Source organism: Ancylobacter terrae (assembly GCF_045108345.1).
Lineage (GTDB): Bacteria > Pseudomonadota > Alphaproteobacteria > Rhizobiales > Xanthobacteraceae > Ancylobacter.
The window spans coordinates 278293-334178 of record NZ_JBJGXH010000001.1 but is presented as its reverse complement, the minus strand read 5'-3'; the positions used below and the strand labels follow the sequence as shown (position 1 = coordinate 334178).

The 55886-nt window shown below is 69.6% G+C and carries 52 protein-coding genes, 1 tRNA gene and 1 pseudogene (2 of these 54 only partly in view); 19 read left to right on the top strand and 35 right to left on the bottom strand.

Annotated elements, in window-relative coordinates; genetic code table 11:
- From ACEUEL_RS01580 to ACEUEL_RS01570, 3 genes are all read right to left on the bottom strand, one after another.
- A protein-coding gene (locus ACEUEL_RS01580) for an ABC1 kinase family protein (RefSeq protein ID WP_405701468.1) crosses the window boundary here: on the bottom strand, window positions 1-362 show its 5' portion. The gene continues 1015 nt to the left of window position 1, outside the view; only the first 362 of its 1377 coding nucleotides appear in the window; the start codon lies at window positions 360-362; its stop codon lies off the left edge, out of view.
- 178 nt (window positions 363-540) lie between these two features.
- Entirely contained in the window at window positions 541-1449 is a 909-nt protein-coding gene (locus ACEUEL_RS01575) for a heme-dependent oxidative N-demethylase family protein (RefSeq protein ID WP_405701466.1), read from the bottom strand.
- Window positions 1450-1539: 90 nt separating this feature from the next.
- The gene (locus ACEUEL_RS01570; protein WP_405701464.1) at window positions 1540-3405 is read right to left on the bottom strand and encodes a M3 family oligoendopeptidase; all 1866 of its coding nucleotides are present in this window, start codon (window positions 3403-3405) and stop codon (window positions 1540-1542) included.
- Between the two features lie 240 nt (window positions 3406-3645).
- Here ACEUEL_RS01570 and ACEUEL_RS01565 point away from each other — a divergent pair, with 240 nt between their 5' ends.
- The 3 genes from ACEUEL_RS01565 (at window position 3646) to ACEUEL_RS01555 (ending at window position 5302) form a co-directional block, all read left to right on the top strand.
- The gene (locus ACEUEL_RS01565) at window positions 3646-3921 is read left to right on the top strand and encodes a hypothetical protein (protein ID WP_405701461.1); all 276 of its coding nucleotides are present in this window, start codon (window positions 3646-3648) and stop codon (window positions 3919-3921) included.
- A gap of 137 nt (window positions 3922-4058) precedes the next feature.
- Window positions 4059-4280 (top strand): SlyX family protein, encoded by a 222-nt coding sequence (locus ACEUEL_RS01560; protein WP_405701459.1) that lies wholly within the window; start codon window positions 4059-4061, stop codon window positions 4278-4280.
- A gap of 101 nt (window positions 4281-4381) precedes the next feature.
- The gene (locus tag ACEUEL_RS01555; RefSeq protein ID WP_405701457.1) at window positions 4382-5302 is read left to right on the top strand and encodes a hypothetical protein; all 921 of its coding nucleotides are present in this window, start codon (window positions 4382-4384) and stop codon (window positions 5300-5302) included.
- On the opposite strand, the gene ACEUEL_RS01550 is transcribed toward ACEUEL_RS01555, so the two are convergent.
- Window positions 5293-6744 carry a phospholipase D-like domain-containing protein gene (locus tag ACEUEL_RS01550; protein ID WP_405701456.1) on the bottom strand — a complete coding sequence of 484 codons (1452 nt, stop codon included), beginning with the start codon at window positions 6742-6744 and terminating at the stop codon, window positions 5293-5295. The genes ACEUEL_RS01555 and ACEUEL_RS01550 overlap by 10 nt on opposite strands.
- Before the next feature lie 334 nt (window positions 6745-7078).
- Here ACEUEL_RS01550 and ACEUEL_RS01545 point away from each other — a divergent pair, with 334 nt between their 5' ends.
- The 8 genes from ACEUEL_RS01545 to ACEUEL_RS01510 all read left to right on the top strand — a co-directional run bounded on the left by ACEUEL_RS01545 (window position 7079) and on the right by ACEUEL_RS01510 (window position 15403).
- Window positions 7079-8671, top strand: a complete 1593-nt coding sequence (locus ACEUEL_RS01545) for an ABC transporter substrate-binding protein (RefSeq protein WP_405701454.1) — start codon at window positions 7079-7081, stop codon at window positions 8669-8671.
- A gap of 175 nt (window positions 8672-8846) precedes the next feature.
- Window positions 8847-9857: an ABC transporter permease subunit gene (locus tag ACEUEL_RS01540; RefSeq protein ID WP_405701452.1), complete on the top strand. Its 1011-nt coding sequence runs from the start codon at window positions 8847-8849 to the stop codon at window positions 9855-9857.
- Window positions 9850-10755, top strand: a complete 906-nt coding sequence (locus ACEUEL_RS01535) for an ABC transporter permease subunit (RefSeq protein WP_405701450.1) — start codon at window positions 9850-9852, stop codon at window positions 10753-10755. Before ACEUEL_RS01540 ends, ACEUEL_RS01535 begins: the two co-directional genes overlap by 8 nt.
- Window positions 10756-10758: 3 nt before the next feature.
- Complete coding sequence (locus ACEUEL_RS01530) at window positions 10759-11757, top strand: ABC transporter ATP-binding protein (protein ID WP_405701447.1); 999 nt, start codon at window positions 10759-10761, stop codon at window positions 11755-11757.
- A complete protein-coding gene (locus ACEUEL_RS01525) occupies window positions 11754-12713 on the top strand; it encodes a dipeptide ABC transporter ATP-binding protein (RefSeq protein ID WP_405701445.1) in 960 nt (319 codons plus the stop codon). The genes ACEUEL_RS01530 and ACEUEL_RS01525 overlap by 4 nt, the downstream gene beginning before the upstream one ends.
- Before the next feature lie 330 nt (window positions 12714-13043).
- A tRNA-Met gene (locus ACEUEL_RS01520) sits at window positions 13044-13120 on the top strand.
- A gap of 358 nt (window positions 13121-13478) precedes the next feature.
- A complete protein-coding gene (locus ACEUEL_RS01515) occupies window positions 13479-14234 on the top strand; it encodes a UTRA domain-containing protein (protein ID WP_405701442.1) in 756 nt (251 codons plus the stop codon).
- On the top strand, window positions 14231-15403 hold the full coding sequence (locus ACEUEL_RS01510; protein WP_405701440.1) for a M24 family metallopeptidase: 1173 nt from the start codon (window positions 14231-14233) through the stop codon (window positions 15401-15403). The genes ACEUEL_RS01515 and ACEUEL_RS01510 overlap by 4 nt, the downstream gene beginning before the upstream one ends.
- Here the strand turns inward: ACEUEL_RS01510 and ACEUEL_RS01505 are convergent.
- From ACEUEL_RS01505 to ACEUEL_RS01455, 11 genes are all read right to left on the bottom strand, one after another.
- Entirely contained in the window at window positions 15387-16622 is a 1236-nt protein-coding gene (locus ACEUEL_RS01505) for an aminotransferase class V-fold PLP-dependent enzyme (protein WP_405701439.1), read from the bottom strand. The genes ACEUEL_RS01510 and ACEUEL_RS01505 overlap by 17 nt on opposite strands.
- Before the next feature lie 50 nt (window positions 16623-16672).
- Complete coding sequence (locus tag ACEUEL_RS01500) at window positions 16673-17689, bottom strand: ABC transporter ATP-binding protein (RefSeq protein ID WP_405701437.1); 1017 nt, start codon at window positions 17687-17689, stop codon at window positions 16673-16675.
- Window positions 17682-18686 (bottom strand): ABC transporter ATP-binding protein, encoded by a 1005-nt coding sequence (locus ACEUEL_RS01495; RefSeq protein WP_405701434.1) that lies wholly within the window; start codon window positions 18684-18686, stop codon window positions 17682-17684. The genes ACEUEL_RS01500 and ACEUEL_RS01495 overlap by 8 nt, the downstream gene beginning before the upstream one ends.
- Window positions 18683-19573, bottom strand: a complete 891-nt coding sequence (locus ACEUEL_RS01490) for an ABC transporter permease (RefSeq protein ID WP_405701432.1) — start codon at window positions 19571-19573, stop codon at window positions 18683-18685. The genes ACEUEL_RS01495 and ACEUEL_RS01490 overlap by 4 nt, the downstream gene beginning before the upstream one ends.
- Window positions 19570-20511, bottom strand: coding sequence for an ABC transporter permease (locus tag ACEUEL_RS01485; protein ID WP_405701429.1), 942 nt, complete (start codon window positions 20509-20511; stop codon window positions 19570-19572). Before ACEUEL_RS01485 ends, ACEUEL_RS01490 begins: the two co-directional genes overlap by 4 nt.
- Before the next feature lie 8 nt (window positions 20512-20519).
- Window positions 20520-22094: an ABC transporter substrate-binding protein gene (locus ACEUEL_RS01480; protein ID WP_405701428.1), complete on the bottom strand. Its 1575-nt coding sequence runs from the start codon at window positions 22092-22094 to the stop codon at window positions 20520-20522.
- 364 nt (window positions 22095-22458) lie between these two features.
- Window positions 22459-24072, bottom strand: a complete 1614-nt coding sequence (locus tag ACEUEL_RS01475; protein ID WP_405701427.1) for a copper resistance CopC/CopD family protein — start codon at window positions 24070-24072, stop codon at window positions 22459-22461.
- 62 nt (window positions 24073-24134) lie between these two features.
- Window positions 24135-24656: a YcnI family copper-binding membrane protein gene (locus tag ACEUEL_RS01470; RefSeq protein WP_405701425.1), complete on the bottom strand. Its 522-nt coding sequence runs from the start codon at window positions 24654-24656 to the stop codon at window positions 24135-24137.
- Between the two features lie 334 nt (window positions 24657-24990).
- Window positions 24991-25377 carry a DUF2946 family protein gene (locus tag ACEUEL_RS01465; RefSeq protein ID WP_405701423.1) on the bottom strand — a complete coding sequence of 129 codons (387 nt, stop codon included), beginning with the start codon at window positions 25375-25377 and terminating at the stop codon, window positions 24991-24993.
- A gap of 102 nt (window positions 25378-25479) precedes the next feature.
- On the bottom strand, window positions 25480-26172 hold the full coding sequence (locus ACEUEL_RS01460; protein WP_405701422.1) for a Crp/Fnr family transcriptional regulator: 693 nt from the start codon (window positions 26170-26172) through the stop codon (window positions 25480-25482).
- Window positions 26173-26259: 87 nt separating this feature from the next.
- Window positions 26260-26574, bottom strand: a complete 315-nt coding sequence (locus tag ACEUEL_RS01455; protein ID WP_405701421.1) for a hypothetical protein — start codon at window positions 26572-26574, stop codon at window positions 26260-26262.
- A 248-nt stretch (window positions 26575-26822) separates the two neighbouring features.
- Here ACEUEL_RS01455 and ACEUEL_RS01450 point away from each other — a divergent pair, with 248 nt between their 5' ends.
- Window positions 26823-26951 carry a hypothetical protein gene (locus ACEUEL_RS01450; protein ID WP_405701419.1) on the top strand — a complete coding sequence of 43 codons (129 nt, stop codon included), beginning with the start codon at window positions 26823-26825 and terminating at the stop codon, window positions 26949-26951.
- Here ACEUEL_RS01450 and ACEUEL_RS01445 read toward each other — a convergent pair.
- The 18 genes and pseudogenes from ACEUEL_RS01445 to ACEUEL_RS01360 form a co-directional block, all read right to left on the bottom strand.
- Window positions 26930-28045 (bottom strand): alkene reductase, encoded by a 1116-nt coding sequence (locus ACEUEL_RS01445; protein ID WP_405701418.1) that lies wholly within the window; start codon window positions 28043-28045, stop codon window positions 26930-26932. The two genes, ACEUEL_RS01450 and ACEUEL_RS01445, sit on opposite strands and share 22 nt — an antisense overlap.
- Before the next feature lie 7 nt (window positions 28046-28052).
- The gene (locus ACEUEL_RS01440; RefSeq protein ID WP_405701415.1) at window positions 28053-28538 is read right to left on the bottom strand and encodes a cupin domain-containing protein; all 486 of its coding nucleotides are present in this window, start codon (window positions 28536-28538) and stop codon (window positions 28053-28055) included.
- A 13-nt stretch (window positions 28539-28551) separates the two neighbouring features.
- The gene (locus ACEUEL_RS01435; protein ID WP_405701412.1) at window positions 28552-29358 is read right to left on the bottom strand and encodes an SDR family NAD(P)-dependent oxidoreductase; all 807 of its coding nucleotides are present in this window, start codon (window positions 29356-29358) and stop codon (window positions 28552-28554) included.
- Window positions 29355-30422, bottom strand: a complete 1068-nt coding sequence (locus ACEUEL_RS01430) for an SDR family oxidoreductase (protein ID WP_405701410.1) — start codon at window positions 30420-30422, stop codon at window positions 29355-29357. The genes ACEUEL_RS01435 and ACEUEL_RS01430 overlap by 4 nt, the downstream gene beginning before the upstream one ends.
- A gap of 98 nt (window positions 30423-30520) precedes the next feature.
- Window positions 30521-31501, bottom strand: a complete 981-nt coding sequence (locus ACEUEL_RS01425; RefSeq protein WP_405701407.1) for an ABC transporter permease — start codon at window positions 31499-31501, stop codon at window positions 30521-30523.
- Window positions 31498-32487 carry an ABC transporter permease gene (locus tag ACEUEL_RS01420; protein WP_405701404.1) on the bottom strand — a complete coding sequence of 330 codons (990 nt, stop codon included), beginning with the start codon at window positions 32485-32487 and terminating at the stop codon, window positions 31498-31500. Before ACEUEL_RS01420 ends, ACEUEL_RS01425 begins: the two co-directional genes overlap by 4 nt.
- Window positions 32484-34064, bottom strand: a complete 1581-nt coding sequence (locus ACEUEL_RS01415) for a sugar ABC transporter ATP-binding protein (RefSeq protein ID WP_405706513.1) — start codon at window positions 34062-34064, stop codon at window positions 32484-32486. The genes ACEUEL_RS01420 and ACEUEL_RS01415 overlap by 4 nt, the downstream gene beginning before the upstream one ends.
- Before the next feature lie 71 nt (window positions 34065-34135).
- Window positions 34136-34507, bottom strand: coding sequence for a type 1 periplasmic-binding domain-containing protein (locus ACEUEL_RS01410; RefSeq protein WP_405706787.1), 372 nt, complete (start codon window positions 34505-34507; stop codon window positions 34136-34138).
- Between the two features lie 61 nt (window positions 34508-34568).
- Window positions 34569-35039: pseudogene (locus ACEUEL_RS01405) on the bottom strand (substrate-binding domain-containing protein); the annotation flags it as partial.
- A gap of 644 nt (window positions 35040-35683) precedes the next feature.
- Complete coding sequence (locus ACEUEL_RS01400) at window positions 35684-37510, bottom strand: autotransporter family protein (protein WP_405701402.1); 1827 nt, start codon at window positions 37508-37510, stop codon at window positions 35684-35686.
- Window positions 37511-37822: 312 nt separating this feature from the next.
- Window positions 37823-38836, bottom strand: coding sequence for an ABC transporter substrate-binding protein (locus ACEUEL_RS01395; protein ID WP_405701400.1), 1014 nt, complete (start codon window positions 38834-38836; stop codon window positions 37823-37825).
- A gap of 82 nt (window positions 38837-38918) precedes the next feature.
- The gene (locus ACEUEL_RS01390) at window positions 38919-39707 is read right to left on the bottom strand and encodes an ABC transporter permease (protein WP_405706510.1); all 789 of its coding nucleotides are present in this window, start codon (window positions 39705-39707) and stop codon (window positions 38919-38921) included.
- Between the two features lie 2 nt (window positions 39708-39709).
- Window positions 39710-40555 (bottom strand): ABC transporter ATP-binding protein, encoded by an 846-nt coding sequence (locus ACEUEL_RS01385; RefSeq protein ID WP_405701399.1) that lies wholly within the window; start codon window positions 40553-40555, stop codon window positions 39710-39712.
- Window positions 40556-40581: 26 nt separating this feature from the next.
- Window positions 40582-41526, bottom strand: a complete 945-nt coding sequence (locus tag ACEUEL_RS01380; protein WP_405701397.1) for a hydroxymethylglutaryl-CoA lyase — start codon at window positions 41524-41526, stop codon at window positions 40582-40584.
- The gene (locus ACEUEL_RS01375; protein ID WP_405701395.1) at window positions 41523-42755 is read right to left on the bottom strand and encodes a CaiB/BaiF CoA transferase family protein; all 1233 of its coding nucleotides are present in this window, start codon (window positions 42753-42755) and stop codon (window positions 41523-41525) included. Before ACEUEL_RS01375 ends, ACEUEL_RS01380 begins: the two co-directional genes overlap by 4 nt.
- Before the next feature lie 294 nt (window positions 42756-43049).
- The gene (locus ACEUEL_RS01370; RefSeq protein WP_405701392.1) at window positions 43050-44051 is read right to left on the bottom strand and encodes an ABC transporter permease; all 1002 of its coding nucleotides are present in this window, start codon (window positions 44049-44051) and stop codon (window positions 43050-43052) included.
- A 15-nt stretch (window positions 44052-44066) separates the two neighbouring features.
- The gene (locus tag ACEUEL_RS01365) at window positions 44067-45548 is read right to left on the bottom strand and encodes a sugar ABC transporter ATP-binding protein (RefSeq protein WP_405701390.1); all 1482 of its coding nucleotides are present in this window, start codon (window positions 45546-45548) and stop codon (window positions 44067-44069) included.
- Window positions 45549-45597: 49 nt separating this feature from the next.
- Window positions 45598-46665, bottom strand: a complete 1068-nt coding sequence (locus tag ACEUEL_RS01360; protein WP_405701388.1) for an ABC transporter substrate-binding protein — start codon at window positions 46663-46665, stop codon at window positions 45598-45600.
- A 218-nt stretch (window positions 46666-46883) separates the two neighbouring features.
- On the opposite strand from ACEUEL_RS01360, the gene ACEUEL_RS01355 reads away from it, so the two are divergent.
- The 7 genes from ACEUEL_RS01355 (at window position 46884) to ACEUEL_RS01325 (ending at window position 55317) form a co-directional block, all read left to right on the top strand.
- Window positions 46884-47735: a DeoR/GlpR family DNA-binding transcription regulator gene (locus tag ACEUEL_RS01355; protein ID WP_405701387.1), complete on the top strand. Its 852-nt coding sequence runs from the start codon at window positions 46884-46886 to the stop codon at window positions 47733-47735.
- The gene (locus tag ACEUEL_RS01350; protein ID WP_405701385.1) at window positions 47728-48822 is read left to right on the top strand and encodes a four-carbon acid sugar kinase family protein; all 1095 of its coding nucleotides are present in this window, start codon (window positions 47728-47730) and stop codon (window positions 48820-48822) included. The genes ACEUEL_RS01355 and ACEUEL_RS01350 overlap by 8 nt, the downstream gene beginning before the upstream one ends.
- A 74-nt stretch (window positions 48823-48896) precedes the next feature.
- Complete coding sequence (gene pdxA, locus ACEUEL_RS01345) at window positions 48897-49919, top strand: 4-hydroxythreonine-4-phosphate dehydrogenase PdxA (protein ID WP_405701383.1); 1023 nt, start codon at window positions 48897-48899, stop codon at window positions 49917-49919.
- A 34-nt stretch (window positions 49920-49953) separates the two neighbouring features.
- Window positions 49954-51444 carry an aldehyde dehydrogenase gene (gene aldA, locus ACEUEL_RS01340; protein WP_405701382.1) on the top strand — a complete coding sequence of 497 codons (1491 nt, stop codon included), beginning with the start codon at window positions 49954-49956 and terminating at the stop codon, window positions 51442-51444.
- Between the two features lie 122 nt (window positions 51445-51566).
- A complete protein-coding gene (locus tag ACEUEL_RS01335; protein WP_405701379.1) occupies window positions 51567-52718 on the top strand; it encodes a substrate-binding domain-containing protein in 1152 nt (383 codons plus the stop codon).
- Window positions 52719-52771: 53 nt separating this feature from the next.
- Window positions 52772-54367 carry a sugar ABC transporter ATP-binding protein gene (locus ACEUEL_RS01330; RefSeq protein WP_405701377.1) on the top strand — a complete coding sequence of 532 codons (1596 nt, stop codon included), beginning with the start codon at window positions 52772-52774 and terminating at the stop codon, window positions 54365-54367.
- Complete coding sequence (locus tag ACEUEL_RS01325) at window positions 54364-55317, top strand: ABC transporter permease (protein ID WP_405701376.1); 954 nt, start codon at window positions 54364-54366, stop codon at window positions 55315-55317. The genes ACEUEL_RS01330 and ACEUEL_RS01325 overlap by 4 nt, the downstream gene beginning before the upstream one ends.
- Window positions 55318-55342: 25 nt before the next feature.
- Here the strand turns inward: ACEUEL_RS01325 and ACEUEL_RS01320 are convergent, their stop codons facing one another.
- Both ACEUEL_RS01320 and ACEUEL_RS01315 read right to left on the bottom strand, forming a co-directional pair.
- Window positions 55343-55618, bottom strand: a complete 276-nt coding sequence (locus tag ACEUEL_RS01320; RefSeq protein ID WP_405701374.1) for a hypothetical protein — start codon at window positions 55616-55618, stop codon at window positions 55343-55345.
- A gap of 89 nt (window positions 55619-55707) precedes the next feature.
- Window positions 55708-55886, bottom strand: the 3' portion of a protein-coding gene (locus tag ACEUEL_RS01315) for an isochorismatase family protein (RefSeq protein WP_405701371.1). Its footprint extends 550 nt past the window's final position; only the last 179 of its 729 coding nucleotides appear in the window; its start codon lies off the right edge, out of view; it ends in the stop codon at window positions 55708-55710.

The following is a 55886-nucleotide window of genomic DNA, read 5'->3' as shown; positions in this document are numbered from 1 at the left end:
GCAAAACGGGCCATCCAGTCCGGGCCGAGCTCGGCCATCATCCGCCGCTTGACGAAGGCCCAGCCCATCGGCGGGGCCTCGCTCTGCAGCTTGGCGAGTTCGCTGGCATAGTCGGCCGGCAGCGCGTCGGGAATGGTCGCCATCAGCTGGGCGACCTTCATGATCGGTCCCTTGAGGCCGCCGAGCGCGCCCGCGAGCGCCGCCGCATTGCCTCCGCCCCGGCTCTCGAGGCCGAGCAGCCGGGTGCCGGCGATGCGCGCGGCGACACCGCCGACGCGCCCGCCCACCTTCGCATAGCGGGCCGCACGGGCGGCCAGGCGGTTGGCCTCGGGATCGGGGCTGGGCGGATCGGTATCGCTCACGCGGGCTCCTCTCGTCCGAAGACCGGCCGATCGACCGCCAGGACCCACTGGACATTGGGTGCCGGCACGCCATGGGCAAGGGGACCGGGGGCAGTTGGTCCGCATTCCGCCGACGACGCACCGGCGGGCGTAGATACGCAGGACCGCGCCTGCCGGATCGCCGCCCGCACGGACGCGATCAGCCAGTGCGGCCGGCCGCGATCCTGTCCAGGGCGCCCGCCACCGCGTCGCGATGCGCCGCCAGCGCCTTGTAGGCGAGCTGGTCCGCGTCGAGCGCCAGGATCTGGTCGCGCAGTCCGGCGGCGAGGCGCGCCCCCTCAGGGTGGCGGCGGAAGGCGGCGAACGGATCGACATGGATGCGCACGGTGAACAGGATGTCGCCGCTCAGCGGCAGCCGCCGCAGCGTCTGCCGCTCCACCCGGATGAAGGCTTGCGTGTCGAGGTGGCCCTCGTCGCCGAACCAGTCGCGCGGATGCTCCTTCGATTCGGGATGGTGCCGGCGGTCGTCCGGGTAGATCGACCAGTTCAGCCGCCAGACCGGCATCTCGACCTTCAGATTGTCGAAGATGCGGTTCATCACCGTGGCGAGCTTCTCGCGATAGCCCGGCACCACCGCGTGCAGCCCGTCGAGCGACTGGCCGAACTTCTCCGCCAGCGACCAGGCGGACGGAAAGCACAGCACGCCGGCGACCAGGTGATAGGCGCCGGCTTCCTTGCGCATCAGCAGCAGGTCTTCCTGCACCAGCCGGCCGGCAATGGCGAACGGCGCCTCGCCGGCTTCGTCGAGATCGACCGATACTTCCGCCGGCAGGATGCGCAGGCGCTGTCCCTCGCGCCGGTAGATCTGCGGGAAGCGCTCGGTGACATGCGCCACCACGAGGTCGAGCACCTCCCGTTGCGCGGCGCGGGTATCGGGCCGCTCCCGCAGGACCACGTCGCGGCGGGAGGCGATCAGGTCGCGACGCTCGGCGAGGTCGCGCGCCAGCCGCGCATCCGGCTCGAGCCAGTCGGCGAGATCGAGCGGGGCGAGCGCGACCGAGAACGCCTTGCGCGTGCCGTCATAGGGCGTGTGGAGCAGTTCGCTCATGGGGGGTTCCGTCGTGGAGCGATGCGAGGTGGGCCGGACGCGGGGCGGCCGCCGCCATGGCCGCCCTCGATACGAACCGACGGGCCGCGTTCACGCCTCTTCCATCGCCTCCAGCTCGCCGATCATCCGCTCGATCAGGCCGAGACCGGTCTGCCAGAAGGCCGGGTCGCGGGCATCGAGACCGAAGGGCGCCAGCAGCTCGGAGTGATGCTTGGTGCCGCCCGCCGAGAGCATGGCGAAATAGCGCTCCGCAAAGCCCGCCGAGGACTGCTCGTAGACCGCATAGAGCGAGTTCACCAGGCAGTCGCCGAACGCATAGGCGTAGACATAGAACGGCGAATGGATGAAGTGGCCGATATAGACCCAGAAATACTCGTAGCCCTCGCCGAGATGGATGCCCTCGCCGAGGCTCTCGGCCTGCACCTCCATCCACAGCTGGCAGATGCGCTCGGCGGTCAGCTCGCCCGCCTTGCGCTCGGTGTGGACCCGCCGCTCGAAGGTGTAGAAGGCGATCTGCCGGACCACCGTGTTGATCATGTCCTCGACCTTCGAGGCCAGCATCGCCTTGCGCGCCTTCCGGTCGGGCGCGGCGTCGAGCAGCTTGCGGAAGGTGAGCATCTCGCCGAACACCGAGGCCGTCTCCGCCAGCGTCAGCGGCGTCGGCGCCATCAGCGCGCCGTTCGGCGCCGCCAGCACCTGGTGCACGCCGTGGCCGAGTTCGTGGGCGAGCGTCATCACGTCGCGCGGCTTGCCGAGATAGTTCAGCAGTACATAGGGGTGCGCGGACGGCACGGTGGGATGGGCGAAGGCGCCCGGCGCCTTGCCCGGCCGCGCGCCGGCATCGATCCAGTCCTTGTCGAAGAAGTCGCGGGCGATGTCGGCCATCTTCGGCGAGAAGGCCGAATAGGCGCCGAGCACCGTGTCTCGCGCCTCGTTCCAGGCGATCGGCTTCGTCTCCACCTTCGGCAGCGGCGCGTTGCGGTCCCAGAACTCCAGCCGATCCTTGCCGAACCACTTCGCCTTCAGCTTGTAGTAACGGTGGGCGAGGCGCGGATAGGCGGCGTGGACGGCGGAGACCAGAGCGTCCACCACCTCGCGCTCGACGCTGTTGGCGAGGTGGCGTGAGTCGGCGATGTCCTGAAAGCCGCGCCAGCGGTCGGAAATCTCCTTGTCCTTGGCCAGCGTGTTGGTGATCAGCGTGAACAGGCGGACATTCTCACCGAACACCTTGGCGAGCGCTTCCGCCGCCGTGCGCCGGGTCGCCTCCTCCGGCTCCGCCAGCAGGTTCAGCGTCTGCTCGAGGGTGAGCGACTGGTCGGCCACCTCGAAGCGCAGCGCCGCGATGGTCTCGTCGAACAGCCGGTTGAAGGCGCCGCGGCCGCTGACATGCTTCTCGTGGAAGAGCTGCTCGACCCGGTCCTCGAGCTGGTAGGGCTTCTCGCGCCGCACATCCTCGATCCACGGCCGGTAGTGGCCGAAGGCGGTGTTCGCCAGCGCCGCCTCGACCTTGGCGTCGTCCAGCCGGTTGAGTTCCAGCGTGAAGAACAGCAGGTGGGTGGAGGCGTCGGTGAGCTTCTCCTGCACGTCGCCATAGAACTTCGCGCGCACCGGATCGGTGGTATCGCCGGCATAGACGAGGCCGGCATAGGAATAGAGCCTGCCGAGCAGGTCCTGGATCGCCTCGTAGCGCTCCACCGCCGCCGCCATCTCCGCGCCCACCGGCAGGCTCTCGACCCGCGCCGCGAGCGTGCCCTTGTAGGCGGCCTCGAACGCCGCGCACTCCTTCAGCACGCGGGCGAGGTCGGCTTCGAGCTCGGGTGAATCGATGCCCGCATAGAGGTCGTCGAGGTTCCACTGCGGCAGCTTGCCCAGCGCGGGAGCCGCGGCGACGGCGCCGTCGGCGGCCGTGACGGGGCGGGCGAGCGGCGAGGCGCCGGCGGTGGTGCTGTGGGACATGACGGCTCCTGACGACGATGGCGGCCCGCGACGGACCAGAACGCGCCGCATCGGGCGGCGCCGCATAGATATCGTGCGCCGCGGCCGCGGATCAACGCCCGAGCCGGCGCCGATCGCCCTCCCGCGCGGAACCCGACATCTTGTGACGCCCGTCACATCGCCCGATCAGCCTCCCGGGTAGCTTCATCCTCACTGAGACGCGTGCCGCACATCGATGCGGCGAAGCCAGGGGAGGCTGAAATGAACACGGTCCAGATGAATTCGACCCGCACCACCTTCGTCGGCCAGGCTGCCGCGTGGCTGTTCTCGGCCTTCGATCACCGCACGGCCGAGGAGGCCCCCGTCGCCCGCACGCTCGACGACGATGCCTGGACGTTCAACACCGCCGCGGCCGGCGCGCCGATGGTCAGCCGCCCCCGCAGCCGGCCGTCGCCGGTCGATGCGGAAGCCCTGCAGTCGGCCGAGCGCATGATCGCCTCGATCCACCGCCGTGCCGCCAGCGCCGCCCTCGTGTGAGCGCGGCGGCGCCCCCAAGCGCCCGGATGGAGGAGACCGCATGATCCACCCCCTTCCCAAGTCCTGAACTCGCACCCAGAATGCAACGGCGCCGCCCGTTGCATTCTGGGTGCGAGCGCAGGCCGGAGGCCGGCACCATGAACCACCCGCACACCGCAGCCGAGGCGCGCATCGACGCGCTCGAGATCCGCATCGCCTATCAGGACGAGATCATCGAGGATCTCAACCGGACGCTCACCTCCCAGTGGGAGCAGATCGACCGGCTGGCGCGCCAGCTCGCCCATGTCGTCGAGCGCCTGCAGGCCGCCGAGGAACGCGGCGGCCCCGCCGCCCCCGAGCCGCCGCCGCCACACTACTGAGGTCGGCGGAGAGCCGGTCCTGAAACCCTCCATCTTCCGGCAACACGAGGCCGCGCGGCCGGCGATGCCGCCGGATCCAACCGGGCACGAGCGAGATCACCATGGCGGCCGAAGACGCGAGGGAGCCCTCCGACGCGGCGGTTGTCGCGGCGAGCCGTGCGACCACACGCCCGCAGCGTCCCGGCGGTGCGCCGACGCTCAGGGTGGCAGCGGAGGCCGTCGCCATCGCCACCGGCATCGCGATATGCGCGGCGGCGCCGGAGTTCATCTGGCAGGGGCTCGGACGCTTCTTCGGCCATGCGACATGGCTCAACCTGATCTCGGCCCTGCTCATCGCGCTGGTCTTCGTCTCCTTCGTCGAGCCCCTCATCGAGCAGGCGCGCAACCTGCTGACGGGCGGCCGCGGAGCCCACGCCGGCGCCTACGGCCCCGCCTTCACCCTCAGCCTCGGCCTCGCCTTCGGGCTGGTGTCGGTGTGCCTTCACGAGGCCATCGCCGGGTTCGTGTCGCCCGAGCACGCCGCGGAAGGGGAGAACCTGCGCGAGGCGATCGAACTCGCAGCGAGCTGGGCCCTGGTGCCCTTCCTCGTCGCCCTCGCCTGGCAGGCCCGGCACGCAGGCTGGCTCGCGGTCCCCACGGGCATTCTGGCGGCGCTGTCGCCGCTGATCGCCGGCTGGAGTTTCGGCTGGGCCCCCGCATCGATGGCAACGACGGCGCTGCCGTGCCTGGTGATCCTGTTCGCGGGCTATCGCGAGTTGGCGCGCCGGCAGGACCAGCCCGTCTTCGTCCGCCTCGCCCGACTGACCGCCGGCATCGCGGCGCTGTGGCTGATCCTGGCCGCGATCGCCGACATCGTCCTGGCCGCAAGCGGTCACGACGACATCAGCCCCTATGCCTCGTCGGACCTGCTCGTCGACCTGCGCTTCTATATCGGCTGGGCGCTGGGCCTGTTCTTCGCGGCCTCGCACGAGCACCACGTCCTGGCGACACCGGCCACGGAGCCGCCGGCCGCTCAGAGATAGGGCGAGGCGAGCCAGATCGCGCGGTTGCGCAGCCGCATCCAGAACGGGCGGCCCCGCAGGCTCTCCATCGTCTCGGCGCGCGCGCCGACCATTTGCTGCCCGATCCGCGCCTCGACCTCGCCTGCCAGCGCACGGTCATAGATCTCGAGATCGAGCTCGAAATTGAGCCGCAGGCTGCGCGGATCGAGATTGGACGAGCCGACATAGGCCCACGCCCCGTCCACCGCCATCAGCTTGGAATGATCGAAGGCGCCGCCCGCCCGCCACACCCTGCAGCCCACCGACACCACCTGGTTGAGCTGGGCCGTCATCGCGTAGTCGACGAGGCGCAGATTATTGGCGGAGGGAATCACGATGTCGACTTCCAGCCCGCGCCGCGCCGCCGTCGCCAGCGCCGCGATCAGTTGCTGGTCCGGCAGGAAATAGGGCGAGGCGATCCGCACCCGTTCCTGCGCCACCGCCAGCGCACCGAGGATCATGCTGTGGGTGCAGGCGAGGTTGCGGTCGGGACCGGAGGGAACGATACGCGCCGCGGTCGGCCCGGGCGCGGGCGACGGCGCATCGGGATCGGCCTGCCACTCGGTCGGCGACAGGCGCTCGCCGGTGGCGAACAGCCAGTCGTGGCGGAACACGGTGAGCACCTGCGCCACCGCCGGCCCGACGACGCGGAAATGGGTGTCGTGCGCGACGTTCTCGCCGGCCAGCGCGGTGAGGAACTGGGCGCGGATGTTCATGCCCCCGGTCAGCGCCACCGTGCCGTCCACCACCAGCATCTTGCGGTGGCTGCGCAGGTTCGCGTAGGGCAGCCGGAAGCCGATGACATTGCCGAGGAACAGCCCGGTGGTGACGCCGCCCGCCTCCAGCCGCCGCGTGATCGGCGGGCGCGAATAGCGCGCGCCCACGGCATCGATCAGCACCCGCACTTGCACGCCACGCGCCTTGGCCGCGATCAGCGCATCGGCCACTTCGCGCCCGATGTCGTCATTGTCGAAGATGTAGGTCGACAGCGCGATGAAGCGCTTCGCCCCGCGGATCGCCTCCAGCATCGCCGGGTAGGTCGCGTCACCGCCGGCCAGCAGGCGCACCGTGTTGCCGGCGGTGAGCGGGAAGGCGGAGATGGCGTCGCCCAGCTTCTTCATCGAGGCGAGCGCGGGGTCGGGAAGCGGGGGAATGGCGAGCTCGGCCTCGCCGGCCACGCGCGCGGTGCCACGCTCGGCTCCCGCGCGGCGGTGCCCGACGCTCGACTGGCGCACCCGGTTGATGCCGGCGACGAGATAGAGCGCCGCGCCGAGGAAGGGCGACAGCAGGATGACGCCGACCCAGCCGATCGCGGCCCGCACGTCGTCCTTGGTCATTGCCGCGTGAACGGCCGCGGCGATGCCGATGACGATGCTCGCCACCAGCACGACATGCGGCCAGTACGTGGCCCAGACGGTGCCCATCGCGTCCCTACCCACCCGGAAGCCGGGCGATTCCCCGCCTGACCATCGCAGGAAACGACGCCGCCGCCAATTCCGCCGCCGCGTGGGAGCGCTCCTCCCGGGCACAAACTTACGTTAGGTAACAAGAAATCGGCGTGGCACCCGCCTCGCGCGCTCTCGCGCGATGGTCGCAACGGGGCGCTGCGTCAATCCGCCAAACGACCGATCAAACCCGATTGCGCGGCGTGAAATGGCGTGTTTGATTTCGCCAGCTACAACCGCCCGAGACGGCTTGGTCGCAATCTCCCCGTTCGAGGGAGTCCGCCGGGCGGACCGAAAGAGGGAAATTCTCATCATGTCGCTGTTCAAGGCGAAGATCGTTGCCGCGGCCACCGTCCTCGCGGTGCTCGCCGCGCCCGCCTATGCCAAGACGCTTGTCTATTGTTCGGAAGGCAGCCCCGAGAACTTCACCCCGGCGCTCAACACCACGGGCACCAGCTTCGACGCCGCCCGCCCGGTCTACAACCAGCTCGTCGAGTTCACCCGCGGCACCACCGATGTCGAGCCGGCGCTGGCCGAAAGCTGGACCGTGAGCCCCGACGGGCTGGAGATCACCTTCAAGCTGCGCAAGGGCGTGAAGATCCACGCGACCAAGGATTTCAAGCCGACCCGCGACTTCAACGCCGACGACGTGCTGTTTTCCTTCGACCGCCAGTCGAACGACAAGAACCCCTACCACAAGATCTCCGGCGGGGCGTATGACTACTTCAACGACATGGACATGCCGAAGCTCATCAAGAGCCTCGACAAGGTCGACGACTACACCGTCAAGCTGACGCTGACCGAGCCCAACGCCCCGATCCTCGCCAATCTGGCGATGGATTTCGCGACCATCCAGTCCAAGGAATACGCCGACTACCTGCTGAAGAAGGGCACGCCCGAGCAGTTCGACCAGATCCCGGTCGGCACCGGCCCGTTCACCTTCGTGAACTACCAGAAGGACGCGGTGATCCGCTACAAGGCGTTCCCGGAATACTGGGGCGGCAAGGCCAAGATCGACGACCTCGTCTTCGCCATCACCCCCGACCCCACCGCGCGCTACGCCAAGGTCAAGAAGGGCGAGTGCCACGTGATGATCGCGCCGAACCCGGCCGACATCGCCGCGATGAAGACCGACCCGGCCATCAACCTGCTCTCGCAGCCGGGCCTCAACATCGGCTACCTCTCCTTCAACACCGAGAAGCCGCCCTTCGACAAGAAGGAGGTCCGCCAGGCCTTCAACATGGCGATCGACAAGGCCGCCATCATCAAGGACGTCTACCAGGGCGCCGGCGTCGGCGCGGTCAACCCGATCCCGCCGACCATCTGGTCCTACAACAAGGACGTGAAGGACTACCCGTTCGATCCCGAGAAGGCCAAGAAGATGCTGGCCGACGCCGGCGTGAAGACGCCGCTCGACATCGACCTGTGGTGGATGCCGGTGCAGCGCCCCTACAACCCGAACGCCAAGCGCATCGCCGAGATCATGCAGTCGGATCTCGCCAAGATCGGCGTGAACGCGAAGCTGGTCTCCTATGAGTGGGGCGAGTACCGCAAGCGCCTGCAGCAGGGCGAGCACATGACCGGCCAGCTCGGCTGGACCGGCGACAACGGCGATCCGGACAACTTCTTCTTCCTGCTCGGCTGCGCCGCTGCCCGTCCGGGCGGGCAGAACCTGTCCAAGTGGTGCAACAAGGAGTTCGACGACCTCATCGTCAAGGCCCGCGGCATCTCCGACAAGGCCGAGCGCACCAAGCTCTACGAGCAGGCGCAGGTCATCGCCAAGGAGGAGGCGCCCTGGTTCACCATCGCCCATTCGGTGGTGTACGAGCCCACCCGCAAGGAAGTCGTCGACTACAAGGTCAGCCCGCTCGGCCGTCACGACTTCTACGGCGTCTCGCTGAAGTGATCCGGGGCCGGCGCCTGCGCGCCGCCCGCACCGACGCCCTCCCGGACATGGCCATGCCATGCCCGGGAGCGGCTTCCGCATAAGGCGCATACCCGCCACGCCGTGTGTCCGCGGCCTTTGCGCCCCGCGAGCCATGGCCCAGCCCTACGGCCCGCCTCATGCCAGCGAATCCCCCATGCTGAAACTCCTCCTCCGCCGCTTCGCGCTGACGGTGCCGACCTTCATTGCGCTGATGTTCGTCACCTTCATCGCCGTCCGCCTCGTGCCGGGCGACCCGATCGAGGTGCGCACCGGCGAGCGCGGCATCTCGCCCGAGCGCCTCGCCCAGTTCCGCCACGAACTCGGCCTCGACCAGCCGGTCTGGAAGCAGTTCCTCGACTACGCCAGCGGCCTCGTCCACGGCGATTTCGGCGTCTCCATCGTCACCAAGACGCCGGTGCTGCAGGAGTTCGCCATCCTGTTCCCGGCGACGCTGGAGCTCTCGCTCTGCGCGCTCATCTTTGCGGTCGTCGTCGGCATCCCCATGGGGGTGATCGCGGCGGTGCGGCGCGGCAGCGTGTTCGATCACACGGTGATGGCGGTGGCGCTCACCGGCTACTCGATGCCGATCTTCTGGTGGGGCCTGCTGCTGATCATGTTCATGTCCGAATATCTCGGGCTGACGCCGGTGTCGGGTCGCATGGACCTGATCAACTATTATTTCGAGCCGGTGACCGGCTTCATGCTGATCGACAGCCTGCTCTCCGATCAGGAAGGCGCCTTCGGCGCGGCGGTGGCCCACCTCATCCTGCCCTCCATCGTGCTCGGCACCATCCCGCTCGCGGTAATCGCCCGCATGACCCGCTCCTCCATGCTGGAGGTGCTCGGCGAGGACTATGTGCGCACGGCGCGTGCCAAGGGCCTCTCGCCCTTCCGCGTGGTCGGCCTGCACGCGCTGCGCAACGCCCTGATCCCCGTGGTGACGGTGATCGGCCTGCAGACCGGCACGCTGCTCGCCGGCGCGGTGCTGACCGAGACCATCTTCGCCTGGCCGGGGGTCGGCAAATGGCTGATCGAATCGATCTCGCGCCGCGACTACCCCGCCCTCCAGGGCGGCATCATGCTGATTTCGGGCATCGTCATCCTGGTCAACCTGTTCGTCGACATCCTCTATGTCGCCATCAATCCGAGGATCCGGCATGGCTGACGTGACCGCCGGCGACGGCGAAGGGCTACCTAGCCGCGACCCGGGCGCCTTGCGGGCCTTCTGGTCCGCCTTCAGCGAGAACCGCGGTGCCGTGCTCGGCCTCGCGGTGGTGGTGTTCATCGCCATCCTCGCCCTGTTTGCTCCCTTCATCGCGCCGCACTCGCCGATCGAGCAGTTCCGGGCCCATGTCCAGCAGCCCCCGGTCTGGGCCGGCGGCACCTGGCAGTTCCCCTTCGGCACCGATGCGGTGGGCCGCGACGTGCTCTCGCGCCTCATCTACGGCGCGCGCATCTCGCTCGGCATCGGCCTGTCGGTGATGCTGGTCTCGGTGGCGGTGGGCATCGTGCTGGGCCTCGCCAGCGCCTTCCTGCGGGGCATCGTCGAGACCGTGGTGATGCGGATCATGGATCTCGTCACCGCCATCCCCAGCCTGGTGCTGGCGATCCTCGTCGTCGCCATCCTCGGCCCCAGCCTCGTCAACACCATCGTCGCGGTGACCGTGGTCTACCTGCCGCGCTATGTGCGCCTCGTGCGCGCCTCGGCGCTGGCGGAACTGTCGAAGGAGTATGTCGTCGCCGCGCAGGTGGCGGGCGTCGGCAAGATCCGCCTGATGTTCGTCACCGTGCTGCCGAACTGCCTCGCCCCGCTGATCGTGCAGGCCGCGCTCGGCATCTCCGACGCGATCCTGGAAGCGGCCGCGCTCGGCTTCCTCGGCCTCGGCGCCCAGCCGCCGACCCCGGAATGGGGCGCGATGCTCGCCGACAGCCGCGAATTCATCCGCTCGGCGCCCTGGATCGTGACCCTGCCGGGCCTTGCCATCCTCGTCACCGTGGTGGCGATCAACCTGATGGGCGACGGCCTGCGCGACGCGCTCGACCCGAAGCTCAGGAGGAGCTGAGCCATGGCCCCCTCCCCCCTCCTCTCCATCCGCAACCTCTCCGTCACCTTCGCCACCTCGCGCGGCCCGTTCCGCGCGGTCGACGGCGTCGACCTCGACGTCGCGCCGGGCGAACTCGTCGCCATCGTCGGCGAATCCGGGTCGGGCAAGTCGGTCGCCATGCTGGCGGTGATGGGCCTGCTGCCCTGGACCGCGACGGTGACGGCGGACCGCCTCGCCTTCGACGGGCGCGACATGCTGGCACTCACTCCGCGCGAGCGGCGCGCCATCATCGGCCGCGACCTCGCCATGATCTTCCAGGAGCCGATGTCGAGCCTCAACCCGTGCTTCACGGTCGGCTTCCAGATCGGCGAGGCGCTGAAGACCCATCTCGGCCTCGGCCGTGCCGAGCGCAAGGCACGCTCGGTCGAACTGCTCCGCCAGGTCGGCATTCCGGAGCCGGAGCGACGGCTGAAAGCCTTCCCGCACCAGCTTTCCGGCGGCATGAGCCAGCGGGTGATGATCGCCATGGCGCTCGCCTGCAATCCCAAGCTGATCATCGCCGACGAGCCCACCACCGCCCTCGACGTCACCATCCAGGCGCAGATCCTCGACCTGCTGCTGCGGCTGCAGCGCGAGAACGGCGTCGGCCTCGTGCTGATCACCCATGACATGGGCGTGGTGGCGGAGACCGCGCAGCGCGTCTGCGTCCACTATGCCGGCCAGCAGGTGGAGATGCAGCCGACCGCGGGGCTGTTCCGCGATCCGCACCACCCCTACACCGCCGCCCTGCTCGCCGCCCTGCCCGAACGCGCGAAGGAGCGGCTGCTGCCCTCCATCCCCGGCGTCGTGCCGGGCCTCGCCGACCGGCCGCGCGGCTGCCTGTTCTCCCCGCGCTGCCGCTTCGCCACCGACCATTGCCGCACCGTGCCGCCACCCCGCGCGCCCGCGGATCTCGGCTTTGCCCTGTGTCACACGCCGCTGGTCATGGGCCAGCCGACGGAACTGAAGGTGCCGGCATGAGCGCGAATGTGATGGAGGCGGTCGATCTCGCCCAGACCTACGAGGTCTCGCGCGGCATGTTCGCGAAGCAGGCCACGGTGAAGGCGGTGGCGGGCATCAGCTTCCGCCTGCCGGCCCGCTCGACGCTGGCGATCGTCGGCGAATCGGGCTCGGGCAAGTCGACGCTGGCGCGCATGCTGACCATGATCGAGAAGCCCGGCGCCGGCGCCCTGCTGCTCGACGGCACCGATGTCGCGGATGCGGACGCCGCCACCCGCCGCCGCCGGCGCGGCGAGGTGCAGATGGTGTTCCAGAACCCCTATGGCTCGCTGAACCCGCGCCAGACGGTCGGTTACGCGATCGAGGAGCCGCTCCTCGTCAACACCGACCTCTCCGCGGCCGAGCGGCGGGAACGGGCGCTCGACATGATGCGGCAGGTGGGGCTGAGGCCCGAGCATCACGGCCGCTACCCGCACATGTTCTCCGGCGGCCAGCGCCAGCGCATCGCCATCGCCCGCGCGGTGATCCTGCGCCCCAAGATCCTGGTGCTGGACGAGCCGGTCTCGGCGCTGGACGTCTCGGTGCGCGCGCAGGTGCTGAACCTGCTGGTCGAACTGCAGGACCGACTCGGCGTCGCCTATGTGTTCGTCTCCCACGATCTCGGCGTGGTGCGCCACATGGCCGACGACGTGATGGTGATGTATCTCGGCCGGGCGGTGGAGCACGGCCCGCGCGACGCGCTGTTCGATCACCCGCTGCACCCCTATACGCGCGCGCTGCTCTCGGCGACGCCGGTGGCGGACCCCGGCGCCAAGCGCGAGCGCATCGTGCTCGAAGGCGAACTCCCCTCCCCCTTCGATCCGCCGGCGGGCTGCGCCTTCAATCCCCGCTGCCCGCTGGCCTTCGACCGCTGCCGGCGCGAATCCCCGCCGCTGGAGACCAAGCAGGGCCGCGAGGTCGCCTGCTGGGCGGTGTAAGCGCCGGCCGGAGGGGATCATCCCCGGGTCCGACCTTTTCGCGCGCGAGCCAAGGCGCCCGGCTGCCCGGCCGTGAACTCGAAGGCCACCTTTCGACCGGACGTTGTTTCGGATGACGACCGGCGAACGCCGGCCTGCGAGCACGACAGGCTCAAAGCCCTAGGTCGCTGAAGAAAGAGGTATTTTAATAAGATAAGCGGTATCTGAAGGCCTCTTTCCATCGATAACGACAGCGCGATGACGAAAAATGCCGTCGCCCCCTTTCCATTCGGGGCGGGCATTGCTAGATAGCCGGCGCCGGCAGATGGCGTCGCCGTCTTCCGGTTCTGACGCGGGGTGGAGCAGCCCGGTAGCTCGTCAGGCTCATAACCTGAAGGCCGCAGGTTCAAATCCTGCCCCCGCAACCACTGATACCGACAAACCCGCAGCCTCGGCTGCGGGTTTTGTTCTTTTGCCGGTCTTTCCGATTGCCTGGCGCTCGGACCATTCGAGGATGGTGCGCAGTTCGCCGTGCAGCGCCGCGAACATTCCGCACCGTTCATACCGGGCGTGAGCACGATCCGCTCGATCAGCATCCGCAAGGCTTTCGCGGCCAGAGGCAGCTCCGCTGGCCTATTCAGCGCACGGGTCAGAGTCGCCACCTTGCTCGCATAGATGGCCGCGGCCCTCGCCAGCATGTCCGAAACGTCGCTGGTCGCAATTGCCTAGACAAAAAACAATGCTCTGTGGCAATGATCACACCGGCTCCCGAGGTGACCTGCCACGATGGACAATACCGAGAACGCGGGCGTTCCAACCATCGTCCTCGACGGTCAGGGGCCTCTCTACAAGCAGATCGAACGCGCGGTGCGCTCGGAAATCATGAGCGGCCGCTGGCCGGCCGGGCATCGCATCCCCTCCGAGCACAGCTTGATGGAAACCCTCTCCACCACCCGCGCGACGGTGAGCAAGGCGCTCTCCAAGCTCACCGAGGCCGGCCTGCTGGAGCGTCGCCGCAAGCAGGGCACGCGGGTCGCCCTCACCACCGAGACCCATGCCGTTATCGGCTTTCTCGACATACGGGAGGAGATCGAGAGCAAGGGGCGCGCCTACAGCTACAAGGTTCTCAACAAGCGCGAGCTGACAGCCGGCAAGAGCACCACGTTCTGGCCCGCGGTTGAAGCGGGTACGCCGCTGGTCATGTTGACGGCCGCCCATTGCGGCTTCGGCAAACCGGAAGTGCTGGAAGAGCGCTACATCAATCTGGCGGCGGCGCCCGACGCACGTGAGGCCAACTTCGAAATCGACCTGCCGAACACGTGGTTGCTGGCGCGTCTGCCCTGCACGCGGTTGCGCCACACCATCCGCGCCGAGGCCGCGGGGGCTGTCGAGGCCGAGCGGCTGGGCATCTCGCCGGGATCTCCGCTCCTCGTCTCGCTGCGCCAGACCTGGGCGGACGACATGCCCGTCACCTCGGTGCGCCTGATCTATCCTGCCGATCGCAACGAATTCGTGGGCGAATTCAATCCGCTGCAGCCATGAACCCCATCCCCCTCGTCGACATCGCCGCCCTCTCCGCGCGGCACCGGGCCCGCGTCCTTGCCCTCGCTGGGGACGATGCCCTTGTCGTCGCCACCTCAGGGCCCAACGTGGTCTATTGCAGTGGTTACCGCAGCATGGGCTACGACACCGATCCCGCCCAGCGCATGGCAATGGTGTTCAACGCCGGCGAAGGGATACTCGTAGGACCAACGGCCGATCTGTGGGCCGCGCAGGAAGTGGCGGGGCCGAACCTGCGCTATTTCGGCTACCGCAGCTTCTTCTTCGATGACGCGGCCATGCGGACCGCGACGGCCACGCATGTCGAGACCTTCACCGCCTATGAGGACGCCCTTTCGGCCGCCATCCATGCCCTTGCGGGAAACCGCCCGCTGCTGATCGAGGGCGCGGCGCCCGCAGCGCTTGCCACCGGCTTTGCCCGGACGAGGGTGAAGGATGCCGCGAGGCTGCTGTGCCGTGCCCGCGCGATCAAGGACGCGGAGGAGATCGTCCTCCTGCGATACGCCACGCGGGTGACGGAGGAGGCGCTTGCGCAGGCACTGGCGCAAGCCCGTGCCGGGATGAGCGAACTCGACGTCGCCGCCGAGATTTCCACACGGATGATCCGTGCCGGCGTTCGGCCGGGCTTCGTCGTCGTCACGTCGGGACCGCGCGCGGCCTTTGCCGATGCGCATGCCTCCCCGCGCCGGCTCGCGCCGGGCGATCTGCTGCGTCTCGACATCGGCGGCTCGTTCCAGGGCTACTGGTCGGATACCGCCCGCAGCGCCGTGGTGGGCGAGCCGTCGGCGGAGATGGCCGCCGTCGATGCCGCCATCGTCGCGGGCCAGCGTGCGGGCCTCGCTCGTGTCGAGCCCGGCGTCACCAGCGACGCGCTCTTCCATACGACGGTCGAGGCCGTGCGCGCGGCCGGTCTGCCGGCCTACCGCCGCCACCATGTCGGCCATGGGCTGGGTCTCGATTCCCACGAATACCCGACCCTCGGCCCGGCGAACCCGGTGACGCTCGAGCCCGGCATGGTGATCAATATCGAGGCGCCCTATTACCGCCCCGGCTGGGGCGGGCTCATGTACGAGGACACGCTGGTCGTCACCGAAGACGGCGCCGACCGCCTCACAAGGCTCGCCCCCGGGCTGGTCATCCTGCCCGCATGAGCGAATTATGGCTGCGCGCGAGGATGGCAAAGGTCGCTTCCACGAAGCGATCCACCTCCTCAACGGTGTTGGGCAGGCCGGGCGAGAGATGGAGGCCCCGCATCGAAGGGTCCTCGTCCATGGTGAAAGCGCGCACATTGATGGCGAATTCCGCGCGCAGCGTCTGAGCGAAGTCCTCGCCCTCCAGCCCATCGATGACGAAGCCGCCAAAGCCGGTGCCGGGCTCGGCATCGAGGTCCGTCAGCAGGCGGATGCGGGGATGCTCGCCAAGCCGCCGCGCCCAGCGGTCGCGCAGGTAGCGCAGGCGCGCCGACTTCTCCGCCTGGCCGATGCCGCGATTGAAAGCGATGGCCTCGGGGATCGAGGCCGGCAGCGCCTTGAACACCGTGCCGACCTCCTCGAACTTCTCGATCGAGTCGGCCGGCTTGCCCGACCAGGGGGCGAAGAGCGGCCAGACATCGGCAATCCGCTCGCGCCGCACATGCAGGAAGCCGGTTCCGCGCGGGCCGTACATCCATTTGTGCAGGCAGGTCGCATAGGCATCGCAGCCGAGTTCGTCGAGCCGGAACGCGATGTGCCCGGCCGAATGAGCGCCGTCGACCAGCGTGAAGGCACCACGCGCGCGAGCCAGAGCGGCGATCTCGCGCACCGGCATCACCAGCCCGGTATTGGCGACGACATGGGGAAGGCTGACCAGCCGCGTGCGCTCGGTGGTGGCCGCGGCGAAGGCGGCAAGGATCTCCGCCTCGCTGGCGATGCCGAACGGCAGGTCGACGAATTTCAGCACGACGCCCTCGCGGCGGGCGCGCTGGCGGATGATGGCGAGGTTGGTGTCGTAGCAGAACTTCGTCGCCAGCACCTCGTCGCCGGGCTGCAGGGCGACGCCGTTCAACACGGTGGCGATACCTTCCATCGCGTTACGGGTGAGCGCCATCTCGTCGGCGTCGGCGCCGAAATAGTCGCCGAGCAGGCGGCGGATGGCGAGCGAGGAGCCGCTCTCCTTCAGCTCGCGCATGGGCTCATACTCGTCGAGCTCATAGGAGAGCGAGAGATCGACCAGCTCGCGCACCCGGTCGCGCACCACGCGCGGGGCCGCGCCCCGCCGGGTGTTGACCAGCTGGGTGTTGACGTACATCGGCTCCATGGTCGCGCGCACGGCGAGCCAGTAAGCCTCGTCGTCGGGAGCGGTGGTGAGCTGGGGCGTGATCGATGCTGTCACGTGGAGCGTCCTTCTTGAAGGCCGTACGCGGGATGCGGCGAGCTCCTGGCTCAGGCCGACATCGGCAGGCGGGGCGATGCGGTGTGGCTTTGGGCGTAAAGCTCGCCGGCGATCACGCAGCTCGCGTGATGGCCGGGCGCAAGCGTGACGGGCGCGGGCGGGCTACTGGCGCACACGGCTGTCGCGCGGGGGCAGCGGGTGCGGAACCGGCAGCCCGACGGCGGATTGGTCGGGCTGGGAATGTCGCCGAAGATCGGCGGCGGCTCGCGATGCGCCTCGACGCGTGGATCGGCGCTCGGGATCGAGCCGAGCAGCGCCTGCGTGTAGGGATGGCTCGGACGGGCGTAGAGTTCGGCCGAGGAGGCCTCCTCCACGATCCTGCCGAGATACATCACATAGGTGCGGCTGGTGGCCTGCCGCACCAGCGCGAGATCATGGGCGATGAACAGGCAGGCGACGCCGAGATCCTTGTGCAGCGTGAGGAACAGGTTCATCACCTGCGCCCGGATCGACAGGTCGAGCGCGCTCACCGGCTCGTCGCAGATCAGCACGCGCGGCTCGACCGCCAGCGACCGGGCGATGGCGACCCGCTGGCGCTGCCCGCCGGAGAGTTCGCGCGGGTAGCGCTCGGCCAGCGCGTCCGGCAAACCCACCTGGTCCAGCAGCCTGCGGATGCGCCGGCGCTGTTCCTCGCGGTCCTTCACGCCGATGATGATCAGCGCTTCCGACAGCGTTTCGCCGATGGTCTGGCGGTCGTTGAGCGAAGCATAGGGATCCTGAAACACGTACTGGATCGCCCGCCGCTTCTCGCGCAGCTCGCGTCCGCGCAAATTCGAGAGGTCGGCGCCGTCGAGCAGGATGCGACCCGATTGCGGGCGCTCCAGCCCGACGATCGAGCGTCCCAGCGTCGACTTTCCGCAGCCGGATTCGCCGACCAGCCCGACCATCTCGCCGGGCGCGAGGCGGATCGACACATCGTCGACCGCCGTGACCCATTTGCCCCGCTCGACACTCTTGAAGCGGGTGACGAGGTTCTCGACCCGCAGCAGGTCTCCGGCCTCACGCATGGATCGGCTCCCGGGACGGACGTGCATTGACGACATGGCAGGCGACCGCACTGGCATGATCGGCCGCAAGCAGCGGCGGAACCTGTCGCGGGCAGATATCGATCACCTGCGGGCAGCGTGGTGCGAAGGCGCAGGCGGCTTGCGGCGCGCCGAGAACGGGGGGCGTGCCCGGCAGTCCCCGGAAGAGCGAGCCCGGCATGTCATCCGCGCTCGGCAGGGCGGCGATCAGCCCGCGCGTATAGGGATGGCGCGGGTTCAGCAGCACCTGCTCGACCGAGCCATACTCGGCGAGGCGGCCGGCATACATGACCGCCACGCGCGCGGCGATGCTGGCCACCACGCCCATGTCGTGGGTGATCAGCACGATCGCGGTGTTGAGCCGGCGCTGCAGGTCCTTCAGCAGGCTGATGATCTGCGCCTGCACCGTCACGTCCAGCGCCGTGGTCGGCTCGTCCGCGATCAGCAGCTTGGGCTCGGCGGCAATGGCAATGGCGATCATCGCCCGCTGCCGCAGGCCGCCGGAGAGCTCGTGCGGGTATTGCCGCAGCCGCGCCTCGGGGTCGGACATACGCACCAGCCTGAGCAGGTCGAGCGCACGGGCTTCGGCCTGCGACGAGGTCATGCCCAGATGCAGCTCCGCCACCTCGGCGATCTGGCGGCCGATGCGCAGCGCCGGGTTGAGCGCGCTCATGGGGTCTTGGAAGATGGTGCCGATCTTGCCGCCACGAATGCGCCGCATCGCGGGCTCCGGCAGGCCGACCAGTTGCTGCCCATCGAACAGGATCGAGCCCGATAGGTCGGTAACGACGCCGGTCGGCATCAGGCCGAGCGGCGCGAAGTTCAGCACCGTCTTTCCCGAGCCACTCTCGCCGACGATGGCCAGGGTTTCGCCGGCGGCGACGTCGTAGCTCACATCGTCCACCGGGCGCAGCGCGGCGCGGGCGGTGTAGAGGTCGACGCAGAGATGGCTTACCTGGAGAATGGGAGCCGGGGTCATGGCGTGGCCTTTCTCCAGCCGGCGGCGGTCGCCCGGCGTTTCAGCAGGACGCGGTGCGGCAGCGGCGTCGGCACCCGGTTCAGCGCAATGGACTCGCCGAGCAGGTTGAACCCGATCACCACCAGGGTGAGCACGAGGCCCGGCAGGATCACCTGCCACGGCGCGCTTTCCAGATACGGCAGCGCGTCGACCAGCATCTGCCCCCATTCCGGCGTCGGCGGCTGGATGCCGAGGCCGAGGAAGCTCAGCGTGGCGATGGAAAGCGCCACCGCACCGGCATCCGCCGTGGCGTAGACCAGCACCGCGCCGATGGTGGAGGGCAAGAGATGGTGGAAATAGATCCGCGCCGGGCTGGCGCCGAGCACGCGCAGCGATTCGATATGCGGGCGGTTCATCACCCCGACCGCCACCGCCCGGCTGATGCGGGCGCTGCCCGGCCACCAGGCCAGCGCCAAGGCGAGGATCATGTTCCAGTAGCCGGTGCCGAAGATGCCGATCACCGCGAGGGCGACGATCAGGCTCGGCATGGCGAGGCCGACATCGACGATGCGCATCAGCACCTCCTCGACCCAGCCCCGCCGATAGCCGGCGACCGTGCCGATGGTGATGCCGACCGACAGCGCGATCAGCAGCACGAGGCTCATGCCCACCAGCGAGGTGCGGGCCGAGACGATGAGGCGCGAGAGCGTATCCCGGCCGAGATGATCGGTGCCCAGCCAATGCTGCCAGGAGGGGTCGGCGTGGGCGGCCAGCAGGTCCTGTGCGTTCGGGTCGTAAGGCGCCAGCCAGGGCGCGAAGATTCCCAGCAGCACGAACAGCCCGACCGCGATGAAGGCGAGGCGCGGCAACTGGGCCAGGGCGTGCAGGAGGTCGCGGAGCTGTCTCATGCGTTCGCTCCCTGCCGGCGAAGCTTGGGATCGGTGAACATCATGCCGATGTCGACCAGCAGATTGAGGAGAATGAAGGATGTGAGGAAGACCAGCAGGCAGGCCTGCACCACCATGAAGTCCCGGAACAGCACGCCCTGCAGGAACAGGTCGGCGACGCCCTTCAGCGCGAAGAGCGGTTCCACCACGACAGCCCCGACCACCATCGCGCCGCCCTGCGCGCCGAGCGCGTTGATGTAGGTCGGCGCGATGTTGGGCAGCGCATGGCGGAACAGGATGGCGCGGCGCGACAATCCCTTGGCCGAAGCGGTGAGCGCGAAGGGCCGCGCCATCGCCTCTTCGAGCCCCACGCGGACGACACGGCTGAGCACGGCGGCCGGCAAGAGGCCGATGGTCATCCACGGCAGCACCCAGCTCGACAGCCCTGCCGTGCCGAAGGTGGGAAACAGGCCGAGCTCCACCGCCAGCGCGTAGATCAGGAGCGCGCCGACGAAGAAGGAGGGCATGGAGGCCCCGAGCAGAGCGACGATGCGACTGAGCGCATCGCCGAAGCGGCCCGGCCACAGCGCGCCGAGAAAACCCAGCGCGAAGCTCAGCAGCAGAGCGAACACGGCCCCGCCCACCACCAGCGTGAAGGTGATCGGCAGCCGGCTGGCCAGGGCAGGGCCAATCGCGTCGCCCGTCTTGTAGGAAACGCCCAGATTGCCGTGCAGGGCGCCGTTCAGCCAGCTGCCGTAGCGCAGGAGCAGCGGCTGGTTCAGGCCGAGTTCCTCCTCCACCACGCGGATTTGCTCGAAGGTCGCCTTCGGCGTGCGCAGTTCGGCGATGAGGACCGCCACATTGCCCGGCGCCGAGACCACCAGCGTGAAGCACAGCATCGTGGCAAGGACGAGCAGCACCAAAGCGTTGCGCAAGCGGATCGCGATCAGCGTCGACATGTCGGCCCTCAGGATTCCAGGCGGATGCCGCGGTAGGGCAGATCGTATTCGGTGGCGGGGACCGTGAAGCCGCTCACGCGCTTGGTGTGCGCCCAGATCGCCGGGCTGTAGAACAGCGGAAGCATCGAGACATCCGCGCGCATCTGGTCATAGATCGCCTGCAGGGCGGCCTCGACCTTGTCCGCCGGCGCATTTGTGGCGGCCAGCACCAGCGGATCGAGCTTGGCCGGATCGATCACCAGCTTGCCGTCCACGCCATTGTCATAGGTCGACAGCAGCAGGCCGACGATGGTGCCGAACGGCTCGTAGGGCGCGCCGAAGGTGGTGAACAGCGCCATGTCGAAGGTGCGCGCCGGGATGTCGGAATGGCGCGAGGCATGGTCGACCGAGCGGATGGTGATGCCGATGCCGATCTCGCCGAGTTGGGCCTGCAGGATTTCCGCCAGCGAGCGCGAGCCGGCGATCTGCTCCTCGCTGACGACGATTTCCAGCTTGAGCGGCTTGCCGTCCTTCTCGCGGATCGGGGCGCCCTTCCAGCCGGCGTCCTCCAGCAGCTTCTTCGCCGCTTCCGGATCGCGCGCCGGGACGGGGAAGCGCGCGCCGGCGAGAGGCACGCTGGCGGGGAAAAGGTTGCCGGCGGGCTCGGCGAGGCCTTGATAGAGCACCTGCCCGATCGCCTTGCGATCGAAACCGATATTGATCGCCTGGCGAACGGCGAGATCCTTCAGCGCCGGATTGCGGTCCGGGTTGAAGCCGATCACCACCGTCGTGGTACCGAGCTCGACCGCAACCGGAATGCCGGCCTTTTCGAGCGTCTTGGCTTCGGTCGCCTTGATCGGGGCCAGGAAATCGCCGCCGGTCAGGTCGATCTCGCCGGCCCGCAGCGCCGCCATGCGGCTGCGCGATTCCGGCAGAACCTTCACCTCGATGCGCTTGAAACCGGGCTTGTCGCCCCAATAACCGTCGAAGCGGGTGAAAGTGCTGCCGTTGTTGTCGGCGCTTGCCTCGATCCACGCCCCGGTGCCGACCGGCTTCTGGTAAGCACCGTCCGCGCCGACGGATTTCGGGCTGAGGAAGCGCACCGGGCGCACATAGGCGAATTCGTTGAGGAGGCCGAGCACCGGCTCCTTGAAATTGATCTCGACGGTGTGGTCGTCGACCACCTTGTAGTTGGCGAACAGCCGCGAGGCGTTCATCCAGCTGGCTGCATCCTTGCCGATCCAGCGGTCGAGGTTCCAGGTCATCGCCGCCGCATCCCACGGCGTGCCGTCCTGGAAAGTGACGCCCTTGCGCAGGTGGACGCGGAACAGCTTGCCGTCGTTCTCGACCTGCCAGTCGGTGGCGAGCGCCGGCTCCATCTTGCCGCCGTGGCCGTAGCGGATCAGCGGCTCGAAGATCAGATCCTGGATCGCCCAGAGCCCCTTGTACTTGTGCGGATCGAGGTCGCCCGCCGGCTTGCCGGCCGCGACGCGCAACGTCTCGCCACTGCCCTGCTGGGCAAGCACGGCGAGGGGCGAAAGCCCCGCGAACATGGCCGGAAGTCCGGCCATTCCCTTGAGAATGGTACGCCGGGTGGTCTGCATCGATGGGTCCCCTTGTCTGGCGGCCGGAAGGCATGGCTCTTTTGACTAGACAATAAAACGCTAGCCGCATTTTATTGTCTAGGCAATACCCCGATCCGGGCTACCCGTGGATTTTCAGTCCATCCAAACGCGACGTGCTGCAATGGCGGTCGCGCCATGTGGCTTTCCAGGGCTCGGACCGACTATCCAAGGGCTCCCGCGGAGGCCGCGATCGGCCGAGGCCATGAATATGGTCCGGCAACGAGCAACGGTGATGGACGGCACGGCGCGGAGGGATCGCCATCAAGCGCCGCCGGCGGTGTTGAAGCTCCACGGCGCGTTTCGACGAAGGCAGTCGGCCGGCCCGTGAGATGTGCCGCCCCGATCAGCTGCGGATGTGCAGCGTGCCTTCGAGGCGGGTCATGTCGAAATCGGTGATCAGGATGTCGATGCGCACGCTCCATTCCCCGGCCGCGGGGATAACCATGCCGTCGACGCGCCAGAGCCCGTCCCGGCGTTCGGCTTTGCGGCGGATCGGCTCGATGCCGAGGGCGGGATTGGCCAGCGACAGCGCCACCTCCTTGGCGTCGAGCGGGCCGAACTCGCCGGTCATCAGCATGAGGCTGACATCGACCGGCCCCGCGCGGCCGGGCGTCACGGTGAGATCCGCCATCGCCTTCAGCGTGTGGATATGCGTCTGTGCCGGCTGGGCGGCAGCGAGGGCCAGCGCGCGGGGCGGCGGCGTGAAGCGCCAGAGCGCCGCGAGCGCGAAGATGGCGAGGACGAGGGCGATCTCCAGACGGATCATTCGCACGAGCGGGCGCCCGGAGCCGGGTTCGCCCCGTAGCGCCGGTTCGGTGAGGCACCGGCGATTCGTGGCGGCGAGGGCCAGGAGCGCGGCCACGAGGATCAGCTTCGCGGTGAGCACACGGCCATAGGCGGTCTCCCACAAGGCGGCAGGGGCGCCGAGCTGGATGACCGCCAGCAACAGTCCGGATGCCAGCAGCGGCACTACGGCCAAGGGAATGAAGAGCGAGAAGCGGCGCAAGGCCAGGCCCGCTTCGGGCGATCGGCGCGCGAACAGCAGCGCGAGCGGGAGAAGCGCCCCGACCCACAAGGCGATGCCGACACCATGCAGGAACACCGCCGGACGGGTCGCCCATTGCGGCGGGGCCGCGCCGGCATGGCCGCTGGCCGCGAGCGCGACACCCAGCGTGAGGAGGGACAGCAGAGACAGGAGGCGCGCGGGATGACGCGTGGTGGCGAGGCTGGCCCCGGCGAGGATACTCGCGAGCAATGCCCCCATGACGGTCTGGCCGAAGCTGGTGGCCAAGCCGGTTTTCCAGACGATCGCCCGGCCAAGGCCGGTCAGCGGCGCCTCCAGAGCGTCCACCCCTTGCAGACCAACGGAAGCGAGCGCGGAAAGGGCAGCCAGTAGGAGCGCGGCGCCGATCCATGTCGCACCGGCGCGGGCGGGTGCCGAGAGCCAGGCGAGGCAGAATGCGCCGCCGATGCCGGCGAACAGGCCGGCATAGAGCAGCACGCGCAGAACCCAGATCATGCGGGCGACGCCCGGCTCCGGGCCCTCGGCTGCGGCCGGTGCGGTCGTGCTCGGGCTGCCGATCGAGAACACGACGGAACCGCCGACGGGATGACCATCCTCAGAGATCACCCGCCAGCTCAGCACATGGGTGCCTTGGGAAAGGGCGGGCGGGGCGTCGATCTCCAGCGTCCGGTCGCGCAGCGTGAAGCGGTCCAGCGGCAGGCGGGTGCCGTCCGGCGTGACCAGCGACAACACCAGGGGCGAGGTCGGTTCGCTGAAGGTGAGGGCAAAACCCGTCGGTGCCTGCGCCAGCATTGCGCCATCCGCCGGGCTGGCCGCGACCAGCGAGGCGTGCGCCAGCGCCGGGCGGGTGGGAAGGGTCCAGCCCAGACCCGCCAGAAGCAGGAGCAGGAAGAGGCGGAACACGGGGATCGTCGGCAGCAGGGCAGCGGGCACGGCATCTCGTCCGGCAAGGGGGAACCGGCGTGCCCGTGGGGCACGCCGGTGGTCAGGCAGGTTCAGTTCTTCGGCACCAGCTTCACGCCGGGCGCGGGCAGTTCGTAGTCGTCCGCGCTCTTGCCCTCGGCGGGAATCTCGATCCAGCGCTCGGTCGCGCCGTCCGGGCATTCCTGCACGACGGGGAAGTAGAGCGTCGTGCCGGTCTTCAGGCCCGGGGTGAGGAAGGCGCGCAGCACGAACTCGTCATACTCGTCATCCGGCAGGTTGCCGCCGCTCCAGATGACTTCCTTCACGCCCTCACTGGTGGGGGTGCCGTAATAGTCATAGGTCGTCGCATATTTGCCCTTCACCTTTTCCAGCGTCCAGCCGGGCTTGGGCTGCGGCTTCACCGAGATCACGCCCTCGGGGATCTGCACGCGAACCTTGAGGGTCGGCTTGCCCTCGCAGCCATGCGGCACGCGGAAGATCGCCTTGTAGGTGGAGGGCACCGGCGCCTGCTGGGTTTCAAGACTGACATGGGCAAGCGCGCTGCCGGCGCCGAGCGCGAGCAGTGCGACGGCAATGGAGGTCGAACGGATCATCCTGGGTCTCCTGGGGTCGAAGCCGGCATGCTGCCGGCGGTTGGAAGGAAGGCGCGGGCGCAGACGCTCGCGCGGGCACTCGCCGCCACGGGGGGCGCAGGAGTGCTGAAGCGCGCATGGCCCGTGGCCATGCGGTCGGGGGAGAGACGAGAGGCCGAAGAGTGCCGGGGTGCCGCTTTGCCCCGCTTGCGCGTGCCCGTTGGAGCGCGCGCAAGCCGCCGCCCGCCGGGTGATGGACAGGCCAATGGCGCGGTGGCACAGGCAGCGGCTTAGCCGCCGCTCTCGGGCGTCAGATCACGCGACGGGACGTCATGCCCGCCAGCGCGAGCCGGCCTCAGGCACGGGCGGGTGGCGCGCGACTGTTGTGTGGCGTGCGCCAGCCCTGATCGCCCCGCGCGACCGATGTCAGGGGCGGAAAGTGGGAGCGGGTCGCCGCCGCAGGGAAGGTCGTGGCGGATGCGACAACCGCCGCGGGCGGCAGCACCGTGCCCAGCAGGCAGCCGAGTTGGCAGCAGTCGGGCAGGTGCGGCGGGGCGGTCGGCGTGTCCGGCGCGGAGCTTCCCGTGCCCATCTCCAGGCAGATCACGCCATGGGAGGCGTCGTCCAGGGAAGATGTGGCGTGCGTGCCGAGAGCGAGGCCGGTGAGCAGGATCTGGAGAACGAGCAGATAGGCCGCGCCGAGCGCGACCAGAAAGCTCCATCCCTGCCGTCTGCCAGTCAACGACCTGCACCTCAGTGTCCTGCGATGCCCCAGGGGCATCATGCGTCGATTATCACGACAGCGGGGCGCGCCGCAAAGCCCGATCCGCACCATCCCACGCCTTCATCCCGCCTGCCGGGGCGCGTAGAGCGCCTGCAGCTTCCGTCGGCCGCGCGCGATCTCGGTCAGGGCGGGGCGGTCGAGAAGGGTCAGGGTGGGCCCCTTGCCGAAGTCGATCACCCCGTCCTGCTTGAGGCGGCTCATGCAACGGCTGACCGTCTCCAGGGTCAGACCCAGCCAGTCGGCGAGATCGCCACGGCTGAGATGGAACGGAAAAGTCTCGCCCTGCTCACCCTCGAAACAGGCCTGGGCGGCGTATTGCCCGGCGAGATCGAGCAGCGCCTCGGCCACCCTCTCGCCGGCGCCCAGCTTCCCAAGCCGCGTGAGATGGCCGAGCGCACGGTCCAGCATCAGCTGCTGATGCGCCGCCTCCAGGCCGGCGGCCGGCGCATCGACCGGCACGAGGCGTGTCGGCGCGAAGGCAACGATCTCGCACGGCAGGCGCCCGGCAAGGCCCGGATCCATCAACCGACCGGGACCGATGATGTCGAGGATCTGGCGCCGCTCGGCGTCGATCTGCCGGCAGAGCGCCACGCACCCGGTCTCGACCCGGTAGAGGTGAGCCTCAGCCAGCGTATGAGGCGTGACCGGCTCGCGGGCGGCGATGACCAGCGCAGGCGCGCCCGCGTCGGACGGCACGGGCGGGAGCGGCCAAGCGCGCAGGGCGTCGGACCGCAGGGCGGCGGAGATGAGCATGGTTGGACCCCGGCAATCGTCCGGCAAGTCCGGCTTGAGCCGGAGCGCACGGACACGCGACCAAGGCAGGCTGTGGCCTGCCGCGATTCAGGCGTGGAAACCTGAGGCGGGGGGACCGCGCTGGGCGAGACGGAAGCGCAGGACGGACTGGGCGGGTGCCGCTTCGGGAAGGCGCGGCTGCGTTAGAACCGCGTAGTCCGCTGGCTGGAACAGGTCGTGTTGGGGGGTGAGCAGTTCCGGCGTCCCAGCCAGCCGGCAGGCCTCGCAGCCGTGACCATGCGGAATGCCGGAGGAGGAGCCGTCATCCGAGGGCGACAGGCACAGCACCGGCACGGTGCCGTCCGGCAACGTGTAGTCGCTGAGGTCGACGTTGGCGGGCACGCTCGCGGCACGCGTGGGCACCTGATGAACGGAACCGACCAGCAAAAGGGCGACAGCGCACAGCAGGTGCAACAGTGTATGGATCGGCCCCCGCGCGCGCCGGTTCGAGACCCGCGAGGGCGTGCCGGCACGAGTGTGAGCAGGGTCCGCCATGACAACCCGATGCTAGCGTTCTTTCATGCCGCCGACACTGGACAAATTGTCCAGGCGCGATCGTCGTCACGTAAAGCAAAGCCCCACCCACGCAGCGGCCGGCAGCAGCGCGCGATGTGGAGCCGGTGCACGCGGTCTATATCGGCCACGAGCACCTCTCCAATCGCATCCGCGTCTTCGTCGATTTCCTCGCGGCCCAGCTCGCCCGCCGGTCCGAGCCGGATTATTTCGCGGCGGCGCCGTAGACGGGATAGTCGTCATAGCCGGCCGCCCCACCGCCGAAGAAGGTCTTCGGATCGGGCGTGTTGAGCGGCAGCCCCTCGGCGATGCGCCGCGGCAGGTCGGGATTGGCGAGGAACGGACGGCCGAAGGTGACGAGATCGGCCAGCCCCTGCTCGATCAGCGCTTCCCCGCGCTCGGGCGTGTAGCGCCCCGCGACGATGATCGTGCCGGGGAAACGCTGGCGCAGCGCCTGCCGGTAGTCGCGCGGGACGAGGGGGGCGTCGTCCCAGTCGGCCTCGGCGAGGTGGAGATAGGCGATGCCGGCACGGTGGAGCGCCTCGGCGGCGAGCAGGCTGGTCGCGACCATCTCCGGGTCGTCCATGTCCTGCAGGGTGACATGCGGCGAGAGGCGGACGCCGAGGCGCTCCGGCCCGGTCTCGCCGGCCACGGCCGCCACGACCTCCTCGAGTAAGCGCAGGCGGTTCGACGGCGAGCCGCCATAGCCGTCGGTGCGCCGGTTGGTGGTGGAGCGCAGGAACTGGTCGATCAGGTAGCCATTCGCGCCGTGCAGCTCGACGCCGTCGAACCCTGCCTCCATGGCGAGTGCAGCGGCGCGGCGATAATCCTCGACGACGCGGGCGATCTCCTCCGTTTCCAGCGCGCGGGGCGTGCCGCAGTCGAGGAAGCGCGGCGTGCCGTCGGGATCGATCGCATAGACCCTCACCCCCTTCGGCGCGATCGCCGAGGGCGCGACCGGGAGCTGTCCCTCCGGTTGCAGGCTCGGATGCGACACCCGGCCGACATGCCAGAGCTGGAGGAAGATGCGCCCGCCGGCCGCGTGGACGGCGTCGGTGACCAGCCGCCAGCCGTCGCGCTGGGCGGGCGTGTAAATGCCCGGCGTCCAGGCATAGCCCTGCCCCTCGCGGGAGATCTGCGTCGCCTCGGTGACGATCAGGCCGGCGCTGGCACGCTGGGCGTAGTAGCGGGCGTTCAGTGCGGTCGGGATGTCGCCGGGCTGCGCCGTGCGCGAGCGCGTCATCGGCGCCATGACGAGCCGGTTCGGCAGCACGAGCGGGCCGAGGCTCAGGGGCGAGAACAGGCGGGAATGGGCGGGCATGGGGACCTCACAGCCGGACGGGGTCGGTGGGCAGCCGCCGCTCGCGGCGGACATGCTCGGGCACCGGGAGGGGCGGGTTGGCGCTGTCGAGGAACTCGACCGTGGTGAAGGCGAGCTCGGTATCGCCGACATTGGCGAGGTCATGGACCATGAAGTCGCCGCGCCCGAAGGTGAAATGCCGGGTGAGGCCCGGCTCGTAGGCGCTTTCCGCGACCTGCCCGTCGGCATAGTGCGAGACCGCGCGGCCCGGCGTCAGCGCCGTCCAGAAATAGTCGAGCACATGGCGGTGGAAGCCGATGCGCTCGCCCGGGCGCAGGCGGAGCGACCACACCCGCACGCGCTCGCTCTCGGAGACCAGCACATGGCCGACGCAGCCATTGAGCTGGTTGATCTCGAACTCCGCCTTCAGGCTCGCATCCCAGCCCGCGGGGGGAGGAACCGTGCGCTCCGCCGAGGTCAATCCGGACGGCGGGGTCGCGATACGTGCTTTCATCATGATCTCCTTGTCAGACCACCGGAATCACGCCGCCGTCGATGCCGAACTCCTCGCCGCTGATGAAGGAGGCATGGTCGGAGGCGAGGAAGGCGACGAGGGCGGCCACTTCGTCCGGACGCCCCAGCCGACCGGCCGGCAGGCGCGAGCGTTCGAGGAAGATGCCCACCGCCTCCTCGCGGCCGGAGCCGTAGCTGGCGGCGAGCGAATCGAGGAAGCCGCCGGGCCGATCCCACAGCGCGGTGCGGATATGAGCGGGCGAGACGACGTTCGAACGAACACCCCTGGGCGTGAATTCGCGCGCGAGGCATTTGGAGAGCATGCGCACCGCCGCCTTGGAAACGCTGTAGTCCGGCAGCAGCGGATGCGGCATGCGTCCGGCCTCCGAGCCGCAATGGAGGATCACCCCGCGCCCGCGCGCCACCATGGACGGCAGAACCGCGCGGCTGGCGCGCACATAGCCCATCACGTTGAGCTCGAAGGTGCGCGCCCAGTCGGCGTCGGAGGCTTCGAGGAAGCTGTCGCGGGCGGCGGCGGCGCCGGCGTTGTTGAACAGGATGTCGATCGCGCCGAACCGCTCCAGCGCGACCTCGGCCAGCCGGTCGCCGGCGTCGGGATCGCGCATGTCGAGGGCGACGGCGGCGATGTCGGCGGCCGGGGCCAGTTCGGCGAAGGCGGCGGGGTCGAGATCGGCGCCGACCACCCTCGCCCCCTCGGCGACGAAAAGGCGCGCCGTCTCGAAACCGATGCCCGCCCCGGCGCCGGTGACGATCGCGACCCGGCCCTCGAGGCCGAGATCCAACTTGTTGGCAGCGCTCATGGAATCACCCGTTCCTGGCGCAGCTGGTCGAACAGGTCGGTGAAGGAGCGCTCGGTATCCTGCCAGTCGAGGAAGCCGAGGCGGCGGCTCTTGTTCATGTCGTTTACGCATTCGATCGGGCGGCCGAGGTCAGCGTCGGTGTGCCAGGCGGAGGCAAGGTGATCGAGCCGGTTGGGCTGGAGGCCGTGGGCGGCGACGAGCGCCTCCCAGCGGGCGCCATCGCCCTCCATCTGCCGCGCCAGCGGCACCGCCTCTCCGGGGTAAGGCGCTGATTCCAAATCGAAATAGTCGGCGATCACGCCCCACATGCGCTGCCAGCGGAAGATGTCGCCATTGGCGACGTTGAACGCCTCGTTGCGCGCCGCCGGCGTCGTCGCGGCCCAGGCGACGTGGCGGGCGAGCAGGCGGGCGTCGGTGACATCGGCGATGGCGCCGTGCTGCACGGGCGAGCCCGGGAACAGGAACGGCCGACCTATCGCCTTGCAGATGCTGGCATAAACGGCGAGGGTGACGCCGATGTTCATGGCGTTGCCGACGGCGTAGCCGACGATGGTGTGCGGCCGGTGCACGCTCCAGCCGAAGCCGTGGCGCGCCGCGTTGTCGAAGACGATGTCTTCCTGAACGTAGTAGAAATTCTCGATCGGCAGGCGCTTCTGGTCCTCCCGGAACGGGGTTTCCGGCTTGTTGCGCGCGTACATCTCGAATGGGCCGAGGTAATTCTTCGTGCCCGTCACCAAGGCGACATGCCGGACACTTCCCGCATCCGTCACCGCGTCGAGAACGTTACTGACCATTGCTCCGTTGACGCGGCAGTTTTCCGTCTCGGTCGGCATCCGGGTCCAGGTACAGAAGAACACATGCGTCGGCGCCAGGTCCTTCAGCGCCGCGCGGGTGGCGGCGCCATCCCGCACATCCGCGGCGACCGGCTTCACGGTCGACAGCCCCCTCGGCGGGTTCCGCGAAATTCCGTATATGTCCCAATCACCTAAATCGGCCAGATGGCGGGCGAGGTTGTTGCCGACGATGCCGGTCACCCCGACGATCAGCGCGCGTTTGTCGTGCATTTCAGCTTCCTTTCGAGGCACGCACCGCCCTCCCCGGCCCCATCGGTCCGGCGGTACGATCAGTGCAGTGAGGTGGACGATCAGTGCGGTCGGTGCGGTCAGTGCGGCCCCGTCGCGGCGCGCCGGCTGTAGGCGCCGACCATGGCGACGATCACCGCGCCATAGGCGATCTGCTTCCAGGCTTCGGGGATCTGCATGACGGAGAGCATGCTGCCGATGAGCGTGATCAGCAGCACGCCGGCGACGGTGCCGGCATAGGCGCCGCGCCCGCCGAGGATGGAGGTGCCGCCCAGCACCACCGCGGCGATGCCGGGGAGCAGATAGGGATCGCCCATGTTCTGGTAGGCCTGGTTGGCGTAGCCGGCGAGCAGCATGCCGGCGGTGGCGCTGGCAACACCCGACAGCACGAAGGCCCCCGCGACCACCGCCCGCGTGTCGATGCCGGAGAGATAGGCGGCGCCCTCGCGGGTGCCGACGGCGTAGAGGTAGCGGCCGAACAAGGTGCGCCGGTAGAGGAACAGCGCGGCGAGGGAGAGCGCCAGCCAGACCAGCACCGCGTTCGGCACCACGCCGAGGCTGCGGCCGCCGCCGAGCAGCGCCATCGCCGCGGAGGGCCGGCTGCCGCCGGCATAGAGCCCGGCATGGAACACGCAGATGCCGAGCACGATGGTGTTGACCGCCAGCGTCCAGATCATCGAGGGGATGCGCAGGTAGGCGACGCCGATGCCGTTGACGAGGCCGATGCCGGCGCCGATGGCGAGGCCGACGACGAGGCCGAACTCGCCCCACCACGCCCCGTCCGCCAGCGTCACGAAGGCGGTGGAGAAGGTGGCGGCGGCCGAGAGCGTCCACGGCACCGAGAGGTCGATATGCCCCGTCAGGATCACCGTCATCGCGCCGATCGCGACGATGCCGAGGAAGGCGCCGTTCTGCAGCTGCTGCAGCAGATAGGCCGGCGAGAAGAACTGGTTGTAGACCGCGCCCCCGGCCAGGAGCAGGCCGGCGATCACCACCAGCAGCACGCGGGTGGGTCCATCCGGCGCCAGCGGGCGCGCGAATTGGCGAGCGGTGGCTCTCATCGGAACATCTCCAGCCGGTTGCGGATTCGGAGCAGGCGGAAAGCGCCGACGCCGACCGCGGCGAGCAGCACGGCGCCCTCGAACAGCGGCTGCGCCATCGGGTTGACGCCGGCGAAGAACATCACGCTGCCGATGGTGCGCAGCACCAGCGCCCCGGCGATGCTGCCGAGCACGCTGCCCGCCCCGCCCGCCAGCGAGGTGCCGCCCAGCACCACCGCCGCCACCGAGTTCAGCGTGTAGGCATTGCCGATGGCGGGATCGCCGCTCAGCGTCTGGAAGCCGAGGAACAGCCCGCCGAGCGCGGCGAAGATGCCGGCGAGGACATAGGCGGCGACCTTGGCGCGGTTCACCGGCAGGCCGGACATGTAGGCCGCGCCTTCCGCCGAGCCGGCGGCGAAGATGGTACGCCCGGTGAGGGAGGCGCGCACCGGCCCCCAGACCAGCGCGGTGAGCGCGCCGAGCAGCACAAGCGAGGTCGGCACGCCGAAGACGTCGCCGGTGAAGAGGTCGCTCAGCGCCTCGTCGACGCTGCCGCCCGGGGTCGGGCGCACCAGCAAAGCGAGGCCGGAGATGATGGCGCCGGTGGCGAGCGTCGCGACGATCGGCTGGATGCGTCCGGCGACGATGACGAGCCCGTTGGCGAGGCCGCAGGCGGCGCCGATCAGCACCACCGCCGCGACCCCGAAGGCGACCTCCAGCGGCGTGCCCTGCACCAGCGCCGAGGCGGCGCAATTGGCCAGCGCCATGATCGCGCCGATCGACAGGTCGATGCCGCGGGTGAGCACGACGATGGTCTGGCCGACCGCGACGAAAGCGAGCGCCACGCCCTGATTGGCCCAGATGGTCATCACCGCCGCGCTGGCGCCGCGCGGGTGGAGGGAGAGAAACAGGACGAGCAGCGCCAGCAGCAGGGCAAACGCCGCGAGCGGGCGAGCATGGTGGCGGGCTGCGGCGATGGCTACGGAGGCGGAGAGGAGCGCGCTCATGCCACCGCCTCCAGCGCGAGGGGCGAGGACGCGGGCGCGTGGCGGGGCGCGCCGCCGATGTTCAGCGCGGCGGCGAGCAGGTTCTCCTCGTTCAGGCCCGCCCCCTCCAGCCGGGCGGTGACGCGCCCGCCATAGAGCACCAGAACCCGGTCGCAGAGGCCGATCAGTTCGTCGTAATCGGTCGAGTAGAGCAGGATGGCGAGGCCGGCGGCGGCCAGCTCGCGGAACAGGCGGTAGATCTCCTGCTTGGTGCCGACATCGATGCCGCGCGTCGGGTCCATCAGCAGCAGCAGGCGCGGCTCGATCGCCAGCCATTTGGCGAGCACGACCTTCTGCTGGTTGCCGCCCGAGAGCGTGCCGACCGGCGCGTCGATATCCGGCGCCTTGATCTGCAGGCTCTTCACCAGCCGCTCGACCAGCGCCTGCTCGGCAGCGCGATCCAGCCGGCCGGCGCGGGCGATCAGCCCCAGCGCCGCCATGCCGAGATTGTCGCGGATGGGCAGGCTGAGGAACAGGCCCTCGGTCTTGCGGTCCTCGGGGATGAGCGCGGTGCGGAAGCGCCCGCCCTTGGCCACGCGCGGCCCCGGCGGGCAGCCCTCAGCATCGCCGTAGCGGACCGCGCCGCCAACGCCCTTGAGCACGCCGGCGAGCGCCAGCAGCAGCTCGCGCTGGCCCTGCCCGTCGAGGCCGCCGAGGCCGACGATCTCGCCGGGTCGCACCTCCAGCGAGATATCGGCGAGCGCCGGCGGCCAGCAGAGGTCGCGCACGTTGAGATACGGCGCGCCGGTCGGCGGCCGCGCGGGTTTGGGCGGGTAGACCTGCGCGATCGGCCGGCCGATCATCAGCCGCACGATCTCCTCGTGCGATTTCGAGCCCGCGGCGAAGGTCGCGACATGCGCGCCGTTGCGGAACACCGAGCAGGTGTCGGCGACGGCGTCGACCTCGTGCATGCGGTGGGAGATGAACAGCACCAGCGTGCCCTCGTCCCGCAGCCGGCGCAGCAGCGCCATCACCTTCGCCGCGTCCTCGGCGGTGAGCGCGGAGGTCGCCTCGTCGAGGATCAGCACGCGCGGGCGGCGGATCACTGCCTTGGCGATCTCCACCAGCTGGCGTTTGGAGAGCGGCAGTTCGGCGCAGCGGGCGCGCAGGTCGATGCCCTCGGCGCAGCCGATCTCGGCCAGCGCCGCCCGCGCTGCCCGCCGCTCGGCGCGGCGGTCGATCAGCCCGAGCCGGCCGCGCGGGGGCCGGGCGAGGCAGATATTCGCGGCGACGGAGAGGTCGGGCACCAGCGAGAGCTCCTGGAAGATGCAGACGATGCCCTCATCGAGCGCGTCGGCGGGTGCCGCGAGGTTCAGCGCGCGGCCGTCGAGGCGCACGCTCCCCTCGTCGGCGCGCACCACGCCGGCGAGGATCTTCATCAGCGTCGACTTGCCGGCGCCGTTCTCGCCGAGGATGGCGTGGATGGAGCCGGCGCGGGCGCGGAAACACACGCCCTCCAGCGCGGTGACGCCGCCATAGCGCTTGGTAACGTCGACGAGTTCGAGGCAGGCGGTGTCGGCAATGGCGGTGTCGGTCATGCGTCGTCTCCCGTGAACAGCCGATCCGAAAGGGCGGCGACCGCTGCCGGCCGCCGCCAGGTTCAGGAGGATCAGGTGTTGTCCGGGGTCTGGCGGGTGAGCTCCTCGGGGGCGAACACCATGTCCTTGCCGCAGACGGCGTAGCCGGACACGGTCTCGTAGCTGTCCGGCATGTTGGGGAAGTAGTTCACGCCCGCCGTCATGTCGGCGGTGCGCACGTTCGGGGTCGGCAGGTTGACGAGGCTCGGCAGGCTCTCGCCCTTCAAGAGCGCGATGGCCGCGCGCACCGCCACCCGCCCCTGGCCGGGCGAGGTAGAGACGGAGATGCCGGGGATGGCATTGTCGGCCAGCGCCCGCACGAAGCCGTTCTCGGCGTCGCCGCCGACGGGAACCTTGGGAAGGCCGGCGGCGGCGAGCGCGTTGGTGAATGCCCCGGCAGCCATGCTGGCAGACCACGGCGTCGAAGCACCCGTGCATGGCGATGGCGTCGGATACCACCTTCTGCACCGTGCCGGTGTCCCAGTTGCCGACCACCTCGACCACCTTGATATCGGGGTATTTCTCGACCACCTGGCGGAAGCCGAGATGGCGGTCGCGGTCGGTGGAATTGCCGGGGATGCCGCGCACCTCGAGGATGGTGCCCTTCTTCTCGGGCATCTGGTCGATCACCGCCCGCGTCTTGATGGCGCCCTCGAACTCGATCCAGTCCGGGGTGATGCGCAGCACGTCGGGGCTGTCGACCGGGTTGTCGAACGAGACCAGCACGGTGCCGGCCTTCCTGGCCCGCTTGATGACGGCGTCGAACGCCTTCGGGTTGACGGCGATGAAGGCCACCGCGTCGAAGCCGGCCTGGGTGAAATTGTCGATCGCGGCGATCTGCGCGGCGACGTCCGGGCCGGTGGAGACGATCTTCAGCTCCTTGATGTCCTTCGCATTCTCCGGCCGGGCCGCCCACGCCTTCACAGACTGGATCATCTGAATCCGCCAGGGGATGCCGGTATGGCCGTTGGCGACGGCGATACGGTACGGGCCGGTGCGCGGCTCGAACTTCAGCACCGCCGCGCTGCCCGGTGCCGGCTTGTAGCACTCGGGCATATAGGTGCCGGCGAGCGCGGGCCCGGCACTTAGGAAGGCGGGAGGCCGGCCGCGGCCAGCGGGCGGAGCGGGCGTCGAGCGCGATGGAGCATGGTCGTTTCCCCTTGATGTGTTCGCTCCCGGCGCCCGCGATGCGCGGGCGTTGGCGTCGGAGCGTTCCTCCGGGCGACCGCATCGATGGCGGCTCGTTCCTGATCGAGGGGGATGATGGTCAGGCGCGCGGCGGACGCCTATCCGGCCGGCGGGCACACCGCCTGTGAGCTTTTTTCACAGGGGACGGCGAGGTCCTCGAGAAAGACCTGCCGCGGGCGGATCGAGATGGCGTCGGATCGTGCGGCCGACGCGAGAGCCGGGTAGCGCCGGTTCGATCGCGAGCTTGCGGGAGCCCCCGCTCAGCCTTCGTGCCGACCCCTCGTCCGCGAGGCGGTACTCGCGTTGGCACCACCCCGAAGCCGACTTGCCCTGCATCGCCGGACGAACCGGCGCCCGCGTTGCGCGCGCAGGCTCCGGACAGTCGCGCCGCCTCAGAACGCGACCTTGAAGCCCACCTGCCCGGACCAGCTGGTCGAGGCGTCGGTGAACAGGCCGCCGCCCGAGGCGGTCAGCGTCACGTTCTCGCCGGCCGCGTAGGCGGCGCGGGCGCCGAGCTCGGCGCCGAAGCGGCCGACCTCCGGCCCCTCGATCGTGAAGCTGCCGAGCGCGGTCATGCCGCCGTCCGACGCCACCACCAGACCTTCGTTGTCGCCGAGAATGGCGAAGAAGCGGCCGGTGGCGCCGAAGCTGAAGGCGTGGCCGGCGAGATCGACGGTGTCGTCCAGCGCCAGCCCGACGCCGGGGCGCCACTGGCTGCGCGTCGACCCCGCCACGGTGAGCGGGGCGAGGCCGCCGACCTCGGTGAAGCCCGGCGCATCCCAGCCATACCAGCCGAGGCTCGCGCTCGGCGTCACCGTGACGCCGGCAATGGCCATGGCGTAGCCGATATCGAGCCCGGCGCCGTAGACATTGGCGTCGTAGTCGGCGCGCGAGATGCCGGCGCCATAGGTCGAGATACCAGTGCTCTCCACCTGCTGGCGGCCGGCGAAGGCGGCGGCGGCCACCCGCCAGGCGCCCGGCGTCCAGTTGGCGAAGCCGCCAATGCGGAAGGCGTCGCCCTCCGCCTGCTCGGGGAACAGCGGATCCTTGAGCGACCAGTCGAGAGTGCCGAATTCGCCGGCGAGGCCGATCAGCACATCCTCGCGCACCCGCCCGGCGAGGCCGGCGCGCAGGCCGGCGAAGGAGGCGTCGGACTTGGCGATCGCCCCGTCGGCGTCGTAGCGCAGCTCCGTGCCGGTGCCCTCGACGAACACGGTGATCCCGCTCGGCCGGCCCTCCACCAGCAGCTCGGTGCCGTAGCCGGCAGGCCCCGGCGAGAGCAAGCGCGACAGGAAGCGGTCGGAGAGGTCGAACGCCACCGTCTGCACTGCGGGATGGGCGTAGCCGGCGGCGGCGAAGACGAAGTCGAGATACTCGGTGCCCGAGGAGGTGATCACCCGGTCGATCGTCGTGGTCGCGTAGAGATCCTGGAAGAGCAGGACATCGACGAGCGTGTTGCCCCGACCCAGGACGAGGGTGGTCCCACCCTCGCAGCTGCCATAGGGCCGGTCGCACCGTCCCAGATTGCCGGAGACGAACGTGTCCGGCCCAAAGGTGGCGACGGCCGGCCCGACATAGGTGTCGCGGCCGGTCAGCACGCTGCTGGTGGTTTCGGTGACTGTCTCGGTGATGCCGCCATTGCTGACGAGGGGATTGAGCAGCATGCGCCCGCCCGGCTGCGGCACCTCGACGGAAGCCAGCGCCTCGGCCCGGGCTTCGCTTTCCGTCGCCGCCGTGGCCGAACCCAGCACCGTGCCGCCGGAACGGACCACGGCGGTGATGCCGCCACCGACCATGGTGACGTTGGTCGTGACAGTCTCCGTCAGCGAGTAGGCGAAGCTGTCGGTCGTGGTGAAGGCACCTTCCGGCTCAATGATCGTCCCCGAGCCGGGCGCATAGCTCGCGTTACCGATGACCTCGTCGTTGCCGACCGAAGGGGTCAGGTCGGTGATATCGGTGAAGGCGATGTCGAGCCCGCGCTCCGAGGCGATCAGCGTGGATTGCACCCCGCCCGGCTGGCCCGGCGGATAGACGATCGGCCCCTCGGTCAGGGGCGGCGGATCGGCGAAGGCGGGAGAGGCGAGGAGCGTCGCCAGCACCGTGGCCAGCGGCAGGTCGCGCAGCGCCCGTCGCAAGGCCGGCCCCATTCCCGCGCGCGCCGCCTGTCGGGCGAGCACGCCCGCCCGGCCATCGGAGAAACCCTCGACGGCTTGTCTCACACCCGCCCCAATCCGCATGTCCGCCCCGAATCACCCGATCCCGCCCGGCGGACGAATGTAAACGAGGCGCAGCGTTTGGCTACAGCTGAGGTCCGCCCCCTGTCCGCGCGTGTAAGTTGGCGGGCTGACTGTCCTGCGGATGGCGCGGACAGGGACGACGATAGCGCCGGCCTCGCGCGCGGCAGCCGCGATTTCGTCGGGGTTACGTGCATCCAGGCGCACCGTCGGCGATGGCGACCAACGCCCGGCCGACGCGACGCCCATCGGCGGAGGGAGGCGCGCGGATGCCGGCCTCGGCTCGGCCTCAGGCGGTCACCGGCCCCTGGCCTTGGCGAGGAACGAGCCGTCGAAGGTCTTCGACAGATCGATCTTCGCCGCGGCGAAGTTCGGATCGGCCGTGGTGAGCAGGCTGAGCGCGCTCTTCATGCTCGCCTCGTTGATCTCGCCATCGGTCGAATAGGCCTGGCGGGAGGCGTTGAAGGCCTTGATGTAGAGGTCCTTGTCGCCCAGCCAGTATTCCTCCGGCACCGCCGCCGCGACCTGCTCGGGCGTCGCGGTCTCCAGCCATTTCAGCGTCTTGTAGAAGGCGTTGGTGAGAGCCTGGACGGTGTTCGGGTTGTCCTTGATGAAGCTTTCCTTCAGGTACAGCACGGCCGCCGGGTTCATGCCGCCGAACACCTGCTGGGTGCCCTCGGTGGTGCGGGTGTCGACCAGTATCCGGATCGCGTCGAGGTCCTGCAGCTTCGAGATGACGGGATCGAGATGGGAGATGGCGTCGATCTCGCCGTTCTGCATCGCGGCGACGGCCGAGGGGCCGCTGCCCACCCCGATGAAGGAGGCGTCATCCGGGTTCAACCCGGCCTTCTTCATCAGGTACTGCACGAGGATATAGGTCGACGAGCCCGGCGCGGTGACGCCGATCTTCGCCCCCTTGAGGTCGGCGGCGGACTTGATGGTGTCGGCCTTCGCCTTGCGCACCGCGACGACGATGCCGGGATAGCGGCCGAGGTCGATGACCGCACGCACGTCCTGGTTCTTCTCCTGCATGCGGATGGTGTGCTCATAGGCGCCGGTGACGGCGTCGACCGAGCCGCCGATCAGCGCCTGGAGCGACTTGGAGCCGCCGCCGAAATCATTGATCTCGACGGTCAGGCCCTCGGCCTTGAAGTAGCCGAGCCGCTCGGCCAGCGTCAGCGGGAGATAATAGAGCAGCGGCTTGCCGCCGACGCCCAGCGTGATGTTGGGCTTTTCGATCCCGCTCGCCTCGGCGGCGCCGAAGGCGGGGATGAGAAGGCTGGCGGCGACCAGCAGGGCACGCATCGACATTGGTTTCCTCCCGTTTCTTTTCCGAATGATGGCCCGGAGCGTGCGGGCGGCGGTAGCCCCCGGCTCCTTGCGCGAAGGCACTCTAGTTCTGCTCGCCGGCGGATTGCGGCCGCCAGACGAGAAGCCGGCGCTCGATCCGGGTCACGCCCCAGTCGATGATCAGCACGAAGGCGGCGAGGATCACCATGCCGGCGAACACCCCGGTGACGTCGAACACGCCTTCGGCCTGGTGGATGAGATAGCCGAGGCCCGCCGCGGAGCCGAGATATTCCCCCACCACCGCGCCCACCAGCGCGAACCCCACCGCCGTGTGCAGCGAGGAGAACATCCATGACAGCGCCGACGGCCAGTAGACGTTGCGGAACAGCTGGCGCTCGTTCATCCCCATCATGCGCGCATTGGCGAGCACCACCGGGCTGACTTCCTTGACGCCCTGATAGACGTTGAAGAACACGATGAAGAACACCAGCGTGACGCCGAGCGCGACTTTCGACCAGATGCCGAGGCCGAGCCAGAGCATGAAGATCGGCGCCAGCACCACACGCGGCAGGGCGTTGAACATCTTCACGTAAGGGTCGAACACCGCGGCCACGTTCGGCTGGCGGGCGAACCAGAAGCCGAACACCACGCCGGCGATGGAGCCGATCAGGAAGGCCAGCACGGTCTCGGTGAGGGTGATCCAGAGATGCTTCCAGATCACGCCGGTGGCGAAGAGGGTGTAGACACGCGTCAGCACGTCGCCCGGCTTGGAGAAGAAGAATTCCGGCAGCAGGTATTTGCCGCCGATCGGCACGGTGGCGCCGACCTGCCAGATCGCGAGCGCGATCACGGCGACGAGGATCTGGAGGAACAGCAGCTTGGCGGGATGCAGCTTCACGGCGTGAAATCCTCCCCGTAGGTCTTGGCGACTTCCGCCTTGAGCTGGTTCCAGATCTGGCGATGCAGGGCGTGAAAGCGCGGATCGAGCCGGATGTCGGCGGTGTCGCGCGGGCGGGCGAGGTCGATCGGGAAGTCGCCGATGATCCGCGCCTCGGGGCCGGCCGACATGATGACGACGCGATCCGAGAGGGCGATCGCCTCCTCCAGGTCGTGGGTCACGAACAATACCGCCTTGCGGTCCTGCGCCCACAGACGCAGCAGCAGCGTGCCCATGATCTGGCGCGTCTGCGCATCGAGCGGCCCGAACGGCTCGTCCATCAGCAGGATCTTCGGATCGCGCACCAGCACCTGGGCGAGACCGACGCGCTTGCGCTGGCCACCCGAGAGCTGGTGCGGGTAGCGGTCGCCGAAACGGGCGAGACCGACCTTTCTCAGCCATTCCCGCGCCTCCACGAGAGCGTCCGAGCGGCGCGTGCCGCCGATCTCCAGCGCGATGGCGACATTGTCGAGCGCCGTCTTCCAGGGCATCAGCGCATCCTGCTGGAAGAGGTAGCCGGCATGCCGGTTCAGCCCGTCCAGCGGCGTGCCCAAAACCGTCACCCTGCCGCCGGCCGGCGTGAGCAGCCCGGCGGTGGCGTTCAGCAGGGTCGACTTGCCGCAGCCGGTGGGGCCGACGATGGCGACGAACTCGCCGTCGCGCACATGCAGCGAGGTCGGCGCGACCGCCTTGAAGACCGGCTGCCCCTTCATCGCAAAGCTGATGCTGACATCGTCGAGGGCGACAGCCATCGGGGCGGGCGCCGCCCCGTCCGCGATCGGGCCCCCGAGGGCGGCCTCCATGTGATGTCCTCCCTGTCTCTCTCGTGTCACGAAGCGGCGGGGCGGGCCGGCGCGGGATGCCGATCGCCGCTGCGACCCGCCTTGGCCACCTGTCCGGGTATGTCGTGCCCGACGAGGGTGGGCAGGGCGCGCGCCAGTTCGAGCAGGCGGTCGAGGTCCACGCCGCTGTTCACGCCCATCTCGTCCAGCATGTGGACGAGGTCCTCGGTCGAGATGTTGCCGGTCGCGCCCGGCGCGAAGGGGCAGCCGCCCAACCCGCCGAGCGAGGCATCGAAGCGGTCGGCGCCGGCATCGAGCGCGGCCAGCACGTTGGCGAGCCCCATGCCCCGCGTGTCGTGGAAATGCAGCGTGAGCGGCAGCGCCCCGAACTGGCGGCGCACCCGATCGACAAGCCTCGCCACCTGTCGCGGATTGGCCATGCCGGTGGTGTCCGCCAGGGTGACCGAGCCGACGCCCAGCGTAAGGAGTTGCTCGATCAGCCCCAGCACCTTCGCCTCCGGCTGGGCGCCCTCGAAGGGGCAGCCGAAGGCGGTGGCGATCGAGCCGTTGAGGGCGGACCCCGTGCCGCGTGCCGCCGCCACGATGGCCCGGAAGCCCTCCAGCGACTGAGCCGGGGTCATCCGCATATTGGCGAGGTTGTGGGTCTCGCTCACCGACAGGACGAGGTTGAGCTCGTCCATCCCGGCCTCGAGCGCCTCCTGCGCGCCGCGCAGGTTGGGGACCAGCGCCACATAGGTCACGCCGGGCTTGCGGGTGATGGCCCGGGCGACCTCGCGCGCATCGGCAAGGTTCGGAACGGCGCGGGGCGAAACGAAGGAGGTGACCTCGATCTTCGACACCCCGGTTGCCGACAGGGCGTCGATGAGGGCGACCTTGTCGGCGGTGGGCAGGAAGCGCGGCTCGATCTGGAGGCCGTCGCGGGTGACGACTTCCTGCACATGGACGCGGGGCGGAAGGGTGTCCCAGTTCATTCGTCCTCGCTGCGCATGACCGCCCCGCCCCGGACGAGCCGCTCGATCTCCTCGGGGCTGTAGCCGATCTCTTCGAGAACCGGCACCGTGTGTTCGCCAAGGCGGGGCCCGAGCCAGTTCACCGCCCCCGGCGTCGCCGAGAGCTGCGGCACGATGCCCGGCATCTTGACCTCCGTGCCGTCCGGCAGCGCCGCCGGCAGGATCATGTTGCGCGCGAGATACTGCGGATCGGACACGATGTCGGCCACCGAATAGATGCGCCCGTTGGGAACGTCGGCGCGGTCCAGCGCGGCCGTGACCTCTTCCAGCGAGTGACGGCGGGTCCATTCGGCGATGGTGGCGTCGATCAGCCCGACATGGGCGACGCGGCCGTCATTGGAGGCGAAGCGGGGATCGAGCGCCATGTCCTCGCGGCCGATCGCCGCCATGAGCCGCCGGAAGATGGCGTCGCCATTGCCGGCGACGATGACATAGCTGCCCTCGGCCGTGGGATAGGAATTCGACGGCGCGATGCCCGGCAGCGAACCGCCCGAGCGCTCGCGCACGAAGTTGAACACGTCGTATTCCGGAACCAGGCTTTCCATCAGGTTGAAGACGCTCTCATAGAGCGAGACGTCGATCACCTGGCCCGCTCCCGCGCCGGTCTTGACCCGCAGCAGCGCCATCAGGGCGCCCATCACCGCGTGAAGGGCCGCGAGCGAGTCGCCGATGCTGATGCCGGTGCGGGCCGGCGGGCGATCCGGGTCGCCGGTGGTGAACCGCATGCCGCCCATCGCCTCGCCCACGGCCCCGAAGCCGGGCCGCTCGCGATAGGGGCCGTCCTGGCCGAAGCCGGAGATGCGGACCATGACGAGGTTGGGATTGACCGCGCGCAACGCCTCCCAGCCGAGCCCCCAGCGCTCCAGCGTGCCCGGGCGGAAATTCTCCACCAGCACGTCGGCCTCCCGCGCGAGGCGGCGCACGATCGCCTGCCCGTCGGGCATCCGCAGATCGACGGCGACGGACTTCTTGTTGCGCGACTGCAGGTACCACCAGAGCGAGGTGCCGTTGTGGAGCTTGCGCCATTTGCGCAGCGGATCGCCCTCCCCGGGCGCCTCGATCTTGATCACCTCGGCGCCGAAATCGGCCATCAGCCGGGTCGCGAACGGCGCGGCGATGAGATTGCCGAGTTCGACGACGCGAATCCCAGACAGGGGTCCGGCCGCAGGATGGGCCGCGCTACCTTCCATCGACGAGGCTCCTCACCCGACATTTTTCTTTTTCTATCGGTCCAACCGGCGCCCGGGTCCAATGATCTTTTGAGCAGAGACCGCTCGCGTGCCGCAAACGCCGTCACCGCCCCGCCCGTGCGCGCGCATCGGCGAGGGTCTGCCGTGTCGCCATGGCTGTCCTTCAGATCGGCAAGACCGCCGGAAGCCGGACCGCGTGCGCCCCGTTCCGCCGCAGTAGCGGCGGCCGAGGCTCCCTCGCCAGGCCCCTTCGCGGCGCGCCTCGGCCCCCGAACGGCCGGTCCGCCGGCCGGCTTACTTGATGATGCCGATCTTGTTGCGGTCGATGGTGATGAAGACGGCGGCGATGAGCACCGCCCCCTTGATGATGTTCTGCAGATAGGGATCGACGCCGATCATGTTCATCCCGTTCGACAGGATGGTGATGATCAGCACCCCGAGCACCGTGCCCCCGATGCTGCCGATGCCGCCGGTCAGCGGCGTGCCGCCGACCACCACGGCGGCGATGACGTCGAGTTCCAGCCCCTCGCCGAGTTGCGCCGTCGCCGCCATGGCGCGTGCGCTCTGCAGGAGCCCGGCGACGCCGCACAGCAGTCCCAGCAGCGCGAACATCGCGATCTTGACCCGCGCGATGCGGATGCCGGTCAGCAGGGCGACGCGCTCGCCGCCGCCGATGGCCCGGACCTCGCGGCCGAACACCGTCCGGCGCAGGATCACCAGCCCCAGAACGGCGATCGCGAGGCCGATCAGCACCGCGTGGGGAAGGCCCAGGGTGCGGCCGGAATAGGCGTCGAGGAAGCCCTCGTCGTTGATCGATACCGGTGCGCCACGGGTGAACATCAGCACGATGCCGCGATAGACCACCATGGCGCCCATGGTGGCGATGAAGGACGGCACCTTCCCCTTTGCCACGATGACGCCGCTGATCAGCCCGGCCACCAGGCCGACGCCGATGGCGGGTATGATCGCCGCCGCGCCGAGCTGGTCCGACAACGAGGCGGCGGTGAGCGCCGCCAGCGCCACGATGGCGCCGACCGACAGGTCGATCGAGCCGGCCATGACGACGAAGGTCATGCCCACCGCGGCGACCAGCAGCACCGTCGCCTGCTGGAGGACGATCAGCGCATTGGACACGGTGAGGAAGCGCGGCGACGCCGCCGCGAAGACGAGGCAGAGCGCGATGAGCACGATGGTGGGGAACAGCCGCCGCCACAGCGCCACGCTGCGCCAGGGCGCGGGGGGAAGCGTCGCGTCGCCGGTGCGGCGTTCCTGCGTGGTGTCGGCGCGATCGGTCATGGTGCCTTCCGCTGTTCAGGTCATGTGACGCACGATGTCGTGCTCGCTCGCGCCGGCCGCCCCGCAGCGATGGGCGATCTCGCCATGGCGCATCACCACGAGCCGGTCGGCGAGGCCGAGCAGCTCCGGCAGGTCTTCCGACAGCAGGATGACCGCGAGGCCGTCCGCCGCGAGTTCGCGGATGATGCGGTAGATCTCCAGCCGCGCGCCGACGTCGACGCCGCGGGTCGGGTTGTTCAGCAGCAGCAGCTTCGGGCGGGTGGCGAGGCATTTGCCCAGCACCACCTTCTGCATGTTGCCGCCGGACAGCGTGCGCACCGGCAGGTCGGCGTCGGGCGCCTTGATGCCGATGCGGCGGACGAGGGCGCCGGCCATGTCGAGGGCGCGGGCGCGATCGAAGAACGGCCCCCGCCGCGGCGGCCGGGCCATGACGAGATTGTCGAGCACGCTGAAATCGACGATCAGCCCTTCGCCGGTGCGGTCGCCGGGCAGGTGCGCGACGCCGTGCCGCCACGCATCGGCCGGCGCCCGGGGATGGTAGGGCGCGCCGTCGAGTTCCATCGCCCCGCGCGCGAGCGGGCGGTCGCCGGCGATGGCGGCGAACAGCGCCTCGCCGCCGGCGCCCTTGAGCCCGGCGACACCGAGGATCTCGCCCGCCGCGACGTCGAGCGAGGCATCGCGCAGCCCGGACGCCAGCTCGACGCGGCTCGCGCGGAACACCGGTGCGGGCGCCGGCACCGGGCGCGGCGGCCGGGCCGGATAGATGCCGCCCGAAATGTCGCGCCCGACCATCCGCCGATGGATGTCGTCGGGCGCGATGTCGCCGACCGCGAAATGGCCGACCTCGCGGCCATCCTTGAGGATGGTGAGGTCGTCGGCGACGGCGCGCACCTCGGCGAGATGGTGGGAGACGAAGGCGATGGTCAGCCCCTCCTCGCGCAGCCGCCGGATCGCCGCCAGCACGGCGTCGACCTCGCGATGATCGAGATAGGCGGTGGATTCGTCGAGAAAGAGCACCTTGGGATCGCGCGACAGGGCGCGGGCGATCTCGATGCATTTCCATTGGCCGAGATCGAGACGGGCCAGGTCCGCGTCGACCCGGATGCGCGCGCCGAGCCGGTCCAGCACATCCTGGGCGGCGCGGTCCATGGCGCGGCTGTCGAGGAAGCCGCCCGTCGCGAACCGGCGCAGCCGGTCGATGAAGATGTTCTCGGCCACGCCCAGCGCGGGGTTGACGGTGACTTCCTGGAACACCAGCGCCACGCCGTGGCCGGCCGCGTCGGCGAGGCTCGTAGGCGCGTAAGGCGCGCCATCCAGCGTCATGGCGCCGGTGTCCGGCCGCTCGGCGCCCGCCAGCATCTTCAGCAGCGTCGACTTGCCGGCGCCGTTCTCGCCGACGAAGGCGTGGACACGCCCGGCGGTGAGCGTGACCGATACGCCCTCGACCGCGCGGATCCGTCCGAAACTCCTGCCGAGATCGCGTGCGTCGAGCGTCATGCCACCGCCTCGCGGCCGCCGCGCGGGGCGGCGACCGCCGTCAGGGTTCTCAGTTGCTGTACGTCATCTCGAAGGCCGCAGGCTTGGCCGCCGGATTATAGACCTGCGAGTGCTCCTTGAAGTCGTAGGGGGGGACGCCGCCCGGGAAGTCCTTCTCGAACTGGGCGACCTTGTCCTTGGTGAGCGGCAGCAGGCCGAGCTTCACATTGGCGGCGCTCGCCGGCACCGGCTTGCCCTTGATCTGGTCGTACATCATGACCAGCGCGAAGCCGCCCTGCAGCCAGTGCCCGCCGATGTCGAACAGGAGATCGCCGGACTTCACCGCCTGCACGTTCTCGGGGTTGAGGTCCATGGCGACGACCATGACATCCTTGCCCGGCACCTTGCCGCGGTTCTTCAGCGCCGCCAGCACGCCGGTGGCGGTACCGCCATTGGCCGCCCACACGCCGGTGATGTCGGGATTGCCCTGGTAGAGCGATTCGAACACGGTCTGCGAGGTGTCGCGCACGAAATTGCCGTCGACCTCGCCGGCGACGCGCACGTCCGGCGCCTCCTTCAGCGCCTTGGCCAGGCCCTTGCGGCGGTCGATGGCGACCGAGGTGCCGGCGGTGCCGTTGACGACGCCGATCACCTTCTTGCCGTCCGGTCCCGGCTTGATGTTGGCGAACAGGGTCTTGGCCATCTGGTAGCCGGCATCCTCGTCGCTCGGCCCGATGAAGGCGATGTAGTTCGGGAAGCGCGAGGACTGCGGCGGGAAATCGGCATAGGTGTCGGTGAGGATCACCGGGATGCCGGCTTCCTTGGCGAGGGTCAGCCCGCGCGTCGCGGTCGCCCAGTAGGGGGTGAAGATAATGCCATCGACGTGCTGGGCGACGAGATCCTCCAGCGCCTTCACCATCTGGTCGGGCTTGTTGTCGGCGTTGAGCACGACCAGATCGACGCCGAGCTCGCCGGCGCCCTTCTTCATGAAGTCGACGTAGTTGTTCCAGAACTGGGCAGCCAGCGTCGGCACCACGACGCCGATCTTCGGCGGATCGGCGGCGAGCGCGCCGGCCGCCGAGGTGGCGGCGAGGGCAACGCCGAACACGGCGGATTTCAGACGTGAAAGCAGGGACATGCATTCCTCCTTCGAGCCGGCGTGGGCGGCCGGGCGTTTCCTGTGCGGGTCGTTCTCCGCCGACGGGCCTGCCGGCACCGCGATTGACGGGTTGCCGTGGAACGTCCAATTGTTGTCAAAGCCTATAACCAGCATTTCGAAATACGTCAAAAGATTTCATATTGATCCAGAATGTGTCATTCGACAGCAATGCTGACCTTGCGACGGGGAAAAGGGCCATGGCACGCGATGATCGAAGCGAGGATGCGGGGCGCGGCCGCGTCGAGATGATTCCCGCCAAGCGGCGCGCGCTCATCCTCGAACGACTCAAGCGCGACGGCGCCGCGGCGATCCAGGAGCTGGCCGACGCCGTCGGCGCCTCGGCCTCCACCATAAGGCGCGACCTCGAGCACCTCGTGAAGCAGGGCGCGCTGGAGCGAACCCATGGCGGCGCGCTGCTCCAGCGCACCGACCACGCCACCTTCGAGCCCGAGATCGCCATCGCCGCCCAGTTCGCCCGCGCCGAGAAGGAGGCGATCGGCGTCGCCGTCGCCGCCGAGCTTCAGCCGGGCCAGAGCGTGATCTTCGATGCGAGCACCACGGTGCTCGCCGTGGCGCGCGAGGTGGCGAACCGGCGCCTGCCGCTCACGGCGGTGACCAACAGCCTCGCCATCGCCCAGGTCCTCGCCGACGTGCCGGAGGTCCATCTCGTGGTGCCCGGCGGCACCGTGCGCCGCGGCTCGCTCACTCTCGTCGGTCGTCCAGGCGAGGATTTCCTGCGCACCATCCACGCCGATGTCGCGCTGCTCGGCACCCACGCCATCACCGGAACCACGCTCACCGAGACCTCGCTGGAGGTCGCGGCGATGAAGCGCGCCATGATCACCGCCGCGCGCCGCGTGCTCGTGCTCGCCGACAGCTCGAAGTTCACGCCGCCGAGCTTCTGCACCATTTGCGACGCCTCGGAGGTCAGCGAGATCGTGACCGACGACGGCATCGATCCGGCGCAGCTGGTCGCGCTGCGGGCGCTCAATCTGGTGGTCCGGGTCGTCGCGGTGGGCGGCGCCGGTCAGGAGCGCGCGCGTGCCTGAGACGGCGGCTCCCCGCATCCTCGCCGACGATCTCACCGGCGCCCTCGACAGCGCCGCCGCCTTCGCGACGCCGGAACGTCCGCTCGACATCTGCTGGCGGCCGCAGGGCCCGCTGCCGGCGGCCGGCGCGGTGGATGCCGCCACCCGCGAAGGCAGCGCGCAGGCGGCGGCGGCGCGGCATCGGGCGCTGGCGGGCTGGCTCGCCGAGGGACGGCCGGCCTTCAAGAAGATCGACAGCCTGATGCGCGGCCACTGGGCCGTCGAGGTTGCGGCCCTCGCCGCGGCATGCCCGGATCACCGCCTCATCGTCGCGCCCGCCTTCCCGTTCCAGGGACGGGTGACGCGCGATGGATGCCAATGGCACGCCGATTCCCTTGAACCGCTCGGGCCGCCGATCGCGCAGGCACTGGCCGAGGCCGGCCTCGCTCCGGCACGCATCAGCGTCGGCAATGCCGGAACCGACGCCGATCTCGACACCGTGGTCGCCCGGGCCTCCCGCGCCGATGGCCGGCCGGTGCTGTGGATCGGGACCGGCGGCCTCGCCGCCGCGCTGGCAAGGGCCGGAGGCTTCGGTGAGGCTCACGCCGGCGATAAGCCAACCCGTACCGATCCGCCCGGCCCTCTGCTCGCCCTCATCGGCTCGCACCACCCCGTCACCTTCGACCAGATCGCCCGCGCCGAAACGGCCGATCCCGGCTGCCACCTCCGGCTCGGCCACGACGGACAGGCCGTTGACGCGGTGCGGGCCCGGCTGGAACGACGGCAGGCCGCGATCGTCACCGTCGATGTCACCGGCGACCGCGCCCACGCCGCGCAGGTCATCGCCGAGCGGTTCGCGCGGCTGCTCGAGAACATTCCGCGGCCGGGGTGCCTGTTCGTCGCCGGCGGCGAGACGCTGCGCGACGTGGCGGCGGCGACCGGTGCGGAAGGGCTGGCGGTCACCGGCGCGCTGGAGCCGGGGCTGCCGCGCTCGCGCCTGCGCGGCGGCCGCTTCGACGGACTGCCGGTCATCTCGAAATCCGGCGCGTTCGGGCGGCCGGATCTGCTGGTGCGCCTTGCGGCGGCGGTCCGGCATGATCGCCGTTGATCTCTAAAGATTGATATTGCGCATTTATGAAATATTTTGGTACTGAATGAGCGTTCCCATTCGAGAGGACGCTCATGCTCGCCCCGCGCTTCGCGATCACCATGGGGGATCCGGCCGGCATCGGCCCCGAGATCATCGCCAAGGCCTGCGCCCGCCTCTCGCCCCGGCTCGCCGCCGGCGAGTTCTCCCTCCTCGTCCTCGGCAGCGTCGCGGCCCTGCGCGCGGCCGAGGCGCTGTGCGGCACGCCCCCGCTCCCCGAAACCGGGGACGCCGCCGCGCCCTTCGCGCAGGCTGTCCTCGAGGTCGGCCCCGAGCGCGCGCCGATCGCGCCCGGCGTGATGAGCGCGGAAGGCGGGCGCCTCGCCTATCTCGCCATCGAGACGGCCGTGCGGCTCGCGCTGGACGGCACCGTCGCCGGCATCGTCACCGCGCCGCTCAACAAGGAAGCGCTGAACCTCGCGGGCTACGCCTATGCCGGCCACACCGACATGCTGGCCGACCTCACCGCGGCGCGCGATTCGGTGATGATGCTCGCCCATGGCGACTTCCGCGTCAGCCACGTCTCGACCCATATCCCGCTCGCCGAGGCGCCCGCGCGCCTCACCCCGCAGCGGCTGCGCCGCGTCATCGACCTCACCGCGCAGGCGCTGCGCGCGCTCGGCGTGGCCCGGCCGCGCATCGCCGTGGCGGCACTGAACCCGCATGCCGGCGAGGGCGGCATCTTCGGGCGCGAGGACATCGACGTCACCACGCCGGTGGTCGCCTCCTACGAGGGGTCGGACGTGACGGTGATCGGCCCGGTACCCGGCGACACCGTCTTCGTGAAGCTGCGCGGGCGCCGCTACGACGCGGTGGTCGCCATGTACCACGACCAGGGCCACGTCCCAGTCAAGCTGCTGGGCTTCGACGTCGACCCGCAGACCGGCGAGTGGAAGGCGCTGTCGGGCGTCAACGTCACCCTCGGCCTGCCGATCATCCGCACCTCGGTCGACCACGGCACGGCGTTCGACATCGCCGGCCAGGGCATCGCCAGCGAGGACAGCCTGATCGAGGCGATCGACTTCGCGCTCAACCTCGCCGGCCGGCGCGCGGACTGAACCGCTCGACCGCCATCACGCAGGGACAAACGCCATGACCGTAAGCCTGCCCGCCAAATACCGGATGCTGATCGACGGCCAGTTCGTCGACAGCGCCGCCGGCACCCGCCCCGTGGTCAATCCCTCGACCGGCGCGGCGTTCGTCGAGGTGCCCGAGGCGAGCGCCGAACAGACCCGCCAGGCCATCGCCGCCGCCCGCGCCGCGCAGAAGTCCTGGGGGCTGAAGGCGCCGCTGGAGCGCGCCCGCGTCATGCGCCGGATCGCCGGCCTGGTGCGCCGCGACGCCGAGCGCCTGGCCCGCATCGTGGTGATGGAGCAGGGCAAGCCGATCAACGAAGCGCGCGGCGAGGTCGGCGGCACCGCCGAGTTCTTCGATTACTACGCCGAGTTCGCCCGCCGCATCCAGGGCGAGATCCTGCCCTCCGACTTCGCCGGCGAGCAGGTGTGGATCCAGCGCGTGCCGATCGGCGTCGTCGGCGCCATCATCCCGTGGAACTACCCGAGCGCCCTGGTCAGCCGCAAGGTCGCCCCGGCGATGATCGCCGGCGACACCGTCGTGCTGAAGCCGCACGAGGACACGCCGCTCTCGGCGCTCGAAATGGCCCGCATCTTCGACGAGGCCGGCGTGCCGGCCGGCGTGGTGAACATCGTCACCGGTCCCGGCGAGAGCGTCGGCGAGACCATTACCTCGGCGCCCGGCATCGACCTGATCACGATGACCGGCAGCGTGCCGACCGGCAAGCGCATCATGTCCAATGCGGCGCAGAACCTGACGCCGGTGTCGCTGGAGCTGGGCGGCAAGGCGCCCTTCATCGTGCTGGCCGACGCCGACATCGACCTCGCCGTCCGTTCCGCCGCCACCTCGCGCTACATGAATTGCGGGCAGGTCTGCATCTGCAACGAGCGCACCCTGGTCCACCGCTCGGTCTACGACGCGTTCGTCGAGCGCTTCGTTGCGATGTCGCAGAGCCTCGTGCTCGGCGATCCGATGCTGGAGACCACCGATATCGGGCCGAAGGTCAGCCGCGAGGAACTCGAGAAGGTCGAGGATGTGCTCGCCGACGCCATCGCCGGCGGCGCGACGCTCGCCTTCGGCGGCGGGCGCCCGGAGACCGCCCCGGTCGCCGGCGGCTACTGGATGAAGCCCGCCGTGCTCACCGGCGTGACGCCGGACATGCCGATCATGTCGCGCGAGATCTTCGGCCCGGTGGTGCCGATCGTGCCCTTCGACACCTTCGAGGAGGCGGTCGCCATCGCCAATGACAGCCGCTACGGGCTGTCCGCCTATCTCTTCACGCGCGACCTCACCCGCGTGATGACGGCGGTGAACGAGGTCTCCTTCGGCGAGATCTACGTCAACCGCATCGGCCCGGAGATGCTGCAGGGCTTCCATGTCGGGTTCCGCGAGAGCGGGCTCGGCGGCGACGACGGGGCGCACGGCCTCGAGACCTACCTGCGCAAGAAGACGGTCTACGTGAACTATTCGGGCGGCCCCACGGCATCGCTGATGCCCTACGGGCGCTGAACGCAGCGGGCGCCCCGTCCGCGGAGCGCCCGGCCGGCCGGCGCCGAACCGTCCGGCCAGACCAACCGCTCACCAAGAGCGGATCCGTTTCCCGGAAGAAACATATCTGGAGGAAAATCGCTATGAGCCTTCGCCACACCCTCATGCGCGGCACCATGGCCGCCGTGCTGGCCCTCAGCCTTCCCGTCCTCGCGCTGCGCCCGGCGCTCGCCGATGGCGCCGCCGAGGCCAAGGCGCTGATGCAGCCGCTGCCGCTGTCGCCGCGCGGCCAGCCGGTGCCGGGCTTCCCGGAAGGCCCGCCGGCCTCCCCGCCGGACGTGCTGACCTTCACCGACGCCGACATCGCCAAGCTGAAGGCGGGCAACTTCACCGCCGGCCTCGTCATGCACACCATGGACGCCGGCTGGCCCGCGCTCCAGGTCGCGGGCATCACCGACACGCTGACCAAGTTCGGCATCAAGGTGATCGGCACCACCGACGCCAAGTTCGAACCCGGCAAGCAGATCAGCGACCTCGAACAGATGATCGCCCGCAAGCCGGACGTGATCTTCTCGATCCCGATCGACCCGAAGTCGCAGGCCGCCGCCTACAAGAAGGCCGCCGCCGCCGGCATCAAGCTGGTGTTCATGGACAACGTGCCGGTCGACATGGCGCCGGGCAAGGACTACGTCACCGTCGTCGCCTCGGACAACGAGAAGAACGCCTATTTCGCCGCGCAGGAACTGGTTTCCGCGCTCGGCGGAAAGGGCGAGGTCGGCATCATCACGCTGGTCTACGACTATTACTATTCGGTCGCGGCGCGGAAGGTCGGCGCGCAGAAGGCGTTCGCCGAGCATCCCGACATCAAGGTCGCCGACATCGGCACCTTCACCACGCCAGAGAAGGCGTATGAGGTGGCCACCGCCATGCTCACCGCGCACCCGAACATCAAGGGCATCTTCGTGGCCTGGGACACCCCCGCCCAGCAGACGCTGGCGGCCGCCAAGACGCTCGGCCGCAACATCGTCATCACCACCAACGACATCGCGCAGGACAGCGCGCTCAACGTCGCCCGCGGGGAATTCCTCGCCGTCGGCGCGCAGCGTCCCTACGACCAGGGCGTCGCGGAGGCGGAGGCCGCCGCCTATGCGCTGCTCGGCAAGGAGGTTCCCCCCTACATCTCGGTGCCGACGCTGCGCGTGAAGAAGGTGAACCTGATCAGCGCGCTGAAGGACGTGACCAAGGCGGACACGCCGCCCGCCGTCACCAAGCTCTGCGCCGGCAACTGCTACTGAGACCGGCGCGCCCGGCGGGTCTCGCACCCGTCGGGCCCTGCGGAGGCGAGGCGTTGAGCGAACCAACCCACAGCGCCGCGGCCGGCGGAACGGCCCGGCAGGTCGTCGGCATGGACGGGATCGGCAAGTCGTTCGGCGCCAACCGGGTGCTGACGGACGTGTCCTTCGACGTGCGCGCCGGCGAGGTGCATGCGCTGCTCGGCGAGAACGGCGCCGGCAAGTCGACCCTGATGAAGATCCTCATGGGCGTGCACCGGCCCGACCAGGGCCGGGTGCGGCTCGACGGCGAGGACGTGACGGCGCTGGCGCTGCGCGAGCGGCTGGAACGCGGCATCGCCATGGTGTTCCAGGAACTCAGCGTGCTGCCGAACCTGACGGTCGCCGAGAACCTGTTCGTGCTGCGCGAGCCGCGCGGCTTCGGCCGGCGGATCGACGACCGCCGCATGCGCCGGGAGGCGGGAGCGCTGATCGAGCGCTTCGGCTTCGGCCTCGATCCCGCCGCGCGCCTCGGCACCCTCGGCTTCGCCCAGCGCCAGATGGTCGAGATCCTCAAGGCGATCTCCCGCGGCGCCAAGCTGCTGATCATGGACGAGCCGACCTCCTCGCTCACCATCCGCGAGGAGGACACGCTGTTCGAGACCATCGGCCGCCTGACCGCCGAGGGCATGGGCATCGTCTATATCAGCCACCGCATGGCGGATGTGCTGCGCCTCTCCGACCGCATCTCCATCATCAAGGACGGCCGTCTGGTCGGCCCGCTCGATCCCCGCTCGACCTCCATCGAGACCATTGCCGAGCTGATGTCCAAGCCGCGCGAGGACGCTCCGGCGACGCGGGTCCCCGCCGCCCCGGCACCCGTACGGCCGGCCGCGCCGCCGGCGCTGGTCGTCGAGAACCTGTCCACCGGCCGCAAGCTGGAGGCCCTGTCCTTCTCCGTCGCCGCCGGCGAGATCGTCGGGCTGGGCGGCCTCGTCGGCAGCGGCCGGTCGACCCTCGCCAAGGCGCTGTTCGGCCTGCTGCCCGATGCGCGCGGCACGGTGCGGGTCGCCGGGCGGCCGCTGACCCTCGGCGATCCGGCACGCGCCGTCGCCGCCGGCATCGGCTTGGTGCCCGAGGACCGGCGCCTCGAAGGACTGGTCACCGGCCTGTCGCTGGCGGACAACCTCGCTTTGCCCAGCCTCTCCCGCTTCACCGCCGGCGGCCCGCTAGGCCCGGTCGCGGTCCGGCGCATCCTCGACCTGTTCGCGCATTACCGCCGCGATCTCAGCCTGCTGTGCCGGGGCCCCGCCCAGGCCGCCAGCGAGCTGTCCGGCGGCAACCAGCAGAAGATCGTGTTCGCCAAATGGCTGGCGACGAGCCCGACGCTGCTGATCCTCGACGAGCCGACCTCCGGCGTCGACATCAACGCCAAGCGCGACATGCGCGAATTGGTGCGCCGCACCGCCGGGCAGGCCGGCGTCGGCGTCCTGCTGATCTCCTCGGAGCTCGAGGAGCTGATCGACCTTTCCGACCGCGTGCTGGTGATGGCCAATGGCCGGCTCACGCGCGAGATGAGCCGCGTCGAGGACGAGGCCGCCCTGCGCGCGGCGCTCCAGATCGATGCCGCCAGGCGGCCGCAGGCCGGCACCGCACAAAGGCTTTCCGCATGACGACACCCGCCCTGCCCCTGCCCCGCCGCCTGCTGCAGATCGCGCGCGAGCGCATCACCTATGTGATCTTCCTGCTGATCACCCTTTACTTCATCGCCTTCGCGCCCAATTTCGCCTCGCTCACCACCGCCGAGGCGATCCTGCGCATCACCGCCATCGTGTCGGTCATGGCGATCGGCATGACCTTCGTGATCATCTGCGGCGAGATCGACCTGTCGGTCGGGTCGGTCGCGAGCTTCTCGGGGATGGCGGTGGCGCTGCTGCTGGAGCGCGAGCTGCCGACCTATCTCGCCATCGCTCTGGTGCTGGCCATGGGCGCGCTGATCGGCGCCACCTCCGGCGTGCTGGTCACCAAGCTGCGCATCCCGTCCTTCCTGGTGACGCTCGGCATGCTCTCGATCTTCTCCGGCCTCGCCCTGACCGTCACCGGCACGCGGCCGGTGTCGATCATCGACGACACCTATTCGGACCTTCTGTGGAACGGCAGCCTGGCCGGGATCCAGGCGCCGATCGTGTGGACCATCGTGCTGACGCTCATCGGCTATTACGTGCTGCACCACATGGCGTTCGGGCGCCGGGTCTTCGCCACGGGCGGCAATCCGGTGGCGGCCCGCTTCTCGGGGGTGCGGACCGACGAGACCCGGATCGCCGCCTTCATGATCTCGGGCATGACCGCCGCGCTCGCCGGCATGATGCTGGCCGCCCGCTCCACCGCCGGCAATCCGAGCCTCGGCTCCGGGCTGGAGCTCGACGTGATCGCGGCGGTGATCATCGGCGGCACCAGCCTTTTCGGCGGATACGGCTCCATCCTCGGCTCGGTGATCGGCGCCATCTTCATCGGCATATTGGGGTTCGGCCTGCTCGTGCTCGGCCTGTCGACCAGCATCCAGGAAGTGATCAAGGGCGTGATCATCATCCTCGCGGTCTCGCTGAACAGCCGCGGGCGCTGAGGCCGCCAGCGCCCGGTGGGCCGCCTCACGGTCGGTCCTGCGCCATCCAGATGCAGCCCGCCATGAAGCCCACGGCGGCCGCGACCGCGAGGCCCGGGAGCGCGGGCACATGGGTGGCAACCGTCTCGTTGCCGCTGCGGTAGGCCTGCGCGCCGCGCTCCGCGAGCGCCGTGGCGAGGCTCTCGACCGCCGCGGCTGTTTCCTCCACCTTGCGGCTGAGGGCGCGGGCATCCTCGCCCAGGCTGTCGGCGGCGGACGGCAGGATGTCGTTGGGATGGCTCATGTCGTTGGGATGGCTCATGGGGGCGTTCCTCCGGCAATCGGCGGACGAGCGGGGCACCGGCCCGCCGTGTCGACGGAGAACGCACGTGGCGGGACGACGTTCCGGCCTTACCCCGCGCCCGTCAGCCGCCGCACGGTCTCGTCCGTGGTCCAGATGGCGTTGGCCATGAAACGGAAATTGATGAGCGCGGCGAGGTAGCCGTCGCCGTCGGGCAGCTTCGGCGCGGCGACCGCGTCGCGCACCACGGCCACCTCGAAGCCGGCTTCCAGCAGGTCGCGCATGTGCG

Excerpts from the sequence above, each read along its gene's own strand:
- ACEUEL_RS01500 (WP_405701437.1), bottom strand. The coding sequence starts at position 17,689 with ATGCGTGAGGCCGGAGACCTGCTGCGGGTCGAGAACCTCGTCACCCGC.
- ACEUEL_RS01535 (WP_405701450.1), top strand. The coding sequence starts at position 9,850 with ATGGCTGACGTGACCGCCGGCGACGGCGAAGGGCTACCTAGCCGCGAC.
- ACEUEL_RS01360 (WP_405701388.1), bottom strand. The coding sequence starts at position 46,665 with ATGTCCCTGCTTTCACGTCTGAAATCCGCCGTGTTCGGCGTTGCCCTC.
- ACEUEL_RS01550 (WP_405701456.1), bottom strand. The coding sequence starts at position 6,744 with ATGGGCACCGTCTGGGCCACGTACTGGCCGCATGTCGTGCTGGTGGCG.
- ACEUEL_RS01325 (WP_405701376.1), top strand. The coding sequence starts at position 54,364 with ATGACGACACCCGCCCTGCCCCTGCCCCGCCGCCTGCTGCAGATCGCG.
- ACEUEL_RS01395 (WP_405701400.1), bottom strand. The coding sequence starts at position 38,836 with ATGTCGATGCGTGCCCTGCTGGTCGCCGCCAGCCTTCTCATCCCCGCC.
- ACEUEL_RS01410 (WP_405706787.1), bottom strand. The coding sequence starts at position 34,507 with ATGGCTGCCGGGGCATTCACCAACGCGCTCGCCGCCGCCGGCCTTCCC.
- ACEUEL_RS01575 (WP_405701466.1), bottom strand. The coding sequence starts at position 1,449 with ATGAGCGAACTGCTCCACACGCCCTATGACGGCACGCGCAAGGCGTTC.
- ACEUEL_RS01430 (WP_405701410.1), bottom strand. The coding sequence starts at position 30,422 with ATGCACGACAAACGCGCGCTGATCGTCGGGGTGACCGGCATCGTCGGC.
- ACEUEL_RS01495 (WP_405701434.1), bottom strand. The coding sequence starts at position 18,686 with ATGACCCCGGCTCCCATTCTCCAGGTAAGCCATCTCTGCGTCGACCTC.
- ACEUEL_RS01470 (WP_405701425.1), bottom strand. The coding sequence starts at position 24,656 with ATGATCCGTTCGACCTCCATTGCCGTCGCACTGCTCGCGCTCGGCGCC.
- ACEUEL_RS01490 (WP_405701432.1), bottom strand. The coding sequence starts at position 19,573 with ATGAGACAGCTCCGCGACCTCCTGCACGCCCTGGCCCAGTTGCCGCGC.
- ACEUEL_RS01375 (WP_405701395.1), bottom strand. The coding sequence starts at position 42,755 with ATGGAAGGTAGCGCGGCCCATCCTGCGGCCGGACCCCTGTCTGGGATT.
- ACEUEL_RS01385 (WP_405701399.1), bottom strand. The coding sequence starts at position 40,555 with ATGGAGGCCGCCCTCGGGGGCCCGATCGCGGACGGGGCGGCGCCCGCC.
- ACEUEL_RS01530 (WP_405701447.1), top strand. The coding sequence starts at position 10,759 with ATGGCCCCCTCCCCCCTCCTCTCCATCCGCAACCTCTCCGTCACCTTC.
- ACEUEL_RS01380 (WP_405701397.1), bottom strand. The coding sequence starts at position 41,526 with ATGAACTGGGACACCCTTCCGCCCCGCGTCCATGTGCAGGAAGTCGTC.
- aldA (WP_405701382.1), top strand. The coding sequence starts at position 49,954 with ATGACCGTAAGCCTGCCCGCCAAATACCGGATGCTGATCGACGGCCAG.
- ACEUEL_RS01420 (WP_405701404.1), bottom strand. The coding sequence starts at position 32,487 with ATGAGCGCGCTCCTCTCCGCCTCCGTAGCCATCGCCGCAGCCCGCCAC.
- ACEUEL_RS01425 (WP_405701407.1), bottom strand. The coding sequence starts at position 31,501 with ATGAGAGCCACCGCTCGCCAATTCGCGCGCCCGCTGGCGCCGGATGGA.
- ACEUEL_RS01320 (WP_405701374.1), bottom strand. The coding sequence starts at position 55,618 with ATGAGCCATCCCAACGACATGAGCCATCCCAACGACATCCTGCCGTCC.
- ACEUEL_RS01365 (WP_405701390.1), bottom strand. The coding sequence starts at position 45,548 with ATGACGCTCGACGCACGCGATCTCGGCAGGAGTTTCGGACGGATCCGC.
- ACEUEL_RS01435 (WP_405701412.1), bottom strand. The coding sequence starts at position 29,358 with ATGAGCGCTGCCAACAAGTTGGATCTCGGCCTCGAGGGCCGGGTCGCG.
- ACEUEL_RS01565 (WP_405701461.1), top strand. The coding sequence starts at position 3,646 with ATGAACACGGTCCAGATGAATTCGACCCGCACCACCTTCGTCGGCCAG.
- ACEUEL_RS01460 (WP_405701422.1), bottom strand. The coding sequence starts at position 26,172 with ATGCTCATCTCCGCCGCCCTGCGGTCCGACGCCCTGCGCGCTTGGCCG.
- ACEUEL_RS01560 (WP_405701459.1), top strand. The coding sequence starts at position 4,059 with ATGAACCACCCGCACACCGCAGCCGAGGCGCGCATCGACGCGCTCGAG.
- ACEUEL_RS01510 (WP_405701440.1), top strand. The coding sequence starts at position 14,231 with ATGAACCCCATCCCCCTCGTCGACATCGCCGCCCTCTCCGCGCGGCAC.
- ACEUEL_RS01445 (WP_405701418.1), bottom strand. The coding sequence starts at position 28,045 with ATGCCCGCCCATTCCCGCCTGTTCTCGCCCCTGAGCCTCGGCCCGCTC.
- ACEUEL_RS01480 (WP_405701428.1), bottom strand. The coding sequence starts at position 22,094 with ATGCAGACCACCCGGCGTACCATTCTCAAGGGAATGGCCGGACTTCCG.
- ACEUEL_RS01545 (WP_405701454.1), top strand. The coding sequence starts at position 7,079 with ATGTCGCTGTTCAAGGCGAAGATCGTTGCCGCGGCCACCGTCCTCGCG.
- ACEUEL_RS01555 (WP_405701457.1), top strand. The coding sequence starts at position 4,382 with ATGGCGGCCGAAGACGCGAGGGAGCCCTCCGACGCGGCGGTTGTCGCG.
- ACEUEL_RS01335 (WP_405701379.1), top strand. The coding sequence starts at position 51,567 with ATGAGCCTTCGCCACACCCTCATGCGCGGCACCATGGCCGCCGTGCTG.
- ACEUEL_RS01415 (WP_405706513.1), bottom strand. The coding sequence starts at position 34,064 with ATGACCGACACCGCCATTGCCGACACCGCCTGCCTCGAACTCGTCGAC.
- ACEUEL_RS01540 (WP_405701452.1), top strand. The coding sequence starts at position 8,847 with ATGCTGAAACTCCTCCTCCGCCGCTTCGCGCTGACGGTGCCGACCTTC.
- ACEUEL_RS01515 (WP_405701442.1), top strand. The coding sequence starts at position 13,479 with ATGGACAATACCGAGAACGCGGGCGTTCCAACCATCGTCCTCGACGGT.
- ACEUEL_RS01570 (WP_405701464.1), bottom strand. The coding sequence starts at position 3,405 with ATGTCCCACAGCACCACCGCCGGCGCCTCGCCGCTCGCCCGCCCCGTC.
- ACEUEL_RS01355 (WP_405701387.1), top strand. The coding sequence starts at position 46,884 with ATGGCACGCGATGATCGAAGCGAGGATGCGGGGCGCGGCCGCGTCGAG.
- ACEUEL_RS01440 (WP_405701415.1), bottom strand. The coding sequence starts at position 28,538 with ATGAAAGCACGTATCGCGACCCCGCCGTCCGGATTGACCTCGGCGGAG.
- pdxA (WP_405701383.1), top strand. The coding sequence starts at position 48,897 with ATGCTCGCCCCGCGCTTCGCGATCACCATGGGGGATCCGGCCGGCATC.
- ACEUEL_RS01370 (WP_405701392.1), bottom strand. The coding sequence starts at position 44,051 with ATGACCGATCGCGCCGACACCACGCAGGAACGCCGCACCGGCGACGCG.
- ACEUEL_RS01485 (WP_405701429.1), bottom strand. The coding sequence starts at position 20,511 with ATGTCGACGCTGATCGCGATCCGCTTGCGCAACGCTTTGGTGCTGCTC.
- ACEUEL_RS01525 (WP_405701445.1), top strand. The coding sequence starts at position 11,754 with ATGAGCGCGAATGTGATGGAGGCGGTCGATCTCGCCCAGACCTACGAG.